Source organism: Streptomyces sp. NPDC005181, from assembly GCF_040608395.1.
Lineage (GTDB): Bacteria > Actinomycetota > Actinomycetes > Streptomycetales > Streptomycetaceae > Streptomyces.
Genome location: NZ_JBEXID010000013.1, coordinates 56,562 through 113,770, shown reverse-complemented (window position 1 = coordinate 113,770; position 57,209 = coordinate 56,562). Strand labels below are relative to the sequence as shown.

Genomic DNA, 57,209 nt, shown 5'->3' with positions numbered 1-57,209 from the left:
CTGGGCGCAAAAGCGCTCGGCGACACCGACAGCTGGGGACTGGACGCCGCGAGCCCCGCCGTCTTCCTCGCCCTGCTCGCGCCCATGCTGAGGAGCACCACGGAGCGCATCACCGCCGCGCTTGCCGTCCTGCTCGCCCTGGGACTGCTTCCTGTGCTGCCCGCGGGCGTACCGGTGCTGCTCTCCGCACTCGCCGCGCCTGTCGTCCTCTTCCTGATGGGACGCGGGCACGGATCGCCCAGAGACACCCCCGCCATGGAAACGACCCCGACGGAGGACGGTCGATGAACGTCTGGACAGCGATCGCACTGACTGCCGTCGGCTGCTATCTCGCGAAGCTGCTGGGGCTGCTGGTGCCCGCAGGCGCTCTGGAACGCCCGCTCGTCCAGCGTCTTTCCGCACTCCTGCCGGTGGCGCTCCTGGCGGCCCTCACGGCGCAGCAGACCTTCGGAGACGGACAGCAGCTGGTGCTGGACGCCAGGGGCGCGGGACTGGCCGCCGCGGCGCTCGCCCTGGTCCTGCGTGCTCCTTTCCTGGTGGTCGTGGGAGCTGCAGTGGTCGTCACGGCAGGGGTGCGTGCGCTCGGATAGGGGTCCATGCGGCGCAGGACAGGGCCGCACGCACCAGGACGATCTGAAGGACGGGCGGCGGCCGTCCGGCCGGCGACCGAAGGCCTGCGCCGGACGGCGGGGCCCGGCCCTGTGTGGGTCCGTTCACGGACGGTTGGCGGCGTGTTCTCCGCCCGGCGCTCAGTCGAGGCTGCGGCCGTACGCCTGCAGCGTGAGCAGCGCCTTGAGCGTCACCAGAGGCCGGCCCTCCAGCGCCGTGCCCGGTGCCCACTGCCGCCAGTTCAATGGCCAGCCGCCGTCCGCCTGCTGCTCCGACGCCAGATGATCGAGGGAGCGTTCCAGCTCCTCGTCGGTGAACCAGCGACGGGCGAGCGAATCGGGTGTACGGGCGTAGTCGTACGGGAAGTGCTGCTCACCCGGCGCGTATCCGGCGGCCACCGGGTACTCCGCCCGCCGCTCCGGATCCAGCACAGCCAGCCGCTGTTCCCGCACCAGCCGTCCGAGGCGGTCCGCCGCTGCCTCCGCCCGCGCCCGGTCCGGTGCACCGTCCAGGAAGGCGACCGCCGCCTCGACCTCGTACGGATGCGAGTGCTCCAGTGCGTCGACCGCCGCCCAGCAGAAGTCGGTTGCCCGGAAGAGCCAGGCGTGCCACACCGCATTGCGGTGCAGCAGCCCGACAACAGGACCGGTGGCGAGCAGCTCCGCCGGCGGGTCGTCGACGAGCTGGATGAACGGTGCGGCCGGATAGCCTCGCTGCGAGGGCAGGAGGGCGGGCAACGCACCCTCCTTCGTCGACACATCGGTCAGGAAGCGGCAGATCCGTTCCACCCGCAGACCGTTGCAGCGCCCGATGGCGTCGAGAACGCTCAGCGCATGGGCCGTGTGCAGCGGCTGGCTGACAGGGCCCCGCAGATCGGGTTCGAGTGCATGACCGTATCCGCCGTCCTCGTTGAGATAGGCGGTGAGCGCGGTCTCCACGGCGTCGGCGCTTCCTGCCAGGAAGCGGTGGGCGAACCGCCGCTGCTCGAGGACACGGGCCGTGAGCCAGATGAACTGCTCGGCGCGGTTGAGGGGGCTTGCTCCTGTTCCAGCCATGGACCGACCGTAGGCCGGTAAGCGCTCTCGAGGCGTCGTAGCGGCACGGCTGCACTCTCAGGAGCGGGATACTGAAGTCATGCGGTTGACGATTTTCTGGGAACGGATGGAAGAGCACTTCGGCGCGGGGTACGCCGACTCCTTTGCGCACGATCATGTGATGGCCGAACTCGGCGGGCGGACGGTGCACCAGGCGCTGGCCGCGGGCTGGGAGGCGAAGGACATCTGGCGCGGCGTCTGCACGGCGGTCGGCATCCCCGCCGACAAGCGCTGACGCAATGCTCGTCCGCCGTGGGACCGCACTGCTCTCCGGGGCGGGTGGCCGACTGTCGCAGCCGTGGGCGAGACTGGGTCCGTGGCACTGACAGACGAGACCGCCCAGACCCAGCCCGCCCCCACTCCGCCCGTCCCGCCGGCCGCGCCACCGACCCAGCCGCCCGGCACCGGGTCGGCCCGAATGCCTGCATGGCTGCCGCGCGCCATGGTCCTCGCCCTGGCCCTCTACGCCTGCTTCCGGCTCGGCAGCTGGGCGTTCGATCAGCTCATCGGGCTGTTGATCAATGTGCTGATCGCCTTCTTCCTGGCGCTCGCCATAGAGCCCGCGGTGGGCCGGATGTCGGCACGCGGCATGCGTCGCGGCCTGGCGACCTTCCTGGTATTCCTGGCGGTCCTGATTGCCGGGGCCGGGTTCGTCGTACTGCTCGGATCAATGCTTGCGGGCCAGATCGTCGAGATGGTCGAGGAGTTCCCCAAGTACCTGGACTCGGTGATCAACTGGGTCAACCAGAGCTTCCACACCGACCTCTCGCGGGTCGAGGTGCAGGACAGCCTGCTGCACTCCGACTGGTTGCAGAAGTATGTCCAGAACAGCGCGACCGGTGTGCTCGATGTCTCCACCACCGTGCTCGGCGGGTTGTTCCGACTGCTGACGATCTTCCTGTTCTCGTTCTACTTCGCGGCCGACGGCCCCCGGCTGCGCCGCGGTCTCTGCTCCGTACTGCCGCCCGCCCGGCAGGCCGAAGTCCTGCGGGCCTGGGAGATCGCGGTCGACAAGACCGGTGGCTATCTCTACTCGCGCGGGCTGATGGCACTCATCTCCGGAATCGCGCAATACATCCTGCTGGTGTCTCTCGATGTGCCGTACGCGCCGGCGCTCGCGGTCTGGGTCGGTCTCGTCTCGCAGTTCATCCCCACGATCGGTACGTATCTGGCGGGCGCCCTGCCGATGCTGATCGCGTTCACCGTCGACCCCTGGTACGCCCTGTGGGTGCTCGGATTCATCGTGATCTACCAGCAGTTCGAGAACTATGTGCTGCAGCCCAAGCTCACCTCCAAGACCGTCGACATCCATCCGGCGGTCGCCTTCGGCTCGGTCATCGCCGGTACGGCGCTGATGGGTGCCGTGGGCGCGCTGATCGCCATCCCGGCCGTCGCCACGCTGCAAGCGTTCCTGAGTGCCTATGTGAGGCGCTACGACGTGACGGACGACCCACGTGTGCACGGCCGTCACCAGCAGCGGCGCGGTGAGTCGGTGTTCTCGCGGCTGCGTCCCACGACCCGGGATCCCGGGAGCGACGACGCAGAGGACGCGGAGCGACTGGAAGCACCGGGCCCGCGGACCTGAGCGACGGCGGGACGCGGGAGGTCCGGCGCGGTGCGGGAGCGCCGGCAGAGCGCACGAGGCCAGACGGGGAGGGGGAGGTCCCGCAGGGTGCGGTCTGCTCAGCGATAGCCCGTTACGTCGGCCGGCCGACCCGCGTCCTGGACTTCGGGGACGTACCTCCAGGCGTCGGGCCGGCTGCCGTCCAGATCGGTGAAGCCGTAGACCCGCGCCAACTGCCCGCTGGACAGCGACTGTCCGTTCCAGCGCGCCACCTCGGGGTCCTGCGCGAGCGCGGCCACGGCGCGGCCGACGAAGGCCGGGCTCTCGGAGATCGCGAAGTGGGGTGCGTGGGCGATCGCGTCGCGCCAGTTCGTTTCGGTGACGCTATGGGCGTCCAGCATCGCTTCGGACCGCAGCCAGCCGGGCGTGAGCGACACCGCGGTCGCGCCGTGGGGCTTCAGCTCGTGCGCGAGGGCGAACGCCATCCGGTTCACCGATGCCTTGGCCAGGTCGTAGAAGAAGGAGACCCGGTAGTGGGCGGCGTTGTACTCATCGGTGCCGTCGGTCACCTCTATGACCAGGCCACCTGGCTGCTCGATGAGGAGCGGGAGCGCGTAATGGCTGGTGATGGCGTGTGTGTCGACGGCCAGACGCAGGGTGTGCAGACCCGTCTCCAGGGAGGATTCCCAGACCGGCTTGTCCCACTCGATCTCGGCTCCCCAGATGTCGTTCACGAGGACGTGCAGCCGGCCCTGGTCGCGCCGGATGCGCGTCACGAGCGCGCTGACCTCCGAGGGCACGAGGTGGTCCACCCGGACCGGGATCCCGTGGCCGCCGGCCTCGTCGACAAGAGCTGCGGTCTCCTCGATGGTCTCCGGGCGGTTCATCTCCGACCGGTGGGTCCTGGTTGTCCGCCCGGTGACATAGACGGTTGCTCCGGCCGCTCCCAGTTGAACGGCGATCCCGCGGCCCGCACCTCGCGTGGCACCGGCGACCAGAGCCACTTTCCCTGCCAGCGATGTCCCCATACGGCCGGAATCTAGCATGATGTTGACCACCTGATCTTGACTCTCCAAATGCGGAGTGCTAGGGCGCTACTCTGGGGGGCAGGTCGGTCCGGCGCGGTGTGCTTGACACCAAATTCGAACATCCATTCTCATGGGATTCCGGCCGGGTTTTCCCGGGCCCGACCGTGGAGTTGTCCACAGGCCGGGAGGACGTCGAGGCCCATTGTCAGTGGCAGGGGTTAGCGTCTTTGACGTGAAGCGATCGACTCAAGTAAATCGGGTGGAACCCATGGCAGGAACCGACCGCGAGAAGGCGTTGGACGCCGCACTCGCACAGATTGAACGGCAATTCGGCAAGGGTGCGGTGATGCGCCTCGGTGAGCGGCCGAACGAGCCCATCGAGGTGATCCCCACCGGGTCGACCGCACTCGACGTCGCCCTCGGCGTCGGCGGACTGCCGCGCGGCCGTGTGGTGGAGGTGTACGGGCCGGAATCCTCCGGTAAGACGACGCTGACGCTGCACGCGGTGGCGAATGCGCAGAGGCTCGGCGGCTCGGTGGCCTTCATCGATGCGGAGCACGCCCTCGACCCCGAGTACGCGAAGAAGCTCGGTGTCGACATCGACAACCTCATCCTGTCCCAGCCGGACAACGGTGAGCAGGCGCTCGAGATCGTGGACATGCTGGTCCGCTCGGGCGCGCTCGACCTGATCGTCATCGACTCCGTCGCGGCGCTCGTGCCGCGTGCGGAGATCGAGGGTGAGATGGGCGACTCGCACGTGGGTCTACAGGCCCGTCTGATGAGCCAGGCACTCCGCAAGATCACCAGTGCGCTCAACCAGTCCAAGACCACCGCGATCTTCATCAACCAGCTCCGCGAGAAGATCGGTGTGATGTTCGGCTCCCCGGAGACCACGACCGGTGGCCGGGCGCTGAAGTTCTACGCGTCGGTGCGACTCGACATCCGTCGTATCGAGACGCTGAAGGACGGCACCGACGCCGTCGGCAACCGCACCCGCGTCAAGGTCGTCAAGAACAAGGTCGCGCCGCCCTTCAAGCAGGCCGAGTTCGACATCCTCTACGGCCAGGGCATCAGCCGTGAGGGCGGTCTGATCGACATGGGCGTGGAGCACGGCTTCGTACGCAAGGCGGGCGCCTGGTACACGTACGAGGGTGACCAGCTCGGCCAGGGCAAGGAGAACGCCCGCAACTTCCTCAAGGACAACCCCGATCTCGCCAACGAGATCGAGAAGAAGATCCTCGAGAAGCTGGGCATCGGTGTCAGGCCGGAGGCGGCTCTGCCCGCCGAGCCCGGTGCGGACGCCGCGGGCGGCACGGCGGCTGCGGCCGACGGTGCGGCGAAGTCCGTGCCCGCACCGGCCGGCAAGGCCAAGCCGGCCAAGACTGCGGCGTTCAAGAGCTAGACCGTGACGCGTCGTACGGAGTGGCCGGGCAGCGACGCCGAGGCCGCCCCCGGCGCCGGTCCCGGTTGCGGCACCGGCATGGGTGGAGGGTTCGGCGAGGGCGCGGGCCGTCGGACCCGCTCCAGGAGCAGCGGCTCCCCTTCCTCGTCGAGGGCCGAGAAGGGGGAGCCGCGAGACCCGGTCGAGCAGGCGCGCAACATCTGTCTGCGGTTGCTCACCGGGACCCCGCGCACCCGCAAACAGCTTGCGGACGCACTGCGCAAGCGGGAGATCCCGGATGAGGCAGCCGACGAGGTGCTGTCGCGCTTCGAGGACGTCGGGCTGATCGACGATGCGGCGTTCGCGGATGCCTGGGTGGAATCCCGGCACCACGGCCGGGGGCTGGCCCGTCGTGCTCTTGTGCGGGAGCTGCGCACCAAGGGGGTGGACTCGGCGGTGATCGACGAGGCGATCGGGCAGCTCGACTCCGAGCAGGAGGAAGAGACCGCCCGGGAGCTCGTCGCACGTAAGCTGCGCTCCACCCGCGGCCTGGACCGCGACAAGCGTCTGCGCCGCCTTGCGGGCATGCTCGCACGCAAGGGGTACGGGGAGGGGATGGCCCTGCGCGTGGTGCGTCAGGCACTCGAAGAAGAGGGCGAGGACACGGAAGGTCTCGACGAGCCGTTCTGAGGTGTGCGCATCCGGGGTATGCGCAGCGGGTCGGCGCGGGAGGCGGGGTGGGCCAGGGACGGGGCCGCTGCGTGCTGGGTGGTGCCGGGGGTCAGTGTCCGGCGGACGAGGCGCGGCGGATAGTGGCGTCCAGCAGGGCCAGGGCATGTGATGCGGTGCGGCCGGGGTGGCGGTTCCAGGGGCCGATGAGGTCGGTCCAGCCCTGCGAGCGGAGTTCGGCGATGAGCCAGGCGCCGGCCCTGTCCACGGTGTCGAGGGAGCCGTAGCCCAGGCGGTGCGCAGTGAGGAGGGCGCCGCAGACGCAGCGTGCGCCGCGGGCGTTCCGCAGCCGGTACGGGGTGTTCTGCCAGCCCCATTCGGTCAGGATCTGCCGTGCGTAGGCGAGGTGGGTGGAAGGCCGCAGCTCGGGCTGCCCGATGCGACGCCAGGCGTGGAGTCGGTCCGGGAGGATCGCGCCGAGTCGTCCGGGGAGCGGGCGCTCGCGCGGCGGGGCCGGGGACAGGGCGCGCACCGAGTCGGCGATCAGCTGGTCGACCGGCACGGACAGTAGATCGCGCCAGTCGGCCGGGTGCCGGTCCGGCGGGTGCGGCGCGCTGTCAGGTGAGACGGGACGCACGGGTTCGGGGGTGGTGATGTCCCAGCCCGTGACGATCTGCTGCCAGGCCTCCGTGTCGTGGAGGCGTGCGGCCTGACGGTCGAGCTGGTCGGGGGTGAGGGTGGTGGTCGGCATCGGTGCGACAGCTCCGTCGTGTCGGTCCTTGGTATTTGGGGTAAATGTCCGCCTTGCGATGAATTTGCTCCACTGGGGTGAGGCGTTCGGGTGTGTCGGGGCGGATTCGGGGGACATGGGGGCCGCCGAGAGGGGGCTAGCCCCCGCACGAAGACGCAGGCATGCTCCAGTGCACAGGCATCTGTGCACAGAGCAGTGTGTGACGCATGGCAGAGAAGCCCGGCGGTACCGAAATCACAGAGCTGGCCGCCCTCAAGGCGCTCGCTCAGCCGCGACGCCAGCAGATCCTTCAGCACCTCACCCTGCACGGCCCGGCGACATCCGCGATCCTTGCCCGCGCCCTGGAGCTGAACACCGGGGCCACCAGCTACCACCTGCGTGAACTCGCCAGGTACGGCTTTGTGGAGGACACCGCGGCCGAGGAACCGGGCGGCCGTCGGGTGAGGTGGTGGCGGGCCGTTCCCGGCGACCGGCGCTTCCCGCCCCGCTCCTGCCAGAGCCCCGAGGTGCGGCTCGTCATGGACGAGCTGAACCGCCATGCATACGCCGCCGACCTCGCCCTCTTCGAGCGGCTCCAGCGAGACAGTCGCGAGCCGGGTGGCGAACTGGGGGAGTGGGTCGATGCGTTCCCGTACTCGCGGGGTTCCATTCGGCTCACGCTCCCCGAACTCCAGGCGTTCTTCGAGGAGTTCATCGCCCTCATGAACCGCTACAAGCGGCCCGACGCCGACATCCCGGCGGGTGCCCGCACGGTCCACACCCGGCTGCTTGCCTTCCCGGCCCCGCTCCCGTCTCCGGCGAACGACGACGCGAACGACGACGCGGACGGCAACAGAGACGCGGACGACAACAGAAGAGAGACGGACGCATCATGATGCTGCGCTATGCCCTGCGGACAATCCGGGACCGCAAGGGCGGGTTCCTGGGCGCCCTGCTGGCGCTGATGTGCGCCGCCGCCCTCATCACCGCCTGCGGCACCCTCCTGGAGACCGGACTGCGCGGAAGGATCGCCACCGAGCGCTATGCCGTGGCTCCGCTCGTGGTCTCCGCCGACCAGAACGTCCACCGGACCACCGTCAAGCACAAGGGCAACGGAGAGACGAAGGCCAAGTACAAGGCGAAACCCGTCGCCGAGCGCGCCTGGCTCCCCGCGGCCACCGCCGACCGGATCCGGTCCCTGGAAGGCGTACGCAAGGTGATTCCCGAGCTCACTTTCCTTGCTGAGCCCGTTGCCGAGCCCGTTGACCGGCCTTCGTACGGACACTCCTGGGCGTCTGCCTCCCTCACCCCGTTCACGCTCACCACAGGCCGAGCACCCGCCACCGCAGACGACATCGTGATCGACCGAGGATTCGCCGAGCGCGCCGGCCTGAAGCCAGGGGACCGGCTCACTGTGCAGTCCACCGATGCTCCCCGCCCGTACCGCATCAGCGGCATCGCCGCCCCGGCCGGCCGCGGTGAGCTCCAGCAGCAGACCTCTCTGTTCTTCTTCGACGCCGAGGCCGAGCGGCTCGCCGCCCGTCCCGGCCAGGTCACCGCCCTCGGTGTGCTGCCCGCGCGCGGCACGGACCTCACCGAGCTGAAGCGGCAGGTTGAGCGAGCACTCAAGGGCACCACCGCCCAGGTGGCCACCGGTGACGAGCGCGGTCCGGTCGAGTTCCTGGACGCCGCGGGCGCCCGCATCCAGCTCGTTTCGATGGGTGGCGCGATGGGCGGCACCTCACTCCTCGTCGCGATCCTCGTGGTCGTAGGCACCTTTGCGCTCTCCATCCAGCAGCGCCACCGCGAACTGGCACTGCTGCGCGCCATCGCCGCCACATCGCGCCAGATACGCCGTCTCCTCGGCCGTGAGGCGCTGATCGTCGGAGCGGTGGCCGGTGTGCTGGGCTCGCTGGCCGGACTGCCGCTCGCCACCTGGCTGCACAGCCGATTCATCGACATGGGGGCGATCCCCGCGAACCTGGAACGCACCGCGGGCATCTTCCCGGCCTTCGCCGCCGTCGCCGTCACCCTCCTCGGAGCCTGGGCAGCCGCCAGGATCTCCGGCCGCCGGATCGCCCGTATCCGCCCGGCCGAAGCCATGGCCGAGTCCGCGGTCGAGCGCGACCGGCCGGCCCGGGGTCGGATCGCCGCAGGTCTGGTGCTGCTCGCGGGCGGCGGAGTCCTCGTCGCCGTACTCAGCGGTCTTCGTACCGAGGCGGCCTCGACCCCCGTCACCTTCCTGGCCGTCGTTGTGCTGGCCACGGCAGTGTCGCTGCTCGGCCCGCTCCTCATCAGGATGGCGTCGGTGCTGCTCACGGGACCGCTCCGACTGGCCGGTTTCGGCGGCACCCTCGCCACCGCGAACATCCGCGGAAACTCAACCCGGATGGCCGCCGTCGTCACCCCGCTCACCCTGCTCATCGGGATGACCTGCACGGTTCTCTTCGTCCAGCCGACGCTCGGCGACGCCGCCCGGGCCCAGGCCCGAGAAGGTACCCGTGCCACCTGGATCCTGGCCGCGCAGGGCCCCGGCATCCCGTCCGTCGCCGCCGAGACCGTCCGCACGACACCGGGCGTCACGGCCGCCACCGAGGTCGTACGGACCACTGTCCGGGTCGGACTCGACAAGTACTCGGCTCAGGGCGTCACGCAGTCCGGTCTCAGTCGCACCTGGGATCCCGCGGTGACCGGCGGTTCGCTCGCGGACTTCGTGGACGGTCCCCGAACCGCTGCAGTCAGTGAACTCGCCGCGGAGCGACTGGGACTGCACCCCGGCAGCACACTGAAGCTGCACCTGGGTGACGGGACGCCCGCCACCCTCACCGTCGCCGCCGTCTACGCCCGTGGCCTGGGCTTCGGCGACCTGACCCTGCCCCACGACCTGGTCGCCCGCCATATGGACAACCCCCTCGCCGCCACGGTCCTGGTCGCCGGAGCCGGCGACCGCGGCCGGCTCGCCGCCGCGCTGAAGAAGTTCCCCGGCATCGCCGTGCTCGCCCCTGCCACCGCCGACCGGCTCCAGGCGGACCGGCAGCAGGAGAACGCCGAGGTCAACTGTCTCGCCATGGGTTTGATCCTGGCCTTCACCGCGATCGCGGTCGTCAACACGCTTGCCATGTCGGTGTCCGAACGGACCAGGGAATTCGCCATGCTCCGGCTGGCCGGTGCCACCCGTAGCCAGGTCCTGCGGATGCTCCGTATCGAAGCCCTGTCGGTCCTGCTGATCGCCGCCGTCCTCGGTACGGGCATTGCACTCGCTGTACTGACGGCCTTCAGCATCGGCATGACCGGCGGAGCGGCGCCCACCGTCGTGCCGGTGGTGTACGCGACGGTGGTCGGCGCAGCCGCGTTGCTGGCGCTGGTTGCCTCCGCGCTGCCCGGCCGGCTGGCACTGAAGGTCCGCCCGGTGGAGGTGGCTACTTCCCGGCAGTGACACCACAGAGCGGCAGAGCGGCCGGTGCCCCGAGCGGGCACCGGCCGCAACCGTCGCCCGTCAGGCCTCGACCGGCAGCCCCGCCGCCCGCCATGCCTGGAACCCGCCGATCAGATCGGTCGCCCGGTGCAGCCCCAATTGCCTCAGGGACGCGACCGCGAGACTCGACGCGTAGCCCTCGTTGCAGACCACCACCACCTGCAGGTCATGGCTGACCGCCTCCGGTGCGCGATGGCTGCCCTGCGGGTCGAGCCGCCACTCCAGCTCATTGCGTTCGACGACCAGCGCCCTCGGAATCAGACCGTCCCGGTCGCGCAGCGCCGCGTAGCGGATGTCCACCAGCAGGGCCCCGCCCGCGGCTGCGGCCGCCGCCGCGTGCGGACCGATCCGGTCGAACCCGGCCCGGACCCGCTCCAGCAGCTCGTCGATCCCCACCTGCTCCGTACCGCTGTTCCGGTTGTCGCTCACTGCCAGTCCTCCGGACGCTCGACGTGCTCAAGACGGAGTACCGCACCCGTGCGGCTGTAGCGCCGGATCCGCGGCAGCGGCGGGTAGTACGCGTGGACGGAGACGGCGTGCTCGGTCTCGGACTCGTTCAGCACCTCGTGCACATGGTGCCGGCCGAAGGCCCTGCCCTGACCGGTCGACAGCTGCCGGGACCGATCGACGCCTTCGGCCAGTTCGAGGGTCTTCCAGCCGTCGGTGGGCAGCCGCACCGCGAGCGACTGTTCCTTCAGCGTGCCGGCTGCCGTGGTGAAGGCGCCGAGCGAGTCGGCGTGGTCGTGCCAGCCGGTGCCGGTGCTCGGCGGCCAGCCGATCAGCCAGGCCTCGCTGCCACCGGGCCCGTCGAGCCGGATCCAGGTACGGCCTTCGGGATCGAGGGGGAGTGAGGTGATGAGGTCGGTGTCCGCCGCCGTGCGACGGACGAAGTCGAGCAGTTCCGCAGCTGTCGGGCCGGGTCCGGCACCGGAATCCGGACCGGGGGCCGACGTGCGTAGGGAAGGCGAAGGAGAGGCAGACACAGGGACCGTCCTGAGAATTCGCGTGTGATGCCCGGCGTGCGACAGAGCGCACACCGCAGCAGGAAGAGGCGATTCAGCAGGACGGACGACACACGCAGCCCGCGTAGCGGACGAGGTCCATATGGACCCTCCGCCACAGGCGCACATCGGTGTCGGTCACGTTTCGGAGTACACCATGTGCCGCCCGCGGGGGTCAATTGATGTCTGCGGTCTGGTCGGCGCGTACGGACGCACGTGGCTCACCGCCGCGCGCCGCGTCCGCCGCCGCGAAAAGTTCCGCGGGCCGGACCCCGCCGAACGACGTCACCAGGTGTCCGTCCGGCCGGACGAGCAGCACGGTGTGGGCCGATGCCCCCGGGTAGGCCTCGGTCACCAGGAGCTCGCTCCTTACCGGCAGGGCGTCGACCGCCTCGACGAGCCGGGGCATCACGCCCGCCGTCAGCCAGTGCCGCCGGTCCCACACCCCGGTCCCCGGAGCGACCAGCACCACCAGCAGATGCCCCTGCCCCAGCCGCTCGCGCAGCCGCACGGTCGTGCCGTCGGGCGCCGTCACCCGCACATCGGCAACCGGCGCACCGGGGGGCGTACCGACCAATGTGTGCGCCTCGGCGCGTGGAGGCACAAGGGGGGAGTGCGAATACGAGGGGGGCGCACCGAGCGGGCCGCAACCCAGATGACCGTCGGCGAGCAGTGAATCGTGCCCGCGTGCGCTCCCCGGAACCAACGTCCGCAGACCTCCACCGCCCCGCAGTATCGGCAGCGACTGGTCCGCGGCGCGCAACCGCGAGGCGACCGCGGCCCGGCGCTCCGCCTGGTAGCTGTCGAGCAGCACGTCGGAGGCGCCGTGATGCCAGGCCTGTGCCAGCTTCCAGGCCAGGTTCTCGGCGTCCCGCAGCCCCTCGTCGACCCCCTGCGTACCCAGGGCGCCCAGCAGATGTGCGGCGTCCCCGGCGAGGAAGGCCCGCCGGACGCGCCAGCGCCGGGCCAGCCGGTGATGCAGCGTGTACACGCCCGTGTCCAGCAGTTCGTACGGCGGCGTCTCGCCGCCGCACCAGCCTGCGAGGGTGTCCCGCGCCCGGGTGATCAGGGCGTCCGGCGTGACGAGCTCGCCGCGCGGCGGAAGCAGCCAGTCCAGCCGCCATGCGCCGGCCGGCAGCGGCCGCGCGGTCACCTCGGCGCCGCCACTGCGCCACGGCGGCAGCCGGTGCAGCACGGCCTGGCCGGGCCAGGGCAGCTCGGTGCGCAGCGCGGCGACCGCATGCCGTTCCACCGCCGTACGCCCCGGGAACCTGATGTCCAGGAGCTTGCGCACGGTGGACCTCGCGCCGTCGCAGCCGACCAGATAACTCCCGCGCCACCACGTCGAGTCGGGCTCCCTGGTGTGCACCGTGACGCCGGCCGGGTCCTGCTCCAGTGTGTCGATCCGGCTGAGCGGCGCCGTCTGCACCAGCTCCTGCCGGGCGATCGCGTCCCGCAGCCCGCGCATCAGGGCGTGCTGCGGCAGATGGACCGGGGCGGGCAGTTGATCACCGTACGGAGAGGCCTCGCCCAGCGGCAGTTCGCGTACCAGCTGCTTGCGCCGTATGGATCGCCAGCCGGACCACCGGGCGCCCTCGTCCCGGAGCGTCGTGCACCCGAGCCGTTCCACCAGCGCCGCGGTGTCCTCACGCAGCACCACCGTCCGGGCGGGACGCGCCGCGTCCTTCCCCGCATCCTCGTCGAGAATTACGGAAGGGACGCCCTGCGTGGCAAGGGCGAGCGACAGCACCAGGCCGACGGGCCCGGCACCGACGACGATCACCGGGTCCACGGCGTGACTCCCTGGGCCCGTGCGGTCATAAGGGTGGTGACGGATGCGGAAGCGAGGGTTCGGTCGGCGATCACAGAACGTATGCAACCCACTGCCGGTGCTTGCGTCAAGTGACACCGGAACGCGGCGAGGGGCGCCGGTGCATGCACCGGCGCCCCTGCGGAGAGATTGTCGACGAACCGTCAGACGGCGCGTCCGTCATCGACGATGAGCGTCGGCGCACCGATGGTCTCCAGACCGCCGGCGGTTCCGGCACCGACCACGGCGCCCGTGCTCTTCTTCCTGCGCCGCAGCCGGCCCTCCAGCCAGCTCGCGAACGAGGTGAGCGCGAAGTTCACCACGATGTAGATCAGAGCGACGATCGTGAAGCACGCGATGGTGTTCGCGCCGTAGTTCGCAGCCATGGGGCGGACCGACGCCAGCAGTTCGGGGAAGCTCAGCACCGCGCCACCGAGGGCGGTGTCCTTCACGATGACGACGAGCTGGCTGACGATCGCGGGCAGCATGGCCGTCACGGACTGCGGCAGCAGCACGTACAGCATGGTCTGGCCCTTGCGCATACCGATCGCCTTGGCCGCGTCCGTCTGTCCGCTGGGGAGAGACTGGATTCCGGCCCGTACGATCTCGGCGAGCACCGAGGCGTTGTAGAGCACGAGACCCGTGACCACGGCGTACAGGAGGCGGGATTCGCTGCTGATGGTCGTGTACTCGGAGTACGCCGCGTTCGCGGTGATCATCAGGAGCAGCACCGGGATGGCGCGGAAGAATTCCACGACGACGCCGGCCGGCATCCGCACCCATCGGTGGTCCGAGAGCCTGCCGATCCCGAACAGGGCGCCGAGCGGCAAGGCGATGATGAGGGCGAAGAACGCCGCCTTGAGCGTGTTCTGGAGGCCTGGCCAGATGTACGTCTCCCAGGGCAGGGAGCTGGTGAAGAACGGCTTCCACTTGATCCAGTCGAGCTGGTGCTTGGAGGCCAGGCTGTCGTACACCCACCACAGGGCGGCAGCGGCGACGACCAGGAACAGGACCGTGTACAGGATGTTGCGCTGCTTGGCGCGCGGCCCCTGGGCGTCGTAGAGGACGGAAGTCATCGCTTCACCGCCACCTTCTTGCTCACCCAGCCGAGGATCAGGCCGGTCGGGAGGGTCAGAACGATGAAGCCGAACGCGAAGACGGCAGCGATCAGGATCAGCTGCGCCTCGGCCTCGATCATGCCCTTCATCAGGTATGCGGCTTCGGCTACGCCGATCGCGGCGGCGACCGTGGTGTTCTTCGTCAGCGCGATCAGCACATTGGCCAGCGGGTTGACGACCGAGCGGAAGGCCTGCGGGAGGACGATCAGGCGCAGTACCTGCGTGAAGCTCAGGCCGAGCGCACGCGCCGCCTCCGCCTGGCCGACCGGCACGGTGTTGATGCCCGAACGCAGCGCCTCACAGACGAAGGCCGAGGTGTAGGCGATCAGCGCGAGGACCGCGAGCCGGAAGTTGATGTCCGTGAAATCGCTGGCCCCGAGCTTGATGTCGAGCGTCTGGAAGAGACCCAGCGACGAGAAGACGATGACGACGGTCAGAGGAATGTTCCGGACGACATTCACGTAGGCGGTGGCGAAACCGCGCATCAAGGGGACCGGGCCGACCTTCATGCCGGCCAGCAGCGTTCCCCATATGAGGGAGCCGAGAGCGGAGTAGACGGTGAGCTGCACCGTCACCCAGAAGGCTCCCAACAGGTCGTAACCTTCAAGAAAGTCGAACACGATCTCCCGCGCTTCCGCGTGTAGGAGGGCATGGCGCGCCGCCGTTCACGGACGGCGCGCCGGGTCAGCCCTGCTTCACTTGACGATGTTGCCGATCTTCGGGGCCTGCTCGTTCTTGTAGTTCGCCGGACCGAAGTTGGCCTTCACGGCCTTGTCCCAGGAACCGTCCGAGACCATCTTGGTGAGCGCGTCGTCGATCTTCTTCTTGAGGTCGGCGTCGCCCTTCTTCAGGCCGATGCCGTAGTTCTCGTTGCTCATCTTGAAGCCGGCCAGCTTGAACTTCCCCTGGAAGTCCTTCTGCGAGGCGAAACCGGCCAGGATGCTGTCGTCCGTGGTCAGCGCGTCGACAACCTTGTTCTCCAGGCCGGTGAGGCACTCGGAGTAGCCGCCGTACTCCTGCAGCTGGGCCTTGGGCGCCAGCTTCTCCTTGACGTTCTGGGCCGAGGTCGAGCCGGTCACCGAGCACAGCTTCTTGCTGTTCAGGTCGGCCGGGGACTTGATCGAGTCGTCGTCGGCGCGGACGAGGATGTCCTGGTGCGCCAGCAGGTACGGGCCCGCGAAGTCGACCTTCTGCAGACGCTCGTCGTTGATCGAGTAGGAGGCGGCGATGAACTTGACGTCACCGCGCTCGATCGCCGTTTCGCGGTCGGCGCTCTTGGTCTCCTTGAAGGTGATGTCCTTGGCGTCGTAGCCGAGTTCCTTGGCGATGTACGTGGCGACATCGACGTCGAAACCGGTGAACTTGCCGTCAGGCGTCTTCAGACCGATACCGGGCTGGTCGATCTTGATGCCGATCGTGATCTTCTTGCCGCCGCCCGCCGAGTCGCCGCCCTCGTCGTCGGAGGAGCCACAGGCGGTGGCGGTGAGAGCGAGCGCGAGCACGGCGGCCGATGCGGCGGTGACCTTACGAAGCTGCATGGTGAACTTCCCTAGAGTTGACGCGATGTGAGTGAACAGCTGATCCGGAAATCAGTGGTGAAGGATCTTCGACAGGAAGTCCTTGGCCCGGTCACTGCGCGGGTTGCTGAAGAACTGGTCGGGCGTTGCCTCTTCGACGATCTTCCCGTCCGCCATGAAGACGACTCGATTGGCCGCCGAGCGTGCGAAGCCCATTTCGTGGGTGACGACGACCATGGTCATGCCGTCCCGGGCGAGCTGCTGCATGACCTCCAGCACCTCGTTGATCATCTCCGGGTCGAGGGCGGAGGTCGGCTCGTCGAAGAGCATGACCTTGGGGTTCATCGCCAACGCCCGTGCGATGGCAACGCGTTGCTGCTGGCCGCCGGAGAGCTGGGCGGGGTACTTGTCGGCCTGCGTCGCCACGCCCACCCGGTTGAGCAGCGAACGAGCCTCGTCCTCGGCAGCCTTCTTGTCCGCCTTGCGGACCTTGAGCTGACCCAGCATCACGTTCTCGAGCACCGTCTTGTGCGCGAAGAGATTGAACGACTGGAAGACCATGCCGACATCGGCACGCAGCCTGGCCAGCTCCTTGCCCTCCTCGGGCAGCGGCTTGCCGTCGATCGAGATCGCGCCCGAGTCGATCGTCTCCAAGCGGTTGATCGTGCGGCACAGCGTGGACTTCCCGGACCCGGAAGGTCCGATGACGACCACGACCTCGCCCCGGGCGATGGTCAGGTCGATGTCCTGGAGCACATGCAGCGCGCCGAAGTGCTTGTTGACGTTGCTCAGTACGACAAGGTCGTTCGCCGCAGGTACGGCATCCTCGGCGGCCTTGGTCACTGAAACTCCGCTCATCGGCTTCTTGCTCCGTCCTCCTCGGTTGGGAAGGACCCTAATGACGCAGTGCGACCACCGTCATTACATCTGAGCGGAAATTGAGCATAACGATCCGGCGGCAACCGGACACACCGCGTGAACGGGACGGTGCAAGACGTAGCGGGGGCGTACCGGGTGCATAACGGAAACCTCGATGTAATGGGCGGGCTCTTGACTGACGTACCGGTCATCGGCGTGGATGCCCTGATAGCCCATGACGTAAAACACCCCGGTACGGGGAAGTACCGGGAAGTATGGACCAGCGCACGGAAGCGCTTGAAGACGGCGCCGCGGGAAAGAGACCGCACCGCGGAGAGGAAGGGGGGCCATGAGACTGCTGCTCGTCGAGGACGACAACCATGTGGCGGCCGCCCTGTCCGCGGTGCTCGCCCGGCACGGCTTCCAGGTTGTGCACGCCCGCAGTGGCGAGGAGGCCCTGAAGGCCCTTCTGCCCGCGGACACGGAACCCTTCGGGGTTGTGCTCCTCGACCTCGGACTGCCCGACCAGGACGGTTACGAGGTGTGCGGGAAGATCCGCAAACGCACCTCCACGCCGGTGATCATGGTGACCGCGCGGGCCGATGTCCGGTCGCGGATCCACGGCCTCAACCTCGGTGCGGACGACTACGTCGTCAAGCCGTACGACACCGGTGAGCTCCTCGCCCGCATCCACGCGGTCAGCAGGCGCAAGTCGGTCGGCGAGGACACGGTGCCGACGCCCGTCGCCGCCCTGCGCCTCGGCCATGTCCACATCGAACTCCCGACCCGCCGGGTCAGCGTCGACGGCGCCGAAGTCCAGCTCACCCGCAAGGAGTTCGACCTGCTCGCGCTGCTCGCCCAGCGCCCGGGTGTGGTGTTCCGCCGGGAGCAGATCATCAGCGAGGTGTGGCGTACCAGCTGGGAGGGAACGGGGCGCACGCTCGAAGTGCATGTCGCGTCCCTGCGTTCCAAACTGCGGCTGCCCGCACTCATCGAGACCGTGCGCGGGGTCGGCTACCGCCTCGTCGCCCCGTCCGCGTAAGGGCGTACGTCCCAGGTGCGTACCCGTCTCCTCCCCCTGCTCATCATCCTCATGGCGGGCGTGCTGCTCGCCCTCGGCTTCCCGCTGGCCGTCAGCGTGGCCGCCGCCCAGCAGCAGCGCGTCGTGATCGACCGCATCGACGACACGGCGCGCTTCGCCGCGCTGGCCCAGTTCGTCGCGGAACAGACCAGCGGCACCGACGAACGGCGTCGCACGCTCCAGGACGAACTCGAGACGTACGACTCGGTGTACGGGATCCGGGCCGGCGTCTTCTACCGCGACCGCAGCGCCATGGCGGTGGCTCCCGCAACCTGGCGGCTCCCGGTCGAGGGGGAGGGACGCGAGGCGTTCAGCGAGGCGCTCCTCGGGCGCCGCAGCCACGATCCGCCACAGGTCTGGCCCTGGCAGCGCGGCCGGGTCGTCGTCGCCTCGCCCGTCGTGCGGGACGGCGATGTGGTCGCCGTCGTGGTTCTGGACTCGCCCACCAGTGAAATGCGCTCCCGGACGATGCGCGGCTGGCTGCTGATCGCGGTCGGCGAAGTGGTCGCGATGCTGGTGGCCGTCGGCGCCGCGATACGGCTCACCGGCTGGGTCCTGCTGCCCGTGCAGACCCTGGACGCGGCGGCGCACGACATCGCCAGCGGCCGGATGAGATCCCGGGTGGTGGCCTCCGAAGGACCGCCGGAACTCAGGCGCCTGGCCCGGTCGTTCAACGAGATGGCGGACAACGTCGAAGAAGTGCTGGAGCAGCAGCGCGCCTTCGTCGCCGACGCCTCGCATCAGCTGCGCAACCCCCTCGCCGCGCTGCTGCTGCGCATCGAGCTCCTCGCACTCGAACTCCCTGAAGGGAACGAGGAGATCGCCTCCGTCCGCACGGAGGGCAAGCGCCTCGGTCAGGTTCTGGACGACCTGCTGGACCTGGCGCTGGCCGAGCATGCCGCGGCCGATCTCCAGCTCACCGACATCGGCGCGCTCACCGCCGAACGGGTCGCCTCGTGGCGTCCGTTCGCGGAGGAGAACGGTGTACGACTGACAGCGGACGGGGCATCCGCCGTGACCGCCTGGGCGGACCCCATCGCGCTGTCGAGCGCCCTCGACGCCGTCATCGACAACGCGTGCAAGTTCACCCCCGCCGGTGGGGAGGTCCGTGTGACGGTCGCCTCCGGGCGGGACGACGTCACGGTGGTCGTCGCCGACCGCGGGCCGGGGCTGACCGACCGGGAGCTGGAACGGATCGGTGACCGCTTCTGGCGCAGTACCCGGCATCAGAACGTGCGCGGATCCGGCCTCGGGCTCTCCATCTCGCGCGCCCTGCTGGCGGCGGGCGGCGGTTCCCTCACGTATGCACAGCACGAGCCGCACGGACTGCGGGTGACGGTGACGGTCCCACGCAACGGCCCGCACGGCTGACGGCGCGCGCGGTACCGGCGCCGGGGCCCGCCTCGCTGCGGCCGGGCGAAGGGCGCGGGGGCGCCACCTCCGTACTGAGGGGCTCGACCGGGCCGAGGCGCGCGGGACACCGCCCCCCGTACGTCAGGGTTTGACCGAGCGGTAGTAGCGCCTCGCCCCGTCGTGCAGCTGCAGCGGATTCGTGTAGATCGCCGTCCGCAGGTCCACCAGCTGCGCCGCGTGCACCTCGCGTCCGATGCTGTCCCGGCTGTCGATCACGGTCCGGGTGAACGCCTCGGTCATCGCCGCATCCGTGCGGTCCGTGGTGACCAGCACATTGGCGACCGCCACCGTCGGCACGGCCTGTCCCTGCTGCGCATTGCGGTAGGCGTCGGCGGGCATCACGGCCGAGCGGTAGTAGCGGGTCGTCCCGCCTGGCGCCTGAAGCTGCTTGACCAGCGGGTCCTCCAACGGCACCAGCCTGATCGCGAACCGGTCCGACAGCTCCTGCACCGCAGTGGTCGGCAGGCCGCCGGACCAGAAGAACGCGTCGAGCAGGCCGTTCTCCAGCCGCTTCGGCATCGTGTCGATACCGGCCGGAACCGGAGTGATGTCATGCGCCGGATCAAGACCGGCAGCCGTCATCAGACGGTCGGCGACCAGCCGCACGCCTGAACCCGGCTGCCCCACCCCGACCTGCTTGCCCATGAGATCCGAGACCTGCTGCACGTCGGAGTCCCGGGGCACGACCAGCTGGATGTAGTCGTCGTACAGCCGCACACAGCCACGGAGCCGTTCGGCCCCCGGCTTGTTGTCCCGCAGATACGTGGCCAGGGCGTCCGCCGTGGCGATGGTGAAGTCGGCCTTCCCCGTCGCCACCCGCTCGATGTTCTGCTGGGAGCCCTCCGAGGTCTGCAGTCGTATCGAGACCTCTGGCATGTCCTTGGCGAGCGCCCCTCTGAGCCGCTCGCCGTAGCGCTGGTAGACCCCGCTGCGCACCCCGGTGCTGAAGGTCAGCGACCCGCTCGGGGTGGGCTCCCCGAGCGGCAGCACCCACCACAGCAACAGCCCGAGAACGACGACAAGGGCGGCGCCCCCCTGGAGGGCTCGCCGCCGGCCGGTACGGGACAGTGCATGGAGCATGGCGCGATCCTGCCAGGTCACTGAGTGCGATGGCCAGGGCCGAGCCTGTGGAAGGGGGCGGCGGGAGGGTCGTGCGACCTCGTACCCTGGTGGACGAGATGAGCGAGGTAGAGGGTTTGAAAACGTACGAGGTGCGCACCTACGGGTGCCAGATGAACGTCCACGACTCCGAGCGGCTGTCGGGGCTGCTGGAGGGTGCTGGTTACGTACGTGCGCCCGAGGGCGCCGACGGTGATGCCGATGTCGTCGTCTTCAACACCTGCGCGGTGCGGGAGAACGCCGACAACAAGCTGTACGGCAATCTCGGCCGGCTCGCCCCGATGAAGACGAAGCGGCCCGGGATGCAGATCGCGGTCGGCGGCTGTCTTGCGCAGAAGGACCGCGACACGATCGTGCGGAAGGCGCCGTGGGTCGACGTCGTCTTCGGCACACACAACATCGGCAAGCTGCCGGTGCTCCTGGAGCGCGCCCGTATCCAGGAGGAGGCGCAGATCGAGATCGCCGAATCCCTGGAGGCGTTCCCCTCCACCCTCCCCACCCGCCGCGAGTCCGCCTATGCGGCGTGGGTCTCCATCTCCGTCGGCTGCAACAACACCTGCACCTTCTGCATCGTTCCGGCGCTGCGCGGCAAGGAGAAGGACCGCCGCACCGGCGACATCCTGGCCGAGATCGAGGCGCTGGTCGCCGAGGGTGTCTCCGAGATCACCCTGCTCGGACAGAACGTGAACGCGTACGGCTCCGACATCGGGGACCGCGAGGCCTTCTCCAAGCTGCTGCGGGCCTGCGGGACGATCGAGGGCCTGGAGCGGGTCCGCTTCACCTCGCCGCACCCCCGCGACTTCACGGACGACGTGATCGCGGCGATGGCCGAGACGCCGAATGTGATGCCGCAGCTGCACATGCCGATGCAGTCGGGTTCGGACACGATCCTGAAGGCGATGCGGCGCTCGTACCGGCAGGAGCGGTTCCTCGGCATCATCGAGAAGGTGCGCGCCGCGATGCCGGACGCCGCCATCTCCACCGACATCATCGTGGGCTTCCCCGGCGAGACCGAGGAGGACTTCGAGCAGACGATGCACGCGGTCCGCCTGGCACGCTTCGCGAACGCCTTCACCTTCCAGTACTCCAAGCGCCCCGGAACCCCGGCCGCCGAGATGGAGGGACAGATCCCGAAGGAGGTCGTCCAGGAGCGGTACATGCGCCTGTCCGCCCTCCAGGAGGAGATCTCCTGGGACGAGAACAAGAAGCAGGTCGGCCGGACCCTGGAGGTCATGGTCGCGGAGGGCGAGGGCCGTAAGGACGGCGCCACCCACCGGCTCTCCGGCCGCGCTCCCGACAACCGTCTGGTCCACTTCACCAAGCCGGACGAGGACGTGCGACCGGGCGATGTGGTGACGGTCGAGATCACCTACGCAGCCCCTCACCACCTGCTCGCCGAGGGCGCGCCGCTGAGCGTACGGCGCACTCGTTCCGGGGACGCCTGGGCGAAGCGCACCGCCGCCGAGGCCGCCAAGCCGGCCGGGGTGATGCTGGGGCTGCCCGGCATCGGCGCCCCGGCACCGCTGCCGGCCGCCTCGGCTCCCGGCTGCGGGTGCGACTGACCGCGCAGGCGACAACCCGCGGGCTGTAGGAGTTCGCGGGGGCAGGAACCCTCAGGCCGTACCACCAGGGGAAACAGCCGACGCAGTACGCTGCCCAGCATGCTTGTCGCCGCAGCTGTCTGCCCTTGTCCGCCCCTGCTGGTACCCGAGGTCGCCGCCGGTGCCGCGCCCGAGCTCGATGCCGCGAGGACCGCGTGCATCGACGCCCTGGGCGTGCTCGCCGCGTCCCGCCCCGACCTGCTGATCGTGATCGGGCCCGCGGATGTCGACGGACGCGGGCCGCACCCGGAGGGGACCCAGGGCTCCTTCAGGGGGTTCGGCGTCGATCTCGATGTACGGCTGGGGCTCGGGGGAGACCCCGGCGGTTCGGCAGAGCGTCCGCTGCCTCCGTCCCTCGCCGTCGGCGCGTGGCTGCTTTCCCGTGCGGACTGGGCGGACGCCCCGGTCGAGGGTCTCGGGGTGGGGGAGACGCTGGAAGCCGAGCGCTGTGCGAACGCCGGGCGGGAGCTGGCGGCCAGGGCCGGCCGGGTGGCCCTGCTGGTCATGGGCGACGGCAGCGCCTGCCGCACGCTCAAGGCGCCCGGCTATCTGGACGAGCGCGCCGTTTCGTTCGACACGGAGGTCTTCCAGGCACTCGGCGCCGCGGACCTTGCCACGCTGAGCGCGCTGGACGAGTCGCTGGCGTACGAGCTGAAGGTGGCGGGCCGGGCGCCCTGGCAGGTGCTGGCGGGCGCGGCGCAGGGGGCCGGCCTGAGCGGTCGACTGCTCTACGAGGACGCTCCGTACGGCGTGGGGTACATGGTCGCGACCTGGTCCTGAGGCAGCGTCACACGGGGCCGTGCCGGACGCCCGACGGCCGTGGAGCGATGCAGCTCCACGGACGTCGGACCCGTGACATCACGTAAGGGTGTCGAGGTCAGGGAGTCGGCGGCATACCGCCCTCGCTCTTGTGGGACAGCCTCTCGACCGCATCCTTGGCCTTTCGTGTGCCTGACTCGATCTTTTCGGTGTACTTGCCCTTGGTCTTCTGATCGACCGTCCGAGCAGCCTTGTCGAGTCCTTGGTCGATCTTGTCCCCGTGGTGCTGCGCGAAATCGCCGACCTTGTCCCTCGCCGGGCTCAGTTTGGCCTTCAGACTGTCCATGAGGCCCATCGGACACCTTCTCTGCTGGGGGACTGAGTGCGGGCGTCCTCTCCTGCCTCGTCAGTCGTTGCGATGGCGGCTGCGGCGTCCGCGGCCGCCGCCTCGACCGTCCTTGAGGACGACTGGCAAGACTGTGAAATAACGCCCATATCTACTCAATATTTTACTCGTGCGAGCGACATCCTGCGCTGGCCGGGCGCCCATTGCGCCACTTGGCGCCCTGGTGCGCGCCGGATCGGTGAACACCTCCGGCTTCGTGCCGTCATGCAGCCAGTTCGGGTAGGGGGTCGGAGGTTTGCGAGACTGGGGCGGTGAGAAGTCCATCCCCCGCACCGCGGGTCATCGCCGTCGTCGGTCCCACTGCAGCCGGAAAGTCTGACCTGGGCGTATTTCTTGCCCAGCAGCTCGGTGGCGAAGTGGTCAACGCCGACTCCATGCAGCTCTACCGGGGGATGGACATCGGCACCGCGAAGCTGACGCTCGCCGAGCGCGGATCCGTACCCCATCGGCTGCTGGACATCTGGGACGTCACCGAGACCGCCAGCGTCGCGCAGTACCAGCGGCTGGCCCGCCTCGAGATCGACCGGCTGCTCGCCGAGGGCCGCACCCCCGTCCTGGTCGGCGGCTCCGGGCTGTACGTGAAGGGCGCCATCGACGCCCTGGAGTTCCCCGGTACGGACCCCGGCGTACGCGCCGGGCTGGAGCAGGAACTGGCGGAGCACGGCTCCGGTGCACTGCACGACCGGCTCGCCGCTGCGGACCCCGAGGCGGGCCGGGCCATCCTGCCTAGCAACGGACGGCGCATCGTCCGGGCCCTCGAAGTCATCGAGATCACCGGCAAGCCGTTCACCGCCAATCTTCCGGGCGGCGAAGCGGTCTACGACGCCGTTCAGATCGGGGTCGACGTGGCCCGGCCGGAACTCGACGAACGCATCACCCTCCGGGTCGACCGGATGTGGGAGGCCGGGCTGGTGGACGAGGTGCGCGCCCTGGAGGCGCAGGGGCTGCGCGAAGGGCGCACCGCCTCCCGCGCGCTGGGCTATCAGCAGGTGCTCGCCGCGCTGGCACAGGAGTGCACCGAGGACGAGGCGCGCGCCGAGACGGTTCGCGCCACCAAACGCTTCGCGCGCCGTCAGGACTCCTGGTTCCGTCGCGACCCGCGTGTCCAGTGGCTGAATGGTGCCGCCGATCACCGCCGGGAACTCCCGCACGAGGCGCTGGCGTTGGTCGAACGAGCGGTTACAGCCTGATCACGTGATGGCATCGGGAAGCCCTGCCCGTCATTTCGGCGACCGGGAGCGTGCCATCATCGAGCATCGATCGACCAGTGGAGTCCGAGTTGGGAGGGCGCGTGGCGATGGAGGCCGGCCCTCGCGACACAGAACAAGACGCACCGGACACGCAGCACGAGGCGGGACGTCTGAGCCCTGACGGGCCCGACGAGCTCGAGGTGACCCCCGAGGTGGAGGTCGAGCTGCGGCCCGCGCGCCGTCTGCGGATCTGGCAGCTCGCCCCGATCGTCATGCTCGCGGCGGTCGGCTCGCTGATGTTCGCCTTCCCGCTCGCCTTCGAGTTCGGTGACGGAGGCGCGGTCGTTGCCATGCTGGGGCTGCTGATCAGCTGCTGCGCCGCCGGCTGGGGCATGATGGCCGCCCGCCGCGTCGGACACACCTGGCCGGGCCTGCCCGCCAGGGGCGCGGGCGAGCGCCCCGACTGGCGCGTGATCGCGCTGTACGTGGCCGTGAGCGCGGTGCTGGTCGCGCTGGCTGTGTGGCGCGTGGCGCGACTGCGCTGACGCGGAGCGCGGCGCGACCGACTCACATCCTGGCCCGTCTCGACCCCTGCCGTCCTGCCCGCCGACCGTGGCCCGCCTTCGCCCGCTGTCGGGGCGGCCTCGTACAGTTGCTCTGTGAGCACCTCGCAGATCGCCTTCCTCAAGGGCCACGGCACCGAGAACGACTTCGTGATCGTTCCCGACCCGGACGACGCCGTGGACCTGCCCGCATTCGTCGTCGCCCGGCTCTGCGACCGCCGGGCCGGTATCGGCGGTGACGGGCTGCTGCACGTCGTACGGTCCGCCGCGCACCCCGAGGCGCGGGCCATGGCGGGCGAGGCCGAGTGGTTCATGGACTACCGCAATGCCGACGGCTCCATCGCCGAGATGTGCGGCAACGGTGTGCGGGTCTTCGCCCACTATCTGCAGCGCGCCGGGCTCGTCGAGGAGGGCGACCTCGCCGTCGCGACCCGCGGCGGCGTGAAGAAGGTGCACATCGCCAAGGGTGGCGACATCACGGTCTCCATGGGGCGCGCCCTGCTCCCCGGCGCCGGCGTCACGGTCACGGTGGACGGCCGCAGCTGGGACGCCCGGAACGTCAACATGGGCAACCCCCACGCGGTCGCCTTCGTCGACGACCTGGCGCACGCCGGTGAGCTGCGTTCCGTGCCGCCGTTCACCCCCGCAGCCGTCTACCCCGAAGGCGTCAACATCGAGTTCGTCGTGGACCGCGGACCGCGCCATGTCGCGATGAGGGTCCACGAGCGCGGTTCCGGCGAGACCCGCTCCTGCGGCACCGGGGCCTGTGCCGTGGCCGTCGCCGCTGCCCGCAGGGACGGCGTTGACCCCGCGCGGACGGGCACCCCGGTCACGTACACGGTCGATCTGCCCGGCGGGACGCTGGTGATCACCGAGCAGCCGGACGGCGAGATCGAGATGACCGGGGCCGCTGTCATCGTCGCCGAGGGCATGATCGATCCGGCCTGGCTCGAAACGGTGACCGGCTGAAGCTTCGCTCGAATGGGTGATCCGTTTCACGCTGAGCGAGAGCCGGACTCCGCCACGTGGTGGGGTCGGTAGCATCAAGCACCGGCCCGGAGGCGCGTCCGCACCTCCCCACCGCCGGTCGACGTTTGCCGGAGGTGCCCCCATGAGCGCAGAGGCCACCAACCCAGGTGCTCCCATCCGCAGACGAGGCCGTCCCCGGATCGATCTTCGCAGGCTCGGCCGCGTCGCCCTGCTGGGACCCGTCTCCCGCGACCGGCTGCCCGATGCGATCGGCCATGTCGCCGAGGCCCACCGCGCCCATCATCCGAACGCCGACCTGACCATCCTGCACAAGGCCTACGTCCTGGCAGAGTCCTCCCACCGGGGGCAGATGCGCAAGAGCGGCGAGCCATACATCACGCACCCGCTCGCGGTCACGCTGATCCTCGCGGAACTCGGCGCGGAGACGACGACGCTGACCGCGTCCCTCCTCCATGACACCGTCGAGGACACCGAGGTAACCCTTGACCAGGTGCGGGAGCAGTTCGGCGAGGAGGTCTGCTACCTCGTCGACGGCGTCACCAAACTCGAAAAGGTCGACTATGGTACGGCGGCCGAGCCCGAGACCTTCCGCAAGATGCTCGTCGCCACCGGGGACGACGTCCGCGTGATGTCGATCAAGCTCGCCGACCGGCTGCACAACATGCGCACCCTCGGGGTGATGCGCCCCGAGAAACAGGTGAGGATCGCCAAGGTCACCCGCGATGTGCTGATCCCGCTCGCCGAACGGCTCGGGGTGCAGGCGCTCAAGACCGAGCTGGAGGACCTTGTCTTCGCGATCCTCCACCCCGAGGAGTACGAACACACCCGGGCACTGATCGCCGCAGCGTCACCAGGGTCGGCCGCCTCGGGTGAAGCGGGCGCCACCGCCACCGACGATCCTCTCTCCACCATCGCCGAGAACGTCAGAGCCGTACTGCGGGACGCCGGCATCTCCGCCGAAGTCGTCATCAGGCCACGGCATTACGTCTCCGTGCACCGCGTCCGGATCAAACGCGGCGAACTGCGCGGCACCGACTTCGGCCGCCTGCTGGTGCTTGTCGGCGATGACGCCGACTGCTACGCCGTCCTCGGTGAGCTCCACACCTGTTTCACCCCGGTCATTTCTGAGTTCAAGGACTTCATCGCGGCCCCCAAGTTCAACCTGTACCAGTCGCTGCACACCGCGGTCGTCGGCCCGGGCGGCGCGGTCGCCGAAGTCCTCATCCGTACGCATCAGATGCACAAGGTCGCCGAAGCGGGCGTCATCGCGCTCGGCAACCCCTACACCGCGGACGGCACCTCCGCGCCGCAGACGGCCGAACCGGCAGACGGCGAGCGTGCCGACCCGACCCGGCCCGGCTGGCTCTCCCGGCTCCTCGCATGGCAGCAGTCCGCCCCCGACCCGGACACCTTCTGGACCACACTCCGCGCCGACCTCGCCGAGGACCGGGAGATCACGGTCTTCCGTACCGACGGCGGCACGCTCGGCCTCCCCGCCGGCGCCAGTTGTGTCGACGCCGCCTACGCGCAGTACGGCGACGAGGCACACAGCTGTATCGGGGCCCGGGTCAACGGCCGGCTCGCCACGCTTTCCACCGTGCTCAGCGACGGAGACACCGTGCAGCTGCTGCTGGCCGAGGACGCGACGTCCGGTCCGTCACCCGACTGGCTCGATCACGCCCGTACCCCCGCCGCGCGTATCGCGATCACCGGCTGGCTCGGCGCCCACCCGCAGGACCCCCAGGGTTCCTACGGCAGCCGGCCCGCGGGTCGCAGGCCCGGACCGCAGCCCATGGCCTCCGCACCTTCGGGAAGGGAGCGGTCCGCCGGCCGTGCGGCGACCGTTGTTGTGGGCCGGCCGGACGCCACCGTACGTCTCGCGGGCTGCTGCACACCCGTACCGCCAGACGCTGTCACCGGATTCACCGTGCGCGGCGGCGCCGTCACCGTGCACCGGCAGGAGTGTCCCGCGGTGGCCCGGATGCAGGCCGCCGGCCGGACGCCCGTCGCGGTCGGCTGGGGCGACGCGGCGGCGTGCCGGGTCACCCTCGTCGCCGAGTCCTTCGGACGCCCGCGGCTGCTCGCCGATCTCACCGAGGCCATCGCGGCAGCGGACGCCGCGATCATCGCGGCCACCGTCGAACCACCCAGCGAGCAGCGCGTCCGGCACACCTACACCCTTCAGCTCCCGGACCCCGCCGGACTGCCCGCGCTGATGCGCGCGATGCGTGACGTGCCGGGGGTGTACGACGTGAGTCGTGCTCAGCACCCGGCCGCCGCCGTCTGACCCACCGCCTCGCAGCGCCCGGCCGCCGCGCCGACCCCTCGTTCGAGTGGCGCGGCGCGCGCCGCGCCGGAACCCGGCGGTCGTCGCTGGTAGCCGTAGTCCATGCCGCTCATCCCCCGCCGCCTGCGGGCCGCCCTGCTGGCCACTGCCTCAGCCACCCTCGTTGCCGCCACCTTGCCCGCACCCGTGCCGCTCGGCATCGGAGACGCACTTTTCCCGCACCTCGGCAACCCGGGCTACGACGTCCTGTCGTACGACATCGGGTTCACCTATCACGGCAACAACAAGCCCCTGGACGCCGTCACCACGATCGACGCGCGGACCACCGAGCCGCTGGACCGGATCAACCTCGACTTTGCCCGCGGCACCGTCCGTACGGTCGACATCAACGGTCTGCGGGCCGACTTCGCCGCCGCCGACGAGGATCTGGTCGTCGAGCCCCCCGGCAGGCTTCCGGCCGGAGTGCCGCTCCACATCACTGTCCGGCACACCAGTGACCCGAGCGGCGACCAGAGCAGCGGCGGCTGGCTGCGCACCTCCGACGGCCTCGCCATGGCCAACCAGGCCGACGCCGCGCACCGGGTCTTCCCCAGCAACGACCACCCGGCCGACAAGGCGTACTTCACCTTCCGGGTCACCGCACCCGAGGACCTGACGGTGGTCGCCAACGGACTGCCCGCAGGTAAGTCCCGGCACGGCTCTTCCACCACCTGGACGTACCGGACCGAACACCCCATGGCCACCGAGCTGGCCCAGGTCTCCATCGGACGCTCCACCGTCCTGCAGCGGACCGGGCCCCACAGACTGCCGGTCCGCGACGTGGTGCCGGCCGCCGATGCCAAGCGCCTCGAACGGTGGCTGAGGAAGACGCCGGGGCAGCTGGAATGGATGGAGCGGCAGGTCGGCCGTTACCCCTTCGAGACATACGGACTGCTGATCGCGGACACGGAGACCGGCTTCGAGCTGGAGACCCAGACGCTCACGCTCTTCGAACGGTCCGTGTTCACCGCCGGCTTCCCCGAGTGGTACGTCGACTCGATCATGGTGCACGAGCTGGCCCACCACTGGTTCGGCGACAGCGTCTCCCCGCAGACCTGGTCCGATCTCTGGCTCAACGAAGGACACGCCAGCTGGTACGAGGCCCGCTACGCCGAGGAGCACGCCAAGCAGCCGCTGGAACGCCGGATGCGCAACGCGTACACCAAGTCCGACAGCTGGCGCGCCGCCGGTGGCCCCCCCGCCCGCCCGGACGCCCCGGCGCCGGGCGAGAAGATCAGCATCTTCCGGCCGGCCGTGTACGACGGCAGCGCACTGGTCCTCTACGCGCTGCGTCAGGAGATCGGCGAGCCCGCCTTCGATCAGCTGGAACGCCGCTGGGTCAGGACCCATCGCGACTCCACCGCGAGCACGACCGACTTCGTCCGGCTTGCGTCGCAGATCGCAGGGCGCGATCTGACGGCGTTCTTCGACGGCTGGCTGTACGGGGAGAAGACCCCACCCATGCCGGGGCACCCGGACTGGCACAGCACACAGCCCGCCGGACAGGGGTAAACCCGGGTGACGGGCACAGCGGGGCCATGCCACTATCGACCGGTCGCCGCGGCGGCCGGACCGGAGATTCTCCCCAGCGGGAATCATCCAGGAAGGTCACACGTTGTGACTGATGTAACGGACTTCTATCGACGTAAGGATCCAATGACCTCCTCTTCCTCCCTTCCCCAGGACGCGCAGAATGCGCAGAGTGCCACGGAGAACGTCACCGAGAGCCTCACCGAAAGCCTTCGGGCCGACGCCCTGATGGAAGAGGACGTCGCCTGGAGCCACGAGATCGACGGAGAGCGGGACGGCGAGCAGCTCGACCGCTCCGAGCGCGCGGCGCTGCGGCGTGTGGCGGGCCTCTCCACCGAGCTCGAGGACGTCACCGAGGTCGAGTACCGTCAGCTGCGCCTGGAGCGTGTGGTGCTGGTCGGCGTCTGGACCTCGGGGACCGTGCAGGACGCGGAGAATTCGCTCGCGGAGCTTGCCGCGCTTGCGGAGACGGCGGGCGCCCAGGTGCTCGACGCCGTATTCCAGCGGCGGGACAAGCCCGACCCGGCCACGTACATCGGCTCCGGCAAGGCGCTGGAGCTCCGTGACATCGTCCTCGAAACAGGGGCCGACACCGTCGTCTGCGACGGAGAGCTCAGCCCCGGCCAGCTGATCCATCTCGAGGACGTCGTCAAGGTCAAGGTGGTCGACCGGACCGCCCTGATCCTCGACATCTTCGCCCAGCACGCCAAGTCCCGAGAGGGCAAGGCGCAGGTCTCGCTCGCACAGATGCAGTACATGCTGCCGCGACTGCGCGGTTGGGGGCAGTCGCTCTCCCGGCAGATGGGCGGCGCCGGTTCCAGCGGCGGTGGCGGCATGGCGACCCGCGGTCCCGGTGAGACGAAGATCGAGACGGACCGGCGTCGGATCCGCGAGAAGATGGCGAAGATGCGCCGGGAGATCGCGGAGATGAAGACCGGCCGCGATATCAAGCGTCAGGAGCGCAAGCGCAACAAGGTGCCCTCGGTCGCGATCGCCGGATACACCAACGCGGGCAAGTCGTCGTTGCTCAACCGGCTGACCGGCGCGGGCGTCCTCGTCGAGAATGCACTGTTCGCCACGCTGGACCCGACGGTCCGTCGCGCCGAGACGCCGAGCGGCCGGATCTACACCCTGGCCGACACGGTCGGGTTCGTACGGCATCTGCCGCACCACCTCGTCGAGGCGTTCCGCTCCACCATGGAGGAGGTCGGCGAATCCGACCTGATCCTGCATGTGGTGGACGGCTCCCACCCCGTGCCCGAGGAGCAGCTCGCCGCGGTGCGTGAAGTGATCCGCGACGTGGGTGCGCTGGACGTACGCGAGATCGTGGTGATCAACAAGGCTGATGCGGCCGACCCGCTGGTCCTGCAGCGGCTGCTGCGGATCGAGAAGTATGCCATCGCTGTCTCGGCGCGGACCGGTGCCGGTATGGAGGAGCTGCTCGCGCTCATCGATACCGAACTGCCGCGGCCGTCGGTCGAGATCGAGGCGCTCGTGCCGTACACCCACGGCGGACTTGTCTCCCGGGTGCACGCCGACGGCGAAGTGATCTCCGAGGAGCACACCTCGGAGGGCACGATGCTCAAGGCGCGGGTTCACGAGCAACTGGCCGCCGACCTCGCGACGTTCGCGCTCGCGGCGCACTGACAGCACGACATCGTACGGACCGAAGGCCCGCTCCCTCGTCACGAGGGAGCGGGCCTTCGGGCGTGAACGGCGCTCTTGCTACCGACCGGCGAACTTGTCGCTCATCATCGTGAAGGTCTCCTGCGCGCCCTGACCCAGGTGAGGTCCTGCGAGCCAACCAGAAGTCACCGGGCCGATGGAGGTGTTGGACACCAGGGCCAGCTTGCCGTCGGAGCCCTCGCTGAACCAGCCGCCGCCGGAGGAACCGCCTGTCATGGTGCAGCCGATGCGGTACATCGTGGGCGTGCTGGGGCTGACGGAAAGCCGGCCGGGACGGTCGACGCACTTGTGCATGATCAGACCGTCGTACGGGGCGGCGGCCGGGTAGCCCCAGGCGCCCATGGCGCTGATCTGCGAGACCTCGGGTGCGTCGAAGTTGACCGGCAGGGCGTTGCCCACGGTCTCCTCCAGGGATTTGTTGCCCTTCTCCGGCTTCACGTGCAGCACCGCGTAGTCGTACGGAGCACCCTCGCCGCCGGTGGGACCGCCCCGGGCGATCCACTCGCCGGAGGACGTGGCCCAGTCGGCCCAGAACCCGCCGTACGGGGCGATCTCCTCCGGCCGGGCGTTCTCCAGTGCGGCGGCGGACTTGCCCTTGTCGTTGTACGCGGGCACGAAGACGATGTTGCGGTACCAGCCGCCCTTGGCGCCGGCGTGGACACAGTGTCCGGCCGTCCACACCAGGTCGGACCTGCCCGGGTTCTTCGGATCCTTGACGACCGTGCCCGAGCAGACCATGGTGCCCTCGGGGGAGTCGAAGAACACCTTGCCGACCGGGGCCGCATGCTCGTGGTAGGGCAGGTCCTCGGGCTGGGCCTTGACCGGTGCGGGCTCCGGGTCGGTGACGCCCTGGTCCCCGGAGAAGTCACCGGCCGCCATCGTCTTCGCCGGGTCCTTGGCGGACTTCATCCGCTCGGGCTTCCAGAGCCCGTCGATCACCGGGTTGACGAAGTCCTTGGCCTCACGCAGCCACTTGTCCTTGTCCCAGTTCTGCCACTCGTCGTTCTTCCACTTCTCCGGGTCTACGCCGTGCTTCTTCAGCGTCTCGGCCAGATCGGCGGAGATGCCGCCGCTGCCGTCGTTACCACGGGCGGATTCGGTGGCGGCCGGCTTGTCGGCCGCCTTGTCCTCGCTCGGACCACAGGCTGTGGCCGACAGCGCGAGCGCGGCGACGAGGCCGGTCGCGGCGAGCAGCGGGCGTATGGATCGCATGGAAAGGGTTCCCCCTGAAATCTCTGAGAATTGCCATGAACGTGTCATGTGAAGGGGTGGTCGGGTCGGCGACCACCGAATGTGCGGGGACACCCTATGACGGTCCGCAGCACGGCTTTTGCCACCGGGGCACCGGGTGCGAGGGTCACCTGCGGGCCGGACGACCGCCCGGCGCGCAGGGGCCTCCGGTGGACTGTTTGTGCACCGGGGGCCCCTGAATAACTGTCACCCATGGATCAGCGGAAGGCAGTTCGCAGGGATCACTGCCCGGCGTACTTCCTGCTGACCGAGTCGTAGACGCCCTTCGCTTCCTTGCCGAGGCGCGGCCCGGCCAGCCAACCGGCCGTCACCGGGCCGATGGACGTGTTGGACACGAGGGCGGGCTTGCCGTCCTGGCCTGCCGCGACCCAGCCGCCACCGGAGGAACCGCCGGTCATGGTGCACCCGACGCGGTACATCGTCGGATCCTCCTTCGTCAGCGAGAGCCGGCCCGGCTTGTCCTTGCACTGCAGCAGCTTCTGGCCGTCGTACGGCGGAGCGGCCGGGAAGCCGGTTGCCGTCATGCTGTCGATCTTGGGAACGGCCGGTGCGTCGAAGTCGACCGGCAGCGCCGCACCGACTGTCTCCTCCAGCGACTTGCCGGTCGCCCCCTTCTCCGGTGCGACGTGCAGCACCGAGAAGTCGTACGGAGCGCCCTGACCGCCGGTCGGTCCGCCGTCGGCGATCCACTGGTCGGACGTCTGCGCCCACTGGCCCCACCACACGCCGTAGGGGGCGATCTGCTCCTTGGGCGCGTTCTGCAGCTCGGCGATCGACAGACCGCTGTTGTTGTAGGAGGGCACGAAGGCGATGTTGCGGTACCAGCCGCCCTTCTTGCCCGCGTGCACACAGTGCCCCGCTGTCCACACCATGTTGGACTTTCCGGGGTGCGCCGGGTCCTTCACCACGGTTGCGGAGCAGACCATGGAGCCCTCGGGGCCGTCGAAGAAGAGCTTCCCGGACTCCGCAGCGCTGTCGTGGTACGGAGTCTGCGCATTCGTGGCCCGCACCGGTGCCGGCGTCGGGTCCGTCACACCGGCGTCACCCGAGATGTCGTTGTCGACCGGCTGCTCAGGCGCCTTGTCGGCATCCCGCATGCGCTCCGGGTCCCAGAGGTCCTCGATGATCGGGTTGACGAAGTCCTTGGCCTCACGCAGCCACGTGTCCTTGTCCCAGTTCTTCCACTCGCCGTTCTTCCACTGGTCGAGGTCGATCCCGTGTTCCTTGAGCCGGTCCTTCAGGTCGTCCGGAATGGTGATCTTGTCGTCCGAGGACTGGCCGGCGGAACTGCTGGGCTCGGCACTCGCCTTCTCCTCGCTCGGCCCGCAGGCTGTGGCGGTGAGTGCGAGAACTGCGGTGACCGCGGCCACGGCAAGCAGAGAGGAGCGCGCGCGACGTGCGCTCGTCTCCTGACGTGCCGTGAGAACTGGTCGAATGAGTCGCATGTGGTGATCCCCCTGGGACTTCGTAACTCAACGCTTCTGTACTGCATTCGGATCAGTGTCTGGGGCACTGCCCCAGACACTGATCCGAACACGTCGCTGCCAACGCACCAGGGACTCCGAGCTGTTGCCCGAAGCCCTCGGCGCGGTCCCCCACTATGCCGGTGCCGGTGGGGACGGCACGCGGCAGGGGCACGGTTCCATCTCCGCAAGGATCTTCCGATTTACCCGTGATCCCCTGCGCCCGGCGTCGTTGGTACGTACGAGGGACTTGCGAGCAGCGTTCAGCTCCGCAGTCCGTCCTTGCGGAAACGTAACGACGTGCAACGCACCTGTGACAGCGGGAGGACCAACAGCCGTGGGCGTGACCGAACCAGCACCGCCGGCACCACCTTCGGTGCACGAGGGGATCCTGCGCCGGCAGTCGCTGCGCGAGTCGGCCGCCCGTACCTATGCGCGGTCACTGCCGATCGTGCCGGTACGGGCCCGCGGGATGACCATTGAAGGCGCGGACGGACGGCGCTATCTCGACTGTCTCTCCGGAGCGGGCACGCTGGCCCTCGGGCACAACCATCCGGTCGTTCTGGAAGCGATCAAGAAGGTCATCGACTCGGGTGCGCCGCTGCACGTCCTCGACCTGGCAACCCCGGTCAAGGACGCCTTCACCACGGAACTGTTCGCCACACTCCCACCGCAGTTCGCCGACAACGCCCGGATCCAGTTCTGCGGGCCGGCCGGTACGGACGCGGTCGAAGCGGCCTTCAAACTGGTTCGTGCCGCGACCGGGCGCAGTGGGCTCCTCGCCTTCACCGGCGCCTACCACGGGATGACGGCGGGAGCCCTCGCGGCCTCGGGCGGCGCCGAGGACGTCCGGGTCACCCGGCTTCCCTTTCCGCAGGACTACCGCTGCCCCTTCGGTATCGGCGGTGAACGGGGGGCCGAGGTCGCCGCGCGGTGGACCGAGAATCTCCTGGACGATCCCAAGGGCGGAGCGCCGGCGCCGGCCGGAATGATCCTTGAACCGGTACAGGGGGAGGGCGGCGTGAACCCCGCCCCCGACGGCTGGATGCGCCGGATGCGTGAGATCACCGCAGCACGGTCCATCCCCTTGATCGCCGACGAGGTCCAGACGGGCGTCGGTCGGACCGGCGCCTTCTGGGCAGTCCAGCACAGCGGGATCGTCCCCGACGTGATGGTGCTGTCCAAGGCCATCGGCGGCTCCCTCCCGCTAGCCGTGATCGTCTACCGCTCCGAACTCGACACCTGGCAGCCGGGCGCCCACGCAGGCACCTTCCGCGGCAACCAACTCGCGATGGCCGCCGGCACGGCCACTCTGGCCTACGTTCGCGAGAACCGGCTCGCCGAGCGCGCCGCGACGCTGGGCGCCTGCATGCTTGCCCGCCTCCAGGCACTGGCCGTTGACCACCCGTGCATCGGAGATGTCCGCGGACGGGGCCTGATGATCGGAGTGGAACTCGTCGACCCCCAGGCCGGTACGCCCACCGACGGTACCGACGGCGGCCCCGAAGCACCGCCCGACCCGGTCCTCGCCTCCGCAGTGCAGCAGGAATGCCTGCGCCGCGGCCTCATCGTCGAACTCGGCGGACGCCACTCCGCCGTTGTACGGCTGCTCCCTCCCCTCACGCTCACCGACGAACAGGCAACAGCGGTCGTCGAACGCCTCGCCGATGCCCTGGAAGCAGCCGAGCGCGCGCCGCACCGCCGAACCATGACCGGGTCGGCTCGCTGACCCCGGACACCCTCACAAGGAAGACCGCCGTGAACCCCACCCCCGCGCCCGAGGCCGACGGCCCTCCCACCGGCCAGCAGCGAGGACAGGCCGGGCCCGTCGGCCGACTCGCAGTCGAGCAGACGACCGTGCCGCGCCAGAAGGCCGCGCCTTACGGCGACCGGCGCCCCCTGCAGGTACCACCGATCGTCGCAGGACCGGCCGATCTGCTCGATCACCCGGATCCGCTCATGGCCGCAGACACGGCAGGTGTCGAGAACCTGCTGCGCTGCTGGGTCCGGGAGAACGACCTGCCCCGACCGGACCGGGCCACCTTGCGCATTCCGCTGCCCGCCAGCGGGACCGCTCTGCTCGTCCCCGTCGTCTACTGGTCCGTCACGGGATGGCACCGCTTCGGCCTGCCCGCTCTGGAGAGCGCACCCGACGGCGCGCCGACCACCGATGCCGTCACGGTCGCGGCCCTCCTGGGCCGCGAGGCAGATCGGAACGAGGGCGCCGACATGGTGGCCAGAGTCGCCGACTCGGTACGCCGCACGGCGGGATTCATCGCCGAGCGGCGTCGTACACCTACCGCTCCCGCGGACGCCGACCTCTTTCTCACCGCCGAGCAGTCACTTCTGCTCGGGCACCCCCTGCACCCCAGCCCCAAGAGCCGCGAAGGACTCTCCGAGGCCGAATCCCGCCTCTACTCACCCGAGTTGCACGGCTCCTTCCCGTTGCACTGGATGGCTGTCGACCGCTCCGTGCTGGCCACCGAGTCCTCCTGGACGGAGGGAGGCCGCCCCGTGCCGGCCGAAGACCTGGTGGCCCAGCACGCGGAGGGACTGCATCTGCCCCCGAACACCGCACCGATGCCGCTCCACCCCTGGCAGGCCCGCGAACTGAGCCATCGACCCGAAGTCGCAGCGCTGCTCGATGCGAAGCTCCTCCACGACCTGGGACCGCACGGCAAGCGCTGGTATCCCACCTCCTCCGTCCGGACCGTCCACCAGCCCGGTGCCGACGTCATGCTCAAGCTCTCCCTCGGCGTACGCATCACCAACTCCCGGCGTGAGAACCTCCGCAAGGAGCTCCACCGAGGGGTGGAGGTCCATCGGCTGCTCCGCAGCGGACTCGCCACGCAGTGGCACGCCGTCCACCCCGGCTTCGACATCGTCCGCGACCCCGCGTGGCTCGCCGTCGACGCGCCGGACGGCGAGCCCGTCCTCGGCCTCGATGTCATGCTGCGCCACAACCCGTTCCACCCGCTCGACGATGCGGTGTGCATCGCCGGCCTCACGGCCCCGCGCCCCTGGCCCGACCGGCCAGGCATGCACTCGCGCCTCGCCGATGTCGTCGTCCGCCTCGCCGCAGCCACCGGCAGAACCAAGGGAGCCGTCGCCGCCGAGTGGTTCCTGCGCTACCTCGACCGCGTCGTACGCCCCGTGCTCTGGCTCGACGCCACAGCAGGCGTCGCCCTCGAAGCCCACCAGCAGAACACGCTGGTGCTGCTCGACGCCCACGGCTGGCCCGTCGGCGGCCGCTATCGGGACAACCAGGGCTACTACTTCCGCGAGTCCCATCGCGCGGCACTCGAGACCAGGCTCCCGGGCATCGGAACGGACAGCGACACCTTCGTCTCCGACTCGGTCACGGATGAGCGCTTCGCCTACTACCTCGGCATCAACAACCTCTTCGGTCTCATCGGAGCCTTCGGTGCCCAGCACCTCGCCGATGAGCAGGTGCTGATCGCCGCGCTCCGCCGCTTCCTCCGCGGAGTCACCGGCCTCGGCTCCCCGCTTCCCGCGCAGCTGCTGGAGCAGCCGAACCTACGGTGCAAGGCCAACCTGCTGACCCGGCTGCACGGCCTGGACGAACTAGTCGGTCCGGTCGACACCCAGTCCGTCTACGTCACCATCGCCAACCCCCTTTTCGACTGAGGGAACATGACCCCCGCCTGAACTGCTGAGAGGAGAGGCATCACCGTGCCTCCCGCCGATGCGCACACCGGCGCCGGAACCGGCCCTGCCTCCCAAGCCGGTACGGGCGCCGAGGACACCCTGGACCTGCAGCTCTCCGACGAATTCCTCGCCCTGTTCGGGGAAGACAAACCGGCAACGGCAACGCCGCCCCCCGCTCCGCCGCTCGACGGACCCCTGTCCCTGAAGGAGTCCTTGGCCCGGGGCGGACCCACGTCGACCGAGGGGGAGGACGTGAGCACAGGCACGGTCGCAGGCGTACACCCGAACCCGGGCGCGAACACCCGTGGCGTCATGAGCAGGCTGGAGAATTCCGACCTGCTCGACAACCCGGCCGAGTGGAGACCGGTCACCACACCGGCCGGAGTGTTTCAGCTGGTCCCCGTACGAATGGAACGCGATCTCGCGGTGATCAGCCGCTGGATGAACGACCCCGCAGTCGCCGCGTTCTGGGAACTGGGCGGGACAGACGCCGTCACTGCCGCCCACCTGCGCCCCCAACTCGACGGCGACGGACGCAGCGTCCCCTGCCTGGGTGTGCTGTCCGGCATCCCCATGAGCTACTGGGAGATCTACCGTGCGGACCTCGACCCGCTGGCGCGTCACTACCCTGCCCGACCGCATGACACCGGAATCCACCTCCTCATCGGTGGCGTGACCAACCGCGGGCGCGGCATCGGGACCACCCTGCTCCGGGCCGTCTCCGACCTCGTACTCGACAACCGTCCGCAGTGCGCGCGCGTCGTCGCGGAACCTGACCTGCGCAACACCCCCTCCGTCTCGGCTTTTCTGAGCGCCGGCTTCCGGTTCTCCGCAGAAGTCGAACTCCCCGACAAGCAAGCCGCTCTGATGATCCGCGACCGAGCCCACCGAGCCCAGCTGTGATCGACCTGCTGCATTACTTACACCGCTCGCACCCCATCGGTTCCGTCCCGAGGAGTCCCCGTGCCGCCATATCCGTCGAACCATGAATCAGCGGACTCGCCCGAACTGCTCAGCACTCCAGAGCTGAACCGGACGGTCTGGGACAGAGTCGCCACTCGGCTGCTCGCGAAAATGCTCGGCGAGTTCGCGTACGAGGAAGTCATCGAGCCGGCCCTTCAGCCCGGCGGGAGCGGCACCTACACCCTCGCGCTGGACGACGGCGCAACCCTGAGCTTCCGAGCCGGACGAGGCGTCTACGGCAGCTGGCATGTCGCCCCCGACTCGATGCGCGCAAGCGATCGGGACGCCCCTGCCGGGACCGGCGAGGACGGGAGCACCCGGACCGTCCCCTTCCATGATCCGCTGCAGTTCCTCGCCCGCGCCCGGCGCCTGCTCCACCTCGACGGAGCCACCCTCGGCCACCTCATCCGAGAGATCACCACCACGCTCGCCGCCGATGCCCGGCTGGATCACACCACCTTCACCGCAGCCCGACTCGCCGACCTCGAATATGCGGAACTCGAAGGACACCAGACCGGCCACCCCTGGCTCGTCGCCAACAAGGGACGCCTCGGCTTCTCCGCCGCCGACGCCTCGCGCTTCACCCCCGAAGCCCGCAGACCGGTCAGACTGCCGTGGATCGCTGTCAGCACCCGGATCGGCGGCTACCGGGGGGTGACCGGCCTCGCCACCCCCGAGCAGCTCTACGCACAGGAACTGGACGCCTCGGTACGCGCATCCTTCGCCGCCGAGCTCCGCGCCCGCGATCTCGACCCCAGCGCCTACCTCTTCCTTCCCGTGCATCCCTGGCAGTGGGACGAGTGGATCGTTCCGCTGTTTGCACCGGCCATCGCCGCAGGCGACATCGTTCCGCTGCACACCGACGACGACCTCCGGCTGCCGCAGCAGTCCATCCGTACGTTCACCAATCTGGGGCGCCCCGACCGGCATACCGTCAAACTGCCTCTGTCGATCCTCAACACGCTGGTCTGGCGAGGCCTCCCGACCGAGCGCACGCTCGCGGCCCCCGCCGTCACCACCTGGGTCCAGGGCCTGCGTGACCGTGACCCGTTTCTGCGTGACACCTGCGGCGTCATCCTGCTCGGCGAGGTGGCCTCCGTGACCGTCGAGCATCCGCTCTACGACCATCTTCCTGAGGCGCCGTACCAGTTCAAGGAGATCCTCGGCGCGATCTGGCGCGAGCCGCTCCATCCCCGGCTCATGCCCGGCGAGCGCGCCCGGACCCTCGCCTCACTGCTCCACACGGATCCGCAGGGCCGCGCCTTCACCGCCGAGCTCGTGACCCGCTCGGGTCTGACCCCCACCGCATGGCTGACCCGGCTCTTCGCGGCGCTGCTCCCGCCCCTGCTGCACTTCCTCTACCAGTACGGAACGGTCTTCTCCCCGCACGGAGAGAACGCCATCGTCGTCTTCGACGACCAGGACGTGCCCGTACGGCTCGCGATCAAGGACTTCGTCGACGACGTGAACATCAGCGCCCAGCCGCTGCCCGAGCACGCGGCGATGCCGGAAGACGTGCGCGGCATCCTGCTCACCGAGGAGCCCGGGTTCCTCACCCAGTTCATCCACTCGGGGCTCTTCGTCGGCGTCTTCCGCTTCCTCTCCCGCCTCTGCGAGGAACAGTTGGGGGTCCCGGAGGCCGAATTCTGGTCACTTGTGCGGGCCGAAATCCTGCGACACCACGCCCGCTTTCCCGAGCTGAAGGAGAGGTTCGAGATGTTCGACATGCTGACGCCGCGCATCGAGCGCCTCTGCCTGAACCGCAACCGCCTGTATCGGGACGGTTACCGCGACCGATCCGAGCGCCCGCACGCCGCCGTCCATGGCACCGTTCCGAACCCGCTCCACCCCTCCGCATGAGTCCGGGAGTGATCGCCGTTGTCAGTGGTGCCCCGTAGGCTGGTCACGCTATGACAAAGCCATCCCTCCCCGAGCTCCTGCACGCTGCCGTGACCGCCGTCGGCGGTACGGAGCGGCCTGGCCAGGCCGCCATGGCCGAGGCTGTTGCCGAGGCCGTCGACGACAATTCCCATCTGCTCGTCCAGGCCGGCACGGGCACGGGCAAGTCCCTCGGCTACCTGGTGCCCGCACTGGCACACGGGGAGCGGGTCGTGGTCGCCACTGCGACCCTGGCGCTGCAGCGCCAGCTCGTGGAGCGCGACCTTCCGCGCACGGTCGACGCACTGCACCCGCTGCTGCGCCGCCGGCCCCAGTTCGCGATGCTCAAGGGGCGCTCGAACTATCTCTGTCTGCACCGGCTCCACGAAGGAGTGCCGCAGGAAGAGGAGGAGGGGCTCTTCGATCAGTTCGAGGCTGCGGCTCCGTCGAGCAAGCTCGGCCAGGATCTGCTGCGGCTGCGGGACTGGTCGGACGAGACCGAGACCGGCGACCGCGACGACCTCGCCCCGGGCGTCTCCGACCGGGCCTGGGCGCAGGTCTCCGTCTCCTCCCGGGAATGCCTGGGCGCCAGCAAGTGCGCGTACGGCGCGGAGTGCTTTGCGGAGATGGCCCGCGAGCGCGCCAAGCTCGCCGATGTCGTCGTCACGAACCACGCACTGCTCGCCATCGACGCGATCGAGGGCGCTCCGGTTCTCCCGCAGCACGAGGTGCTGATCGTCGACGAAGCCCATGAGCTGGTCTCCAGAGTCACCGGAGTGGCTACTGGAGAGCTCACGCCCGGCCAGGTGAACAGGGCGGTGCGCCGTGCGACGAAGCTGGTCAACGAGAAGGCCGCCGACGCCCTGCAGACCGCGTCGGAGGGGTTCGAGCGGGTGATGGAGCTGGCGCTCCCCGGCCGCCTGGAAGAGGTCCCCGAGGACCTCGGCTACGCACTGATGGCGCTCCGGGACGCCGCTCGCACGGTGATCTCGGCACTGGGGTCCACCCGGGACAAGTCCGTCCAGGACGAGGACGCCGTCCGCAAGCAGGCGCTGGCATCGGTGGAGACCATCCACGGTGTTGCCGAGCGGATCACCCAGGACTCCGAGTACGACGTCGTCTGGTACGAGCGCCACGACCGTTTCGGTGCATCCGTCCGTGTTGCCCCGCTCTCCGTCTCCGGCCTGCTGCGCGAGAAGCTCTTCGCCGACCGCTCGGTCGTACTCACCTCGGCCACGCTCAAGCTCGGCGGCGACTTCAACGGGGTGGGGGCTTCGCTGGGACTGGCCCCCGAGGGCACCGCGGGCGACGACATCCCGCAGTGGAAGGGCCTCGATGTCGGATCGCCGTTCGACTACCCCAGGCAGGGCATCCTGTACGTCGCCAGGCACCTGGCCACGCCCGGCCGGGAGGGCTCCCGCACCGACATGCTGGACGAGCTCGCCGAACTGGTGGAGGCCGCCGGCGGGCGCACCCTCGGGCTCTTCTCCTCCATGCGGGCGGCGCAGGCCGCCGCCGAGGAGCTGCGCGGCCGGCTCGACAAGACGATCCTGCTGCAGGGCGAGGAGACACTCGGGGAGCTGATCAAGAACTTCGCGGCTGACCCCGAGACCTGCCTCTTCGGCACGCTCTCGCTCTGGCAGGGCGTCGATGTCCCCGGGTCGAGCTGTCAGCTGGTGATCATGGACCGGATCCCGTTCCCCCGCCCTGACGACCCGCTGATGAGCGCACGCCAGAAGGCGGTTGAGGAGGCGGGCGGCAATGGGTTCATGGCTGTCGCGGCGACCCATGCCGCGCTGCTGATGGCGCAGGGCGCCGGCCGTCTCGTCCGGGCCACGGGAGACAAGGGAGTGGTCGCGGTGCTCGACCCGAGGCTGGCCAATGCCCGGTACGGGAGCTATCTCCGGGCCTCGCTGCCCGACTTCTGGTACACGACGGACCGCAACCAGGCGCGTCGCTCACTCGCGGCGATCGACGCCGTCGCCAAGGCCAACGAGCAGTGATCCCGAACGCGCCTGGGACCCCTGCTCGTCCTTGGTGACCACCACCGCTCCGGGAAGCGTTTCGACGGTTCAGACGCACAGGCAGGGCCCCGGGATCGGCGCAGTTGATCCCGGGGCCCGGTCGGAACCGACGAGCTTCACACCCGCCGCAGCACCGCCACGACCTTGCCGAGGATGGTCGCCTCGTCGCCAGGGATCGGCTGGTATGCGGAGTTGTGCGGGAGCAGCCATACATGACCGTCCTCCCGCTTGAAGCGCTTGACCGTCGCTTCGCCGTCCAGCATGGCGGCCACGATGTCGCCGTTCTCCGCGACGGGCTGACGGCGCACGGTGACCCAGTCGCCGTCGCAGATCGCCGCCTCGATCATCGAGTCACCGACGACCTTCAGGACGAACAGCTCGCCGTCCCCGACCAGCTGGCGGGGGAGCGGAAATACGTCCTCGACCGATTCCTCGGCGAGGATCGGCCCGCCGGCCGCGATCCGGCCGACCAGTGGCACATACGAAGCGGCGGGCTTGCCGGTCGTGTCGGTCTGCTGCGTGCTGGGCTGGTCCGAACCACGGACCTCGTACGCCCGGGGGCGGTGAGGGTCGCGGCGCAGGAAGCCCTTGCGCTCCAGGGCCATCAGCTGATGGGCGACGGAGGACGTGCTGGACAGCCCCACCGCCTGTCCGATCTCCCGCATCGAGGGCGGGTATCCCCGGCGCTGCACCGAGTCCCGGATGACCTCGATCACTCGCCGCTGCCGGTCCGTGAGCCCCGAGCTGTCCGCTCGGATTCCTGGAGGTCGGCCGGGGAGCGAGCGCGCTGGGCGCGCTGGCTCTGGCCCCTCCGTGTTCCTGACTGAGTCATTCATGGCATGCACCGGCTCGAGTCGGCTCTGGGAGCGGTCCTGGGCAGTGATGGTGGCACTGTCTGCGGTGGTGGTCACGTCGGCCCCTCTCGAATGTTCTCCCTAGCTGGACAACGGTAGTAGCTTTCGAAAGGTTGCGCCAAACACACGTTCGAGTGAAAAACGAATAAAAGCCTGTGCCGTGTTCACCGCTGGGTGTATGAGCGAAGCCTGGGTCTGATGCTCGCCGGGCACGGGCGGGTTCGACGTGTGCCATGTGCGACCGGCAATTCGGACCATTACGGTAGCGTCCGCGGCTGCGACGCCGCCACGCGGGGTGGTCTCCCGGTCGTCGTTCCGGTCTGGCGTCGAGCGCCCCGCGATCCGGGCGGTCGCGCGTGTCCCGTAATCTCGTATGCGGTCGTACGCTGCCTGCAGGCCGCCCGGGACGCGCGACACGCACTAGGGCCGAATGTGCGACCAAACCCAAGATCTAGTGGTTGGATTGTTCCAGCTGCCCAGAAGTTGTGGTCCCTGGTCGATTGAGACCGTGACCATCACCTATGCTTGTGGCTGCTTCGAGGGTCCCTGGCGGGACCCTGAGAGGCTATTCAGTCGTGCTGTGAAGGAGGGTTGGGAGCCATGCACTGCCCCTTCTGCAGGCACCCCGACAGCCGGGTCGTCGACAGTCGCACCACCGATGACGGCACGTCGATCCGCCGTCGCCGTCAGTGCCCCGACTGCTCCCGCCGTTTCACGACGGTGGAGACCTGCTCGCTGATGGTGGTGAAGCGCAGCGGAGTCACCGAACCCTTCAGTCGTACCAAGGTCATCTCCGGCGTGCGCAAGGCATGCCAGGGGCGACCTGTCACCGAGGACGCCCTCGCCAAGCTCGGCCAGCGGGTCGAGGAGGCGGTGCGCGCCACCGGAAGTGCCGAGCTGACCACCCACGACGTGGGTCTGGCCATACTCGGCCCCCTGCAGGAACTCGACCTCGTCGCATACCTGCGCTTCGCGTCCGTGTACCGGGCGTTCGACACACTCGAAGACTTCGAGGCTGCCATCGTGGAACTCCGCGAGCGGCGGCCTCCCGTGGAGGGATGCGGGACCGGCGAGACTTCGGCGGTCCCCGTTCCCGCCGTCGCCGCCGACTGAGCGACACCGGCTGATCGACACAGGTCTGTGGATCAGCGGTAGGGCGGCCAGATAGATCTGCTCCGGGTGCCGTGCGCGGCGTCCGAAGCATCAGACACAGATTGTGCCCCGGGAAGTTCTGGGCACTTCAGGGCGTTTTTGCCCACATATGGGAGGCGGCATGACAGAGACGGCGAGCGGCCCGGCACGAGGTTCCCGAGCCAAGGGAGCCAAGTCGACTGCGACCAAGCAGGGCCTGCGTATCGACCGCATCCACACCACCCCCGGCGTGCATCCGTACGACGAGGTGGCGTGGGAGCGCCGTGACGTCGTCATGACCAACTGGCGCGACGGCTCGATCAACTTCGAGCAGCGTGGCGTCGAGTTCCCCGACTTCTGGTCGGTGAACGCGGTCAACATCGTCACCAGCAAGTACTTCCGCGGAGCTGTCGGCACGCCGCAGCGCGAGACAGGTCTGCGACAGCTGATCGACCGGATCGTGAAGACGTACCGGAAGGCGGGCGAGGACTACAACTACTTCGCCTCTCCGGCCGACGCCGAGATCTTCGAGCACGAGGTGGCGTACGCCCTCCTGCACCAGATCTTCAGCTTCAACTCGCCGGTCTGGTTCAACGTCGGCACGCCCCAGCCGCAGCAGGTCTCCGCCTGCTTCATCCTGGCTGTCGACGACTCCATGGAGTCGATCCTCGACTGGTACAAGGAAGAGGGCATGATCTTCAAGGGCGGCTCCGGCGCCGGCCTGAACCTCTCCCGCATCCGCTCCTCCAAGGAGCTGCTGTCCTCCGGTGGCAACGCCTCCGGTCCTGTCTCCTTCATGCGCGGCGCCGACGCGTCCGCCGGAACGATCAAGTCCGGTGGCGCCACCCGTCGTGCGGCCAAGATGGTCATTCTCGACGTCGACCACCCCGACATCGAGAACTTCATCGAGACCAAGGTCAAGGAGGAGGAGAAGATCCGCGCCCTGCGCGACGCGGGCTTCGACATGGACCTGGGCGGCGACGACATCACGTCCGTCCAGTACCAGAACGCCAACAACTCGGTCCGTGTGAACGACGAGTTCATGAAGGCCGTGGAGTCCGGCGGCAAGTTCGGGCTGCGCGCCCGGATGACCGGTGACGTCATCGAGGAGGTCGAGGCCAAGTCCCTCTTCCGCAAGATGGCCGAGGCCGCCTGGGCCTGCGCCGACCCCGGCATCCAGTACGACGACACGATCAACCAGTGGCACACCTGCCCCGAGTCCGGCCGGATCAACGGCTCGAACCCGTGCAGCGAGTACATGCACCTGGACAACACGTCGTGCAACCTGGCCTCGCTGAACCTGATGAAGTTCCTCAAGGACGACGGCAAGGGCAACCAGTCCTTCGAGTCCGAGCGCTTCGCCAATGTCGTCGAGCTCGTCATCACCGCGATGGACATCTCCATCTGCTTCGCCGACTTCCCGACGCAGAAGATCGGCGAGAACACCCGCGCGTTCCGCCAGCTCGGCATCGGTTACGCCAACCTCGGCGCCCTGCTGATGGCGACCGGCCACGCGTACGACAGCGACGGCGGCCGCGCCCTCGCCGGTGCCATCACGTCGCTGATGACCGGTACCTCGTACAAGCGCTCCGCCGAGCTCGCCGCGGTCGTCGGCCCGTACGAGGGCTACGCCCGCAACGCCGAGCCGCACCAGCGCGTCATGAAGCAGCACGCCGACGCCAACACCGCGGGCGTCCACATGGACGACCTGGACAACCCGATCTGGGCCGCCGCCACGGAGGCCTGGCAGGACGTCATCCGTCTCGGCGCGAAGAACGGTTTCCGCAACGCGCAGGCCTCGGTCATCGCGCCCACCGGCACCATCGGTCTCGCGATGTCCTGCGACACCACCGGCCTCGAGCCCGACCTGGCCCTGGTCAAGTTCAAGAAGCTGGTCGGCGGCGGCTCGATGCAGATCGTCAACGGCACCGTCCCGCAGGCCCTGCGCCGCCTGGGCTACCAGGAGGAGCAGATCGAGGCGATCGTCGCCCACATCGCCGAGCACGGCAATGTGATCGACGCCCCCGGTCTGAAGGCCGAGCACTACGAGGTCTTCGACTGCGCGATGGGCGAGCGCTCCATCTCCGCAATGGGGCACGTGCGCATGATGGCGGCCATCCAGCCGTGGATCTCCGGCGCACTCTCGAAGACGGTGAACCTGCCGGAGACGGCCACCGTCGAGGACGTCGAAGAGGTCTACTTCGAGGCGTGGAAGATGGGCGTCAAGGCGCTCGCCATCTACCGCGACAACTGCAAGGTCGGCCAGCCCCTCTCCGCCAAGACCAAGGCGAAGGAGAAGGCAGAGGTCACCACCAGGGCCGAGCAGACCATCCGTACCGCGGTCGAGAAGGTTGTCGAGTACCGCCCGGTCCGCAAGCGCCTCCCCAAGGGGCGTCCCGGTATCACCACCTCCTTCACGGTGGGCGGCGCCGAGGGCTACATGACCGCCAATTCCTACCCGGACGACGGTCTCGGTGAGGTCTTCCTGAAGATGTCCAAGCAGGGCTCCACCCTCGCGGGCATGATGGACGCCTTCTCCATCGCCGTCTCGGTCGGTCTGCAGTACGGCGTCCCGCTGGAGACGTACGTCTCGAAGTTCACCAACATGCGCTTCGAGCCGGCCGGCATGACGGACGACCCGGACGTGCGGATGGCGCAGTCGATCGTCGACTACATCTTCCGCCGCCTGGCGCTGGACTTCCTGCCCTTCGAGACCCGCTCGGCACTCGGCATCCACTCGGCCGAGGAGCGTCAGCGTCACCTCGACACCGGTTCGTACGAGCCGTCCCTCGACGACGAGCTGGACGTCGAGGGCCTGGCCCAGTCCGCCCCGATCCGGACGGAGCCGCTCAAGGCGGTCGCTCCTCCGCAGGAGGCCGAGATGCCCGCCCCGAGGACGGCGCACACCTCGGCGGAGCTTGTCGAGATGCAGCTGGGCATCAGCGCGGACGCGCCGCTCTGCTTCTCCTGCGGCACGAAGATGCAGCGCGCCGGGTCCTGCTACATCTGCGAGGGCTGCGGCTCGACCAGCGGCTGCAGCTGATCGCACTGCTGATCCGGCTGAGGACCGATCCGGCTGAGGCCGGTATCGGCACGGCTCTGCCGAAGAGCTGATCGGCATGACGGGGCGGGGAGTTGACCTTCGGGCCGGCTCCCCGCCCTGTTGCGTGCCGAGGCGTCACGTTCCGGGTGTGCGGCTTCCCATCGTCGCGGCGAATGAACCGGGGTCGCCGTCGAAGCCCCGGACCGCCCCATGGAACTCCCAGCCGCCCGAGCCGTCCCGGACGAACTCGGCGACCGTCGCCGCGGTGGCGCCGCCGACCGAGGAGAAGTCGTCCTCCGCCAGATTCTTGTAGCCCTCACGGATCTGGACGCCGGTGCTCGCTATGTCGTCGAAGGTCCTTCGGCCGTCCCGCTGCTGAATGGCGACCCCGACCACGACCCGGGCGTACGCGGTCGACAGCCGGTTCAGTTCCAGAGTCATCACCTCGTCGAAACCGAGCCCCTGGCCGGTCCTGCTGTCGCGGTTCAGCAGGATGGTGCCGTCCGGCGAACGGCTGTCGAAGTGCACGAGATACGCAGGGCTGCCGTACGGCTCGTCCGCCGGGTAGGTACCGGCGATGATGTCGAGGTCATGGGCGGGGGTGCCTGGACGACTTGGGTCCCATTTGAGCCTGACTTCGACCTTCGCGAGGTCCTTGTTGGGCGTACTCATCGGACTTCCCTCCCTGCCGCTGGACCGCCGGACCGGTCGTACCACCCGATCATGTCCGTAACCGTCCGTGGATCCAACCGGCTTGGTCCCGGGCGACGGAATCGGGCCAATGTCGATTCCCGCGCAGTTCAGTGCGGGATACGGCGCGGCGGACGCTGCCTGACCTCCTCGCGGAAGAGCTCGATCGCGCTGCTGACCTGGCGCATCAGGTGGGTGTGCTCGATGCGGTCGAGGTACAGACAATTGCGGGCCAGCCCCTCCAGCTCGAAGGCGAAGCAGAGCGACATCAACGGGTTGATGAACAGCTCGCTGCCTCGGGTGCGTGAGGTGAACTGGACGTCCCCGAAAGCTCCCTGGACCGCCGCCGCGATCGATCCGTTGACGATGCTCGGGTGGTCGGGGGTGTGCTTCTGGGCATGGGCGACCGCGTCGACGAAGAGCGCGCCCTCGCGGGTCGTACGGGAGACGGAGAAGGCGCCCAGGCAGGCCCCGTCGCGTTCCAGCGCTGCGATGTTCTCCAGGACGAGTCCGTGACTCACCCCGTGATATGCGTCGATGCCGAAGCCGATGGAGACAACGAGGCGCTCAGGTACGTCGATTCCGGCAAGCGCCGCGACGCTGGTGACGTCCTCCTCCGGGGTGCCGAGCCCGGATTCGTCGCCACGCATCAGGATGTCCGTACCGCCGTCGACGAGGACGACCGCGTCGATGTCGTACTGCTCGATCAGTGCCCGGTATGCGGCCCGCAGAGGCTGTACTCCCACCCGCGCGAAGGCGTGCACGGTGCTCGGGTAGTCATGCAGTTCGAGCCACTGGGCGAGGGTGCGTTCCGGGAAGTACGGCTGGTGGAGGGATGTTTCGGGGGTGATGACCGCGAGGTCGGGCGCGAGCCATGCATCGACGGGAAGCCCTTCGAGAGCGCTGAACGAGAGATTGGCGAGCCGGACGCCCTTGCCCTGATGCAGCAGGGAGAGCGCCACCGGAAGTCCCGCGTAGATGTCGAAGCCGCCGCCCGCCCCGGCGACAAGGATGCGTTCCGCGGAGTCGAGGCGGGCGAACAGCGGGTTGGCGAACAGAGCGTTGGTGGGCGGGGTCGTCATGGAGATCATTCTGCGATTCACGGCGCCTGGTTCGGACGTACTCCGTCAGAGCGTGACCCGCGCCACGTTCGGCGCCGTACGATGGCGCGGTGCTGGTCAAGTGGATTCGCTGCACCGTGAGGGACCGCCGCGGTTTCGAGCGGGGGCAGCGAAAGTGGGCGGGGCTGCTCGGTGAGCCGGGGTTCAGGGGACAGGGGGGTGGCTGGAGCCGGGGGCGACCGGAGGTTGCCCATGTGTTCGCGTTCTGGGAGAATCGGGTCTTCTACGACTCGTTCATGGCGCGTGCGCACGACCGGCTGGCTGCCGCACAGTCCGGAACGTACAGCGACATCCAGGTCAAGCTGTTCGACCACCGCTTCGATGTGAAGACCGGCTTCGAGCCGCACTTCACCGATGCGGATGTGGTCAGAGTGGCGCACAGCAGGGTGCACGAGGACCGGGTCGACCACTTCGCCCTCATGCAGGAGAGGGTGTGGAATCCGGCGATGGCCGGCTCTCCCGGCATGCTGCGTGGGGTGTTCGGTGAAGCGCCGGGGCACGAGTTCCTGGTGCTGTCGATGTGGCAGTCGAGTGCCGAGCGCGGCAAGTACCGGCCGGGGGGTGTGGAAAGGCTCTCGCAGCGGGCACGGACCGAGGACGATGTAGCGGCCCTGGCGGGGGACGTCGTGCAGCTCGAGCCGTCCTGGACGGTGTGATCCGCTGGTATCTCGGGCCGGCCCCTGATCGGCGAGGCGGGGGTGTGCGGGACTTCCTCCGGATCTGCTCGCCGGCAACATGCGGCGGGTGGAGTCCGGACAATTGCTCGAATGGTCCGGACCCGATCTAGGGTCTTCACATGGCACGACCACAACGCATTGTCCTCGTCCGGCACGGCGAGTCCGAGGGCAATGCCGACGACACGGTGTACGAGCGTGAACCCGACCATGCATTGAGGCTCACCGCGACGGGGTTGCGGCAGGCCAGGGAGACGGGGGTACGGCTGCGCGCTCTCTTCGGCGGGGAGCGGGTCAGTGTGTACGTGTCGCCTTACCGCCGCACGCACGAGACCTTCAGGTCCCTCGGGCTCGACCTGGAGCGTGTGCGGGTGCGCGAGGAACCGCGGCTGCGCGAACAGGACTGGGGGAACTGGCAGGACCGGGACGACGTAAGACTGCAGAAGGCTTATCGGGACGCGTACGGGCACTTCTTCTACCGCTTCGCGCAGGGGGAGTCCGGCGCCGATGTGTACGACCGAGTCGGGGCATTTCTGGAGAGCCTGCACCGGAGCTTCGAGGAGCCCGACCATCCGCCCAACGTTCTGCTGGTCACTCATGGACTGACGATGCGGTTGTTCTGCATGCGGTGGTTCCACTGGTCGGTGGCCGAATTCGAGTCACTGTCCAACCCCGGCAACGGAGAGACGCGGATGCTGATACTCGGCGAGGACGGGCGGTACACACTTGACCGACCGTTCGAGCGGTGGCGTACCCCTGAGCCGTACGGCATCACCGGATAGAGTGGAGAGGCGATGACCGTTGACTCCGCTTCCGCCCAACGTTTCGAACGCGCCCTGGCCAGCCTGCGGGGGCTGTCCGTGGGGGACGCCCTGGGCTCGCAGTTCTTTGTGCCCGCCAACTATCCGCTGCTGAAGCAGTGCGCATTGCCGCTGGGTCCCTGGCAATGGACCGACGACACGGAGATGGCCTGCTCCGTCCTGGCCGTGCTTGCCGGGCACAACCGTATCGACCAGGATGCGCTGGCCCACTCGTTCGCCGACCATCACGACTTCGACCGGGGATACGGCCCTGCCGTGAACCGGCTGCTGCGGCTGGTCCGGGAGGGCGGTGACTGGCGCGAGCTGGCGTCCGCGCTGTTCCAGGGCCAGGGCTCCTGGGGCAATGGGTCGGCCATGCGTATCGCACCCCTCGGCGCCTGGTACGCGGACGACCCCGAGCAGGCCACGCACCAGGCCGAGATTTCCTCGTACACCACGCATCAGCACCGCGAGGCCGTCGTGGGGGCGATGGCTGTCGCGGCGGCCGCCTCGCTCGCCGCCGCGCCCGGCGGGCCACCGACGCCGACCGATCTCCTCGACGGGGTCATCGCCCTCGTGCCGCGCAGTGCGGTCGGGGCCGGGCTGCGTCGGGCGCGTGACATGCTCGACTACAACGATGCCGGGACCGTCGCGGCGGTCCTCGGCAACGGCCGCCGTACAAGTGCACATGACACAGTGCCGTTCGCTCTCTGGTCCGCGGCACGGAGCCTCGGCGACTTCGAGCAGGCCTTCTGGGTCACCGCTCAGGCCGGTGGTGATGTCGACACGACCTGCGCAATCGTCGGCGGGGTCATCGCGGCAAGCAAGGCGGGAGCACCGCCGGCCGACTGGTCGGCACGGACGGAAGAGCTGCCGGGCTGGCTTCCCCGGCCGGGTCGCAGCTGACACGTCTCGACTGTCACGGTACTGCCACATCCCTGCCGCGCCCGTCTGAGAGCGGTACTCGGGGGCTACTCTTTCGGCCACGCCGCCGTCAATGATCATCATGACGGCCGCACGCCGAATGAGAGCCGAGGTGCTCGCGCTGCTCAGCAGCTGTGTGAGCGGAACTCGGTGGGAGGGGGTCCCATGTCCGATCACACGTCACAGCCGTCCCGGCAGCCAGAGGCACCCGAGTCGTCCCGCCCGCCGGAGGGGTCGGTGCCGCCGGAGTCTTCGACGTCGCGGGAGCCGTCGGTGGCGGTGGTGCCGTCCGAATCGCCCGGCACCTCCGCGGCACCGATGGTCCCAGGCTCCCTGGACGCCGTCCAGGAGCCGCCGAAGGTCCCGGCGTACACGCAGCAAGGGTGGCAACCGCATCCGCCACCCAACCCCTGGCAGAGCCGCAAGCAGCAGGCCGGCACGGTTGCGCGGCTGCGCCCGGCCCCGCCGGCCGCCATCCGTAACGCCACACTCTGGTCGGTCGTGGCCACCGCGCTCCTCAGCGGCCTGCTGCTGGGGGACGGCCTCGGCCCGAACCTGCTGATCGTCGCGGTTCCCGCCGCGCTCGCGGCCTTCTTCGCCGCGGAGGCCGCGGGGCGTCGGCTCCGCCCCTGGTCCGCTGTCTGGGCGCTCGGCGGTCTGACACTGCTCATCGTCCCGGCGCTCCGGGACGCGGGCTGGCCCACCTTCCTCGCCCTGGTGTCAGCCGTTGCGCTGGGCTCGCTCACCCTGCACGGCAGCCGTAGCTGGCTCGGGGTGTTCCTCGGTTCGGTGGGCCTGTTCTCCTCCGCCGTCGAGGGGCTGAGATGGGGCGGGCGAGGCGTTCGCGACCGGATGGCAGGTTCTCGCGGTCGATGGGGTGTCGCCTTCCGGTCCACCGCCGTGGCCGTTGTCCTGCTCAGCGTCTTCGGTGCGCTGTTCGCAAGCGCGGATGCCGCTTTCGCCGATGTGCTCGGCAATCTGATCCCGGATGTGTCGCTGGGCGACAGTCCCTGGCGGTTCTTCCTCTTCGTGGTCGGTCTGGTCGGTGCGCTCACTGCCGCCTACACCGCCGCCGCCCCCATCCGCTGGGACCGCATCACCGTACGGGCTGGCAAGGCCCGCGGCCGGCTGGAGTGGGCGCTTCCGCTCATCGTGCTGAATCTGCTCTTCGCCGTCTTCATCGCCATCCAGCTCACCGTGCTGCTCGGCGGATACGACAAGGTGATGGCCGAGACCGATCTCAGCTACTCCGCATACGCCCGCCAGGGGTTCTGGCAGCTGTTGTGGGCAACGCTGCTCACCCTCCTCGTGATCGCGCTCGCCCTGCGCTGGGCCCCTCGCGGTGAAGCGCGCGACCGCACTCTCGTAAGGATCGTCCTCGGCACGCTGTGCCTGCTCACGCTCGTGGTGGTGGCGTCCGCGCTGCGGCGGATGGAGCTCTACGTCGATGCGTACGGCCTGACCCGACTGCGCATATCCGTGGCCGCGGTGGAGCTGTGGCTGGGCGTGGTGCTCATCCTGATCATGGCGGCGGGCGTGTTCGGCGCGCGGCTGCTGCCGCGCGCCGTGGCGGCGAGCGCGGCCGTCGGTGTGCTCGTGTTCGGTCTGGTCTCGCCCGACGGGCTGATCGCGGAACAGAACGTTCAGCGCTACCGCAACGATCACACGATCGACATCGACTACCTCCGTGGCCTCTCGGCCGACGCCGTACCTGCCCTCGACACGCTGCCCGAACCGCTGCGGTCCTGTGCGCTCAGCGAGATCCAGCGCACGCTGCGCGCGTCCGACGCTCCCTGGTACGCCACCAGCTGGGGCGAGGCGCGGGCCCGCGACATTCTGGAGAACCGGGGCGCGAACGCTCTTGTGACGGAGTGCGCGGGACAGGGCAGGGGTGAGGACGGCGGTGATCGGGGCGGTTACGAAGACGACACCTACGACCCGTACTGATGACGACCACCACGGATGACGCCCCGTACGAACCGTATGGAACCGGATAGCTGAGCCGTGCCCGGCGATCGGGGCAGGTGCAGGCCGTACCCCTGTGGGACGGCCTGCACCTTCGCCGGGGTGCGTGCTTCTGCCTGCGCATCGGCCGGCGTTCCGGTGCCCGGTTATGCTCCAGGTCCACCTGCGGAGGCCTTGCCGCTCAGCGCATCCAGATCGCTCTTGCGTACCCGGATCACCAGCACCGCAGTCAGCAGGGCGAGCGCGACCATCGCCACCGCTGCCGTGAACGCCGTCGAAATGCCCTGCGTGAGCACCTCGTGTCCCCAAGGCGCGGGCAACTCGTGCGTCTCGGCGAACGTCGCCTTCTGCTCCGGCGTCGCCTGCGCCATGAACGACGGAATCTGCCTCTCCGCCTCGTTGCGGCTTGCCGTCCCGAAGACCGTCACCAGGATGGACAGCCCCAGCGAACCACCTACCTGCTGGCTGGCATTGAGCAGTCCGGACGCCGCACCGGCCTCATGCTGTGCGACCCCGGAGACAGCGGTCAGCGTCAGCGTGACGAAGTTCAGACCCATGCCGAAGCCGAACAGCAGCATCGGCCCCAGCACCCCGCTCGCATAGGAGCTGTCGGACGAGACGAACGTCTGCCAGAAGAGGCCGATTCCGGTGAGTGCCGAACCGGTGATCATGAACGGTTTGGGGCCGAGCACCGGCAGCAGCCGCTGCGACAGGCCTGCGCCCGTGATGATGGCGACCGTCACGGGCAGGAAGGCCAGACCGGACTCGATGGGGCTGTAGCCCAGCACGTTCTGCACGAACAGGACGATGAAAAAGAACATGCCGAACATGGCGGCGGCCAGGCTGAGCATGATGAGGTACGTCCCCGACCGGTTGCGGTCGGCGAACATCCGCAGTGGAGTGATCGGTTCCTTCGCCCGCATCTCGATGAGCACGAATGCGGCGAGGAGGACCACCGCGGCGCCGAAGGACCCCACGGTGAAGGAATCCCGCCAGCCCTCCTCGGAAGCCCGGATGAATCCGTACACCAGCGAGGCCATGCCGAGGGTCGAGGTCAGTGCGCCCGAGACGTCGAAGCGGCCGGGGTGCCTCTCGGACTCGTTGATGTACATGGGTGCCAGGAACGCGATCAGCACACCGATCGGTACGTTGACGAAGAAGACCCAACGCCAGTCGAGCCATTCGGTGAGCATTCCGCCGGCCAGCAGGCCGATCGCGCCGCCCCCCGCCGAAACTGCGGCAAAGACTCCGAACGCGCGGTTCCGCTCGGGGCCTTCGGGGAATGTGGTGGTGATCAGAGCCAGTGACGTCGGTGAGGCGATGGCTCCGCCGACGCCCTGGAGGACCCGGGCCGCGAGCAATTGCCAGGGCTCCTGGGCCAGTCCGCCCAGCAGGGAAGCAAGGGTGAAGACCAGGATTCCGGCTATGAAGACCCGGCGGCGGCCGAGGATGTCACCGGCCCTGCCGCCGAGAAGCAGCAGTCCACCGAAGGTGAGCGTGTAGGCGCTGAGAACCCAGGACAGATCGGTGGTGGAGAAGCTGAGCGCGTCCTGGATGTGCGGAAGCGCGATGTTGACGATCGTGGCATCGAGCACAACCATCAACTGACATGCGGCAATGACCGTGAGGGCGATCCCCCGTCGCCCCTGCCGTCGGGCCGCGCCCGGCGGACTCTGTGCTTCTAACTGAGAGGTTGTCACTATGGATCCCCCACAAGTGAATTAGTGAACGGAAGCGTTCACTGTCTCGTCAACGGTAGTGAGTCCCCGTCAGTGAACGCAAGCGTTCACTGAATCTGCCGTGGCCGGGATGCCGGCGGAATTGCTCGATCCGGGCCTGCTCAGTCCGATGACGACCGGTTCCGATGTGTCTCGGTCGGCCCCACGTCCTGAATCCGCCTCACCGTCCCGACCTGCCTCATCGTCCGGCCTGTTTCGATGGAGAAAAGCTGATGGTTACTTCGCGCTCGGCGGCCGCCGCTCGGCCGCCGATGGCGTCACCGCGCCGCCGCGGGCCCGTGCTGGAACGCGCGATCCTCGATGCCGCCCTGGAACAGCTGAGCACGGTGGGCTGGAACGGGCTGACGATGGAGGGCGTCGCCGCCGGGGCCCAGACAGGGAAGGCGGCGGTCTACCGGCGATGGCCCTCGAAGGAGGACCTGGTGGCCGACGCGCTGCAGACGGCGCTGCCGGCGCTGGGCGAGGCGCCCGACTTCGGCAGCGTTCGCGAAGATCTGTACCAGCTCTGCCGACGGCTGCGCGACGCCATGCTTTCCAAGCCCGGATGCGCGCTGCGCTCCGTACTTCACGAGTGCGATGCAAGCTCCGCCGAGCGGTTCCAGTCGGTGATCCTCAAAGGGGTGATCCAGCCGTCGACCGAGCTCTTCCGGGAAGTCGTCGGCCGAGGTATCGCGCGCGGCGACGTCCGCCCCGATGCCACGGGCGAGCTGTCCTTCGAAGTGATCCCAGCGATGATGATGTACCGCAGCAAGGTGTGCGGCAGCGAATGGACGGACGTGGAGCTCGCCGAAATGATCGATCAGGTCGTGGTGCCCCTGTTCCGCTCCTCCGGCAACTGAACGCGACAGCCGACGGCCGGGCCGTGAGCGCCCCGGCGGGGATGTCGCGGACGGGACAACGGTCCGGCGCCCCGGGGTGTTCTCGGCGTTCTCCTCGGCGTACGCTGGCTGGCGCCATGCCGTACGAACCACCCACGCACACCGTCGAGCGCTCACTGCGCGCTACCACTGGTGCCAAGACCGTCGCCGGTGTCGACGAGGTCGGACGCGGAGCGTGGGCGGGACCGGTCACCGTATGTGCGGCCGTCACCGGCCTCCGCAAGCCTCCCGCTGGTCTCACCGACTCCAAGCTGATCAGCCCCAAGCGCCGCGCCGAGCTGGCGCCGCTGCTCGAGGACTGGGTCACCGCCTACGGTCTCGGAGACGCCTCGCCGCAGGAGATCGACGACCTCGGGATGACCGCGGCCCTGCGCCTCGCCGCTGTCCGCGCCCTCGAAGCGCTGCCCGTGCGCCCCGACGCGGTGATACTCGACGGCAAACACGACTACCTGGGCGAACCCTGGACGGTCCGTACCGTCATCAAGGGCGACCAGTCCTGCATCGCGGTCGCGGCCGCCTCGGTGATCGCGAAGGTCCGCAGGGATGCGTTGATGGCCGAACTGGGTGCGGAATCGGGGGACTACGCCGCCTTCGCCTTCGGTGCCAACGCCGGCTACCCGTCCC

The 57,209-nt window shown here is 69.1% G+C and carries 50 protein-coding genes (2 of these 50 cut by a window edge); 31 read left to right on the top strand and 19 right to left on the bottom strand.

The window, feature by feature from the left end:
* Together ABZV38_RS12165 and ABZV38_RS12160 are read left to right on the top strand one after the other, a co-directional pair.
* On the top strand, positions 1-288 hold the 3' portion of the coding sequence (locus ABZV38_RS12165; RefSeq protein ID WP_356326692.1) for an AzlC family ABC transporter permease. It extends 495 nt beyond the left edge of the window; only the last 288 of its 783 coding nucleotides appear in the window; the start codon falls outside the window, past its left edge; its stop codon occupies positions 286-288.
* Positions 285-590, top strand: a complete 306-nt coding sequence (locus tag ABZV38_RS12160) for an AzlD domain-containing protein (protein ID WP_030927072.1) — start codon at positions 285-287, stop codon at positions 588-590. Before ABZV38_RS12165 ends, ABZV38_RS12160 begins: the two co-directional genes overlap by 4 nt.
* A gap of 159 nt (positions 591-749) precedes the next feature.
* Here the strand turns inward: ABZV38_RS12160 and ABZV38_RS12155 are convergent, their stop codons facing one another.
* Positions 750-1,664: a hypothetical protein gene (locus ABZV38_RS12155; RefSeq protein WP_356326691.1), complete on the bottom strand. Its 915-nt coding sequence runs from the start codon at positions 1,662-1,664 to the stop codon at positions 750-752.
* Positions 1,665-1,743: 79 nt separating this feature from the next.
* On the opposite strand from ABZV38_RS12155, the gene ABZV38_RS12150 reads away from it, so the two are divergent.
* Both ABZV38_RS12150 and ABZV38_RS12145 read left to right on the top strand, forming a co-directional pair.
* Complete coding sequence (locus tag ABZV38_RS12150; protein ID WP_356326690.1) at positions 1,744-1,938, top strand: DUF3046 domain-containing protein; 195 nt, start codon at positions 1,744-1,746, stop codon at positions 1,936-1,938.
* Positions 1,939-2,121: 183 nt separating this feature from the next.
* Positions 2,122-3,288: an AI-2E family transporter gene (locus ABZV38_RS12145; protein WP_356326712.1), complete on the top strand. Its 1,167-nt coding sequence runs from the start codon at positions 2,122-2,124 to the stop codon at positions 3,286-3,288.
* A 98-nt stretch (positions 3,289-3,386) separates the two neighbouring features.
* Here ABZV38_RS12145 and ABZV38_RS12140 read toward each other — a convergent pair whose 3' ends face one another.
* Entirely contained in the window at positions 3,387-4,295 is a 909-nt protein-coding gene (locus ABZV38_RS12140) for an SDR family oxidoreductase (RefSeq protein WP_356326689.1), read from the bottom strand.
* Positions 4,296-4,563: 268 nt separating this feature from the next.
* Between ABZV38_RS12140 and recA the strand changes: the two genes are divergently transcribed.
* Together recA and recX are read left to right on the top strand one after the other, a co-directional pair.
* A complete protein-coding gene (gene recA, locus ABZV38_RS12135; RefSeq protein ID WP_356326688.1) occupies positions 4,564-5,697 on the top strand; it encodes a recombinase RecA in 1,134 nt (377 codons plus the stop codon).
* 3 nt (positions 5,698-5,700) lie between these two features.
* Complete coding sequence (gene recX, locus ABZV38_RS12130; RefSeq protein WP_356326687.1) at positions 5,701-6,366, top strand: recombination regulator RecX; 666 nt, start codon at positions 5,701-5,703, stop codon at positions 6,364-6,366.
* 91 nt (positions 6,367-6,457) lie between these two features.
* Here the strand turns inward: recX and ABZV38_RS12125 are convergent, their stop codons facing one another.
* Positions 6,458-7,096, bottom strand: coding sequence for a hypothetical protein (locus ABZV38_RS12125; RefSeq protein WP_356326686.1), 639 nt, complete (start codon positions 7,094-7,096; stop codon positions 6,458-6,460).
* Between the two features lie 206 nt (positions 7,097-7,302).
* Between ABZV38_RS12125 and ABZV38_RS12120 the strand changes: the two genes are divergently transcribed.
* Both ABZV38_RS12120 and ABZV38_RS12115 read left to right on the top strand, forming a co-directional pair.
* On the top strand, positions 7,303-7,971 hold the full coding sequence (locus ABZV38_RS12120; RefSeq protein WP_356326685.1) for a helix-turn-helix domain-containing protein: 669 nt from the start codon (positions 7,303-7,305) through the stop codon (positions 7,969-7,971).
* Positions 7,968-10,511 carry an FtsX-like permease family protein gene (locus ABZV38_RS12115; RefSeq protein WP_356326684.1) on the top strand — a complete coding sequence of 848 codons (2,544 nt, stop codon included), beginning with the start codon at positions 7,968-7,970 and terminating at the stop codon, positions 10,509-10,511. The genes ABZV38_RS12120 and ABZV38_RS12115 overlap by 4 nt, the downstream gene beginning before the upstream one ends.
* Before the next feature lie 60 nt (positions 10,512-10,571).
* Here the strand turns inward: ABZV38_RS12115 and ABZV38_RS12110 are convergent, their stop codons facing one another.
* The 8 genes from ABZV38_RS12110 to ABZV38_RS12075 form a co-directional block, all read right to left on the bottom strand.
* Positions 10,572-10,979, bottom strand: coding sequence for a rhodanese-like domain-containing protein (locus ABZV38_RS12110; RefSeq protein ID WP_356326683.1), 408 nt, complete (start codon positions 10,977-10,979; stop codon positions 10,572-10,574).
* Positions 10,976-11,533: a cysteine dioxygenase gene (locus tag ABZV38_RS12105; RefSeq protein WP_356326682.1), complete on the bottom strand. Its 558-nt coding sequence runs from the start codon at positions 11,531-11,533 to the stop codon at positions 10,976-10,978. Before ABZV38_RS12105 ends, ABZV38_RS12110 begins: the two co-directional genes overlap by 4 nt.
* 73 nt (positions 11,534-11,606) lie before the next feature.
* Positions 11,607-11,678, bottom strand: coding sequence for a putative leader peptide (locus ABZV38_RS12100; RefSeq protein WP_309544753.1), 72 nt, complete (start codon positions 11,676-11,678; stop codon positions 11,607-11,609).
* A gap of 48 nt (positions 11,679-11,726) precedes the next feature.
* On the bottom strand, positions 11,727-13,343 hold the full coding sequence (locus ABZV38_RS12095) for an FAD-dependent monooxygenase (protein ID WP_356326681.1): 1,617 nt from the start codon (positions 13,341-13,343) through the stop codon (positions 11,727-11,729).
* A gap of 182 nt (positions 13,344-13,525) precedes the next feature.
* Entirely contained in the window at positions 13,526-14,437 is a 912-nt protein-coding gene (locus ABZV38_RS12090; RefSeq protein ID WP_356326680.1) for an amino acid ABC transporter permease, read from the bottom strand.
* Positions 14,434-15,099 carry an amino acid ABC transporter permease gene (locus ABZV38_RS12085; protein ID WP_313939522.1) on the bottom strand — a complete coding sequence of 222 codons (666 nt, stop codon included), beginning with the start codon at positions 15,097-15,099 and terminating at the stop codon, positions 14,434-14,436. The genes ABZV38_RS12090 and ABZV38_RS12085 overlap by 4 nt, the downstream gene beginning before the upstream one ends.
* Before the next feature lie 75 nt (positions 15,100-15,174).
* Complete coding sequence (locus tag ABZV38_RS12080; protein ID WP_326606093.1) at positions 15,175-16,017, bottom strand: glutamate ABC transporter substrate-binding protein; 843 nt, start codon at positions 16,015-16,017, stop codon at positions 15,175-15,177.
* 51 nt (positions 16,018-16,068) lie between these two features.
* Positions 16,069-16,854 (bottom strand): amino acid ABC transporter ATP-binding protein, encoded by a 786-nt coding sequence (locus ABZV38_RS12075; protein WP_356326679.1) that lies wholly within the window; start codon positions 16,852-16,854, stop codon positions 16,069-16,071.
* Between the two features lie 349 nt (positions 16,855-17,203).
* On the opposite strand from ABZV38_RS12075, the gene ABZV38_RS12070 reads away from it, so the two are divergent.
* Both ABZV38_RS12070 and ABZV38_RS12065 read left to right on the top strand, forming a co-directional pair.
* Positions 17,204-17,896 carry a response regulator transcription factor gene (locus ABZV38_RS12070; RefSeq protein WP_356326678.1) on the top strand — a complete coding sequence of 231 codons (693 nt, stop codon included), beginning with the start codon at positions 17,204-17,206 and terminating at the stop codon, positions 17,894-17,896.
* A 15-nt stretch (positions 17,897-17,911) separates the two neighbouring features.
* Positions 17,912-19,306, top strand: a complete 1,395-nt coding sequence (locus ABZV38_RS12065) for a HAMP domain-containing sensor histidine kinase (protein WP_356326677.1) — start codon at positions 17,912-17,914, stop codon at positions 19,304-19,306.
* A 123-nt stretch (positions 19,307-19,429) separates the two neighbouring features.
* On the opposite strand, the gene ABZV38_RS12060 is transcribed toward ABZV38_RS12065, so the two are convergent.
* Entirely contained in the window at positions 19,430-20,428 is a 999-nt protein-coding gene (locus tag ABZV38_RS12060; RefSeq protein ID WP_356326676.1) for a TAXI family TRAP transporter solute-binding subunit, read from the bottom strand.
* Between the two features lie 98 nt (positions 20,429-20,526).
* On the opposite strand from ABZV38_RS12060, the gene miaB reads away from it, so the two are divergent.
* Both miaB and ABZV38_RS12050 read left to right on the top strand, forming a co-directional pair.
* The gene (gene miaB / locus ABZV38_RS12055) at positions 20,527-22,029 is read left to right on the top strand and encodes a tRNA (N6-isopentenyl adenosine(37)-C2)-methylthiotransferase MiaB (RefSeq protein ID WP_356326675.1); all 1,503 of its coding nucleotides are present in this window, start codon (positions 20,527-20,529) and stop codon (positions 22,027-22,029) included.
* 99 nt (positions 22,030-22,128) lie between these two features.
* Positions 22,129-22,848, top strand: coding sequence for a class III extradiol dioxygenase subunit B-like domain-containing protein (locus ABZV38_RS12050; protein WP_356326674.1), 720 nt, complete (start codon positions 22,129-22,131; stop codon positions 22,846-22,848).
* Between the two features lie 97 nt (positions 22,849-22,945).
* Here ABZV38_RS12050 and ABZV38_RS12045 read toward each other — a convergent pair whose 3' ends face one another.
* Complete coding sequence (locus ABZV38_RS12045) at positions 22,946-23,173, bottom strand: antitoxin (protein ID WP_356326673.1); 228 nt, start codon at positions 23,171-23,173, stop codon at positions 22,946-22,948.
* A 311-nt stretch (positions 23,174-23,484) separates the two neighbouring features.
* Here ABZV38_RS12045 and miaA point away from each other — a divergent pair, with 311 nt between their 5' ends.
* The 6 genes from miaA to hflX all read left to right on the top strand — a co-directional run bounded on the left by miaA (position 23,485) and on the right by hflX (position 31,479).
* Positions 23,485-24,423, top strand: coding sequence for a tRNA (adenosine(37)-N6)-dimethylallyltransferase MiaA (gene miaA, locus ABZV38_RS12040; RefSeq protein ID WP_356326672.1), 939 nt, complete (start codon positions 23,485-23,487; stop codon positions 24,421-24,423).
* 107 nt (positions 24,424-24,530) lie between these two features.
* On the top strand, positions 24,531-24,968 hold the full coding sequence (locus ABZV38_RS12035; protein ID WP_356326711.1) for a hypothetical protein: 438 nt from the start codon (positions 24,531-24,533) through the stop codon (positions 24,966-24,968).
* A 114-nt stretch (positions 24,969-25,082) separates the two neighbouring features.
* The gene (dapF, locus tag ABZV38_RS12030) at positions 25,083-25,955 is read left to right on the top strand and encodes a diaminopimelate epimerase (RefSeq protein WP_356326670.1); all 873 of its coding nucleotides are present in this window, start codon (positions 25,083-25,085) and stop codon (positions 25,953-25,955) included.
* 142 nt (positions 25,956-26,097) lie between these two features.
* Positions 26,098-28,263 carry an HD domain-containing protein gene (locus ABZV38_RS12025; protein WP_356326669.1) on the top strand — a complete coding sequence of 722 codons (2,166 nt, stop codon included), beginning with the start codon at positions 26,098-26,100 and terminating at the stop codon, positions 28,261-28,263.
* Between the two features lie 102 nt (positions 28,264-28,365).
* On the top strand, positions 28,366-29,814 hold the full coding sequence (locus ABZV38_RS12020; RefSeq protein ID WP_356326668.1) for a M1 family metallopeptidase: 1,449 nt from the start codon (positions 28,366-28,368) through the stop codon (positions 29,812-29,814).
* A gap of 144 nt (positions 29,815-29,958) precedes the next feature.
* Complete coding sequence (gene hflX, locus ABZV38_RS12015; protein ID WP_356326667.1) at positions 29,959-31,479, top strand: GTPase HflX; 1,521 nt, start codon at positions 29,959-29,961, stop codon at positions 31,477-31,479.
* A gap of 78 nt (positions 31,480-31,557) precedes the next feature.
* Here hflX and ABZV38_RS12010 read toward each other — a convergent pair whose 3' ends face one another.
* Both ABZV38_RS12010 and ABZV38_RS12005 read right to left on the bottom strand, forming a co-directional pair.
* A complete protein-coding gene (locus ABZV38_RS12010) occupies positions 31,558-32,730 on the bottom strand; it encodes a hypothetical protein (RefSeq protein ID WP_356326666.1) in 1,173 nt (390 codons plus the stop codon).
* A gap of 260 nt (positions 32,731-32,990) precedes the next feature.
* On the bottom strand, positions 32,991-34,214 hold the full coding sequence (locus ABZV38_RS12005) for a hypothetical protein (protein ID WP_356326665.1): 1,224 nt from the start codon (positions 34,212-34,214) through the stop codon (positions 32,991-32,993).
* 355 nt (positions 34,215-34,569) lie between these two features.
* On the opposite strand from ABZV38_RS12005, the gene ABZV38_RS12000 reads away from it, so the two are divergent.
* Genes ABZV38_RS12000 through ABZV38_RS11980 form a run of 5 tightly spaced genes read left to right on the top strand, consistent with a single transcriptional unit; the run spans position 34,570 to position 42,745 of the window.
* On the top strand, positions 34,570-35,961 hold the full coding sequence (locus ABZV38_RS12000; RefSeq protein WP_356326664.1) for a diaminobutyrate--2-oxoglutarate transaminase family protein: 1,392 nt from the start codon (positions 34,570-34,572) through the stop codon (positions 35,959-35,961).
* A 29-nt stretch (positions 35,962-35,990) separates the two neighbouring features.
* On the top strand, positions 35,991-37,880 hold the full coding sequence (locus ABZV38_RS11995) for an IucA/IucC family protein (RefSeq protein ID WP_356326663.1): 1,890 nt from the start codon (positions 35,991-35,993) through the stop codon (positions 37,878-37,880).
* Between the two features lie 45 nt (positions 37,881-37,925).
* Positions 37,926-38,804 (top strand): GNAT family N-acetyltransferase, encoded by an 879-nt coding sequence (locus tag ABZV38_RS11990; RefSeq protein WP_356326662.1) that lies wholly within the window; start codon positions 37,926-37,928, stop codon positions 38,802-38,804.
* Between the two features lie 60 nt (positions 38,805-38,864).
* Positions 38,865-40,724 (top strand): IucA/IucC family siderophore biosynthesis protein, encoded by a 1,860-nt coding sequence (locus ABZV38_RS11985; protein WP_356326661.1) that lies wholly within the window; start codon positions 38,865-38,867, stop codon positions 40,722-40,724.
* A gap of 50 nt (positions 40,725-40,774) precedes the next feature.
* On the top strand, positions 40,775-42,745 hold the full coding sequence (locus tag ABZV38_RS11980) for an ATP-dependent DNA helicase (RefSeq protein ID WP_356326660.1): 1,971 nt from the start codon (positions 40,775-40,777) through the stop codon (positions 42,743-42,745).
* Positions 42,746-42,882: 137 nt separating this feature from the next.
* Here ABZV38_RS11980 and lexA read toward each other — a convergent pair whose 3' ends face one another.
* Complete coding sequence (gene lexA, locus ABZV38_RS11975; RefSeq protein WP_355768725.1) at positions 42,883-43,677, bottom strand: transcriptional repressor LexA; 795 nt, start codon at positions 43,675-43,677, stop codon at positions 42,883-42,885.
* A gap of 543 nt (positions 43,678-44,220) precedes the next feature.
* Here lexA and nrdR point away from each other — a divergent pair.
* Positions 44,221-44,733, top strand: a complete 513-nt coding sequence (gene nrdR / locus ABZV38_RS11970; protein WP_356326659.1) for a transcriptional regulator NrdR — start codon at positions 44,221-44,223, stop codon at positions 44,731-44,733.
* A 160-nt stretch (positions 44,734-44,893) separates the two neighbouring features.
* Complete coding sequence (locus ABZV38_RS11965; protein WP_356326658.1) at positions 44,894-47,794, top strand: vitamin B12-dependent ribonucleotide reductase; 2,901 nt, start codon at positions 44,894-44,896, stop codon at positions 47,792-47,794.
* Positions 47,795-47,929: 135 nt separating this feature from the next.
* Here the strand turns inward: ABZV38_RS11965 and ABZV38_RS11960 are convergent, their stop codons facing one another.
* Both ABZV38_RS11960 and ABZV38_RS11955 read right to left on the bottom strand, forming a co-directional pair.
* Positions 47,930-48,466 carry a TerD family protein gene (locus ABZV38_RS11960; RefSeq protein WP_356326656.1) on the bottom strand — a complete coding sequence of 179 codons (537 nt, stop codon included), beginning with the start codon at positions 48,464-48,466 and terminating at the stop codon, positions 47,930-47,932.
* A 128-nt stretch (positions 48,467-48,594) separates the two neighbouring features.
* Positions 48,595-49,575: a DUF1152 domain-containing protein gene (locus tag ABZV38_RS11955; RefSeq protein ID WP_356326655.1), complete on the bottom strand. Its 981-nt coding sequence runs from the start codon at positions 49,573-49,575 to the stop codon at positions 48,595-48,597.
* A gap of 80 nt (positions 49,576-49,655) precedes the next feature.
* Here ABZV38_RS11955 and ABZV38_RS11950 point away from each other — a divergent pair, with 80 nt between their 5' ends.
* From ABZV38_RS11950 to ABZV38_RS11935, 4 genes are all read left to right on the top strand, one after another.
* Positions 49,656-50,261 (top strand): YdbC family protein, encoded by a 606-nt coding sequence (locus ABZV38_RS11950; RefSeq protein WP_356326654.1) that lies wholly within the window; start codon positions 49,656-49,658, stop codon positions 50,259-50,261.
* Between the two features lie 140 nt (positions 50,262-50,401).
* The gene (locus ABZV38_RS11945) at positions 50,402-51,061 is read left to right on the top strand and encodes a histidine phosphatase family protein (protein ID WP_356326653.1); all 660 of its coding nucleotides are present in this window, start codon (positions 50,402-50,404) and stop codon (positions 51,059-51,061) included.
* Positions 51,062-51,073: 12 nt separating this feature from the next.
* Positions 51,074-51,985 (top strand): ADP-ribosylglycohydrolase family protein, encoded by a 912-nt coding sequence (locus ABZV38_RS11940; RefSeq protein WP_356326651.1) that lies wholly within the window; start codon positions 51,074-51,076, stop codon positions 51,983-51,985.
* 183 nt (positions 51,986-52,168) lie between these two features.
* Positions 52,169-53,950 carry a DUF4153 domain-containing protein gene (locus ABZV38_RS11935; RefSeq protein ID WP_356326650.1) on the top strand — a complete coding sequence of 594 codons (1,782 nt, stop codon included), beginning with the start codon at positions 52,169-52,171 and terminating at the stop codon, positions 53,948-53,950.
* Between the two features lie 164 nt (positions 53,951-54,114).
* Here ABZV38_RS11935 and ABZV38_RS11930 read toward each other — a convergent pair whose 3' ends face one another.
* Positions 54,115-55,668: an MFS transporter gene (locus ABZV38_RS11930; protein WP_356326649.1), complete on the bottom strand. Its 1,554-nt coding sequence runs from the start codon at positions 55,666-55,668 to the stop codon at positions 54,115-54,117.
* A 251-nt stretch (positions 55,669-55,919) separates the two neighbouring features.
* Between ABZV38_RS11930 and ABZV38_RS11925 the strand changes: the two genes are divergently transcribed.
* Both ABZV38_RS11925 and ABZV38_RS11920 read left to right on the top strand, forming a co-directional pair.
* The gene (locus tag ABZV38_RS11925; RefSeq protein WP_356326648.1) at positions 55,920-56,546 is read left to right on the top strand and encodes a TetR/AcrR family transcriptional regulator; all 627 of its coding nucleotides are present in this window, start codon (positions 55,920-55,922) and stop codon (positions 56,544-56,546) included.
* Between the two features lie 116 nt (positions 56,547-56,662).
* A protein-coding gene (locus tag ABZV38_RS11920; protein WP_356326647.1) for a ribonuclease HII crosses the window boundary here: on the top strand, positions 56,663-57,209 show its 5' portion. 164 nt of this gene lie beyond the right edge of the window; 547 of the gene's 711 nt are visible here — the first part of the coding sequence; the start codon lies at positions 56,663-56,665; its stop codon lies beyond the right edge, outside the window.

What these genes read in the sequence shown, in the direction of transcription:
- ABZV38_RS12125 (WP_356326686.1), bottom strand. Translation starts at nt 7,096, where the DNA reads ATGCCGACCACCACCCTCACCCCCGACCAGCTCGACCGTCAGGCCGCA.
- ABZV38_RS12060 (WP_356326676.1), bottom strand. Translation starts at nt 20,428, where the DNA reads ATGCTCCATGCACTGTCCCGTACCGGCCGGCGGCGAGCCCTCCAGGGG.
- ABZV38_RS12075 (WP_356326679.1), bottom strand. Translation starts at nt 16,854, where the DNA reads ATGAGCGGAGTTTCAGTGACCAAGGCCGCCGAGGATGCCGTACCTGCG.
- ABZV38_RS11925 (WP_356326648.1), top strand. Translation starts at nt 55,920, where the DNA reads ATGGTTACTTCGCGCTCGGCGGCCGCCGCTCGGCCGCCGATGGCGTCA.
- ABZV38_RS12050 (WP_356326674.1), top strand. Translation starts at nt 22,129, where the DNA reads ATGCTTGTCGCCGCAGCTGTCTGCCCTTGTCCGCCCCTGCTGGTACCC.
- miaB (WP_356326675.1), top strand. Translation starts at nt 20,527, where the DNA reads ATGAGCGAGGTAGAGGGTTTGAAAACGTACGAGGTGCGCACCTACGGG.
- ABZV38_RS11945 (WP_356326653.1), top strand. Translation starts at nt 50,402, where the DNA reads ATGGCACGACCACAACGCATTGTCCTCGTCCGGCACGGCGAGTCCGAG.
- ABZV38_RS12090 (WP_356326680.1), bottom strand. Translation starts at nt 14,437, where the DNA reads ATGACTTCCGTCCTCTACGACGCCCAGGGGCCGCGCGCCAAGCAGCGC.
- ABZV38_RS12150 (WP_356326690.1), top strand. Translation starts at nt 1,744, where the DNA reads ATGCGGTTGACGATTTTCTGGGAACGGATGGAAGAGCACTTCGGCGCG.
- ABZV38_RS11980 (WP_356326660.1), top strand. Translation starts at nt 40,775, where the DNA reads ATGACAAAGCCATCCCTCCCCGAGCTCCTGCACGCTGCCGTGACCGCC.
- ABZV38_RS12010 (WP_356326666.1), bottom strand. Translation starts at nt 32,730, where the DNA reads ATGCGATCCATACGCCCGCTGCTCGCCGCGACCGGCCTCGTCGCCGCG.
- ABZV38_RS12070 (WP_356326678.1), top strand. Translation starts at nt 17,204, where the DNA reads ATGAGACTGCTGCTCGTCGAGGACGACAACCATGTGGCGGCCGCCCTG.
- ABZV38_RS12155 (WP_356326691.1), bottom strand. Translation starts at nt 1,664, where the DNA reads ATGGCTGGAACAGGAGCAAGCCCCCTCAACCGCGCCGAGCAGTTCATC.
- ABZV38_RS12080 (WP_326606093.1), bottom strand. Translation starts at nt 16,017, where the DNA reads ATGCAGCTTCGTAAGGTCACCGCCGCATCGGCCGCCGTGCTCGCGCTC.
- ABZV38_RS12115 (WP_356326684.1), top strand. Translation starts at nt 7,968, where the DNA reads ATGATGCTGCGCTATGCCCTGCGGACAATCCGGGACCGCAAGGGCGGG.
- ABZV38_RS12020 (WP_356326668.1), top strand. Translation starts at nt 28,366, where the DNA reads ATGCCGCTCATCCCCCGCCGCCTGCGGGCCGCCCTGCTGGCCACTGCC.
- ABZV38_RS11960 (WP_356326656.1), bottom strand. Translation starts at nt 48,466, where the DNA reads ATGAGTACGCCCAACAAGGACCTCGCGAAGGTCGAAGTCAGGCTCAAA.
- nrdR (WP_356326659.1), top strand. Translation starts at nt 44,221, where the DNA reads ATGCACTGCCCCTTCTGCAGGCACCCCGACAGCCGGGTCGTCGACAGT.
- ABZV38_RS11965 (WP_356326658.1), top strand. Translation starts at nt 44,894, where the DNA reads ATGACAGAGACGGCGAGCGGCCCGGCACGAGGTTCCCGAGCCAAGGGA.
- ABZV38_RS12045 (WP_356326673.1), bottom strand. Translation starts at nt 23,173, where the DNA reads ATGGACAGTCTGAAGGCCAAACTGAGCCCGGCGAGGGACAAGGTCGGC.
- ABZV38_RS11935 (WP_356326650.1), top strand. Translation starts at nt 52,169, where the DNA reads ATGTCCGATCACACGTCACAGCCGTCCCGGCAGCCAGAGGCACCCGAG.
- ABZV38_RS12120 (WP_356326685.1), top strand. Translation starts at nt 7,303, where the DNA reads ATGGCAGAGAAGCCCGGCGGTACCGAAATCACAGAGCTGGCCGCCCTC.
- ABZV38_RS12035 (WP_356326711.1), top strand. Translation starts at nt 24,531, where the DNA reads ATGGAGGCCGGCCCTCGCGACACAGAACAAGACGCACCGGACACGCAG.
- ABZV38_RS11940 (WP_356326651.1), top strand. Translation starts at nt 51,074, where the DNA reads ATGACCGTTGACTCCGCTTCCGCCCAACGTTTCGAACGCGCCCTGGCC.
- ABZV38_RS12005 (WP_356326665.1), bottom strand. Translation starts at nt 34,214, where the DNA reads ATGCGACTCATTCGACCAGTTCTCACGGCACGTCAGGAGACGAGCGCA.
- ABZV38_RS12140 (WP_356326689.1), bottom strand. Translation starts at nt 4,295, where the DNA reads ATGGGGACATCGCTGGCAGGGAAAGTGGCTCTGGTCGCCGGTGCCACG.
- ABZV38_RS12145 (WP_356326712.1), top strand. Translation starts at nt 2,122, where the DNA reads ATGCCTGCATGGCTGCCGCGCGCCATGGTCCTCGCCCTGGCCCTCTAC.
- recA (WP_356326688.1), top strand. Translation starts at nt 4,564, where the DNA reads ATGGCAGGAACCGACCGCGAGAAGGCGTTGGACGCCGCACTCGCACAG.
- ABZV38_RS11955 (WP_356326655.1), bottom strand. Translation starts at nt 49,575, where the DNA reads ATGATCTCCATGACGACCCCGCCCACCAACGCTCTGTTCGCCAACCCG.
- ABZV38_RS12025 (WP_356326669.1), top strand. Translation starts at nt 26,098, where the DNA reads ATGAGCGCAGAGGCCACCAACCCAGGTGCTCCCATCCGCAGACGAGGC.
- hflX (WP_356326667.1), top strand. Translation starts at nt 29,959, where the DNA reads ATGACCTCCTCTTCCTCCCTTCCCCAGGACGCGCAGAATGCGCAGAGT.
- ABZV38_RS12160 (WP_030927072.1), top strand. Translation starts at nt 285, where the DNA reads ATGAACGTCTGGACAGCGATCGCACTGACTGCCGTCGGCTGCTATCTC.